Raw genomic sequence first — 57,013 nt, forward strand, 5'->3', positions numbered from 1 at the left:
TCTTTTTCAGCGATCCGTTCGGCGCTTTCTTTTTCCAGGTGTTGTGATTTTTGCTCAATTTCCTGCTTGAGCAATGCATAATCTTCATGGTTTTCGCGGCAGACGTTGGCAAATTCATTGCCTGTCTGTTGTGCAGTCATGGCATTTCTTACCAGTTCTTCCTTTTTGGCCTGGTCATTAGCAATAGAGGGGAATGATGCCATTGTAAGATATAGCTTCGTGAAGAAGATGAGATCAATGCAAATGCCCGAGCTGTAATCAATTACCGTTTTGTTCTTATTTGCATTCTCTATCTGGCGTATGATATTTAATGCCCTGGTATAACAATCGACTAGTTTGTCCACGATGGATTGGACGTGATTGATTTCACTTGCTGAAGCATTTTCCCTGAGAGAATTATGGAGGCAATCAGTATAATCTCTTCCTTGTTCCCACAATATCTTGAACTGAGCGATGAGATCACTGGATGCTTTAGCTTCTTCCAGTGCTTCATCAAATTTTTTAAAAGCGCGTTCTTTATTTTGTATGTTTCGCGCTTCTGTTAATAACCGTTCCAGCTTGGTGCCCGATTTGGCCTTGTCCGGATTAACGCAGGAGTTATAGCGATCTTCAACATGCGACACAAAATTTTTCAAGGCATCGTCTCGATTATTTTCCAGATAGGGATTTTCATTCCAAATCCGCCAGGCTTCCTGTGCATATTGGTGTGCCTTGGAGATAGGCTCCAGCTTCTTGTTTTTCTTAAATTTTTCCCACTGGTACATATGATTGTCAGCGAGGATTTTGTTGAGTTCGATTAAGCAGGACAATACAGCAAGCTGGTTATTAGCTAATTCATAGACAGTGCCTCTGATCTGTTGGCTATTCAGTTCTAAAGCTTGGAACTTCTTCTGAAAGAAAACCAAATCATCATTTATCTTGTATAGCTTGGTGAGAATATTTCGCGCTTCTTCAAAATCCTCAGGGTAAACTGAAGGATCTTTCCTGAGAGCGATGATAGTGCTATGCCGTTTGAGTGCATTATTAGCCCGCGTGATATGGCTAGGTAAGGACTGCCTATACTTGCCCCAGCCAGCTAAGATTTTTTCTTGGCGCGAGATCATTCGTTATTCCTTGTTATTGTGTTGTAGATGATTGCGACTAATAATCGGGATTGATTATAGTATGAGGATTAAAATCTATTCAATGGTTAGATGTTGGCTCTGTTTCATGGGTTTCTAATGTTGTTTTTGCAATGTATTCTTTTAGCTTTTCTTCTACACAGTAGAAATGATCTTTCAACAGATCAATATTATTGTTGGTAATAAGATAATCTCTGCGAGTTCGTTATCGTTAATATCTTTCGCGTTTGTGATCAGCAAGCACTTCATTAATAATCTTGTCTACTTCGCGGCGACTGGTGCCGGGCAGAGGTGCGCATAAGGCTTTCCATAGTGTCCAGCCACGGCCACGTGCCCAGGTAGCGCTATCCAGTGGCAGAGCTGCGCGAAATGCTTTCCGGCTTTCCGCGTTGAAGAATGTCCATGCAATCGCAAGATCGCATGCTGGATCACCGATGCCAAGCTGTCCGAAATCAATGACTGCGCTTAGTTGGCCTTTGTCGACGAGCAAGTTACCCACTGCGACATCACCATGAACCCAGACGGGCGTGCCTTGCCAGGTGGAAGCGAGGGCTGCATTCCATACTTCTATCATAGTTTCAGTATCGGTCTCATTACCAAGCTTGGCGATTGCCTGCCGGGTTTCTGCGTCATAGATTGCGAGCCGGCCGCCACGATAAAAATTTTGCGGTCCCGCTGGCGGTCCACCGGCAGTGTCAATCTGCTGCAGCGCAGCCAGGAATTCAGCCAGCGCTATGGCGAATTGGCGGAGATTGGTGATGTGCTCAATAGACGCACTTTCGCCGGCGAGCCACTGGTAGACGGACCAATGCCACGGATATCCTTCAGCGGGCTTCCCCATGGCCAAAGGGATGGGGATTGGGAGAGGCAGGTGTGGTGCCAGTTTCGGTAACCAGCGGTGTTCTTTTTCTACTTGCGGTGAATATATCGCAGCGCTGGGGAGCCGGACCGTCATGTGCTCGCCAAGATGGAAGGTCCTATTGTCCCAACCGCCGAATTCGACCGGCTTGACTGGAAGATGCGTCCATTGCGGAAATTGTGCCGCGATAAGCCGCCGCACGAGAGTGACATCGATATGTATTTTGTCGGTGGTAGCCATGAATAGGATCTCTTAAAAACGTTAGCCTTGGTAAGCATGAGTAAGTTTAGCTGTTTTTCATTTCGTTTTGTGCAGGTTCCGGGGCTGCTTCCTCTTCTTGTTCATCATCTAACGCTTGCTGAGTTTGCATCATGTTTACAAACGAAAAAAATAACGGCATGGCTATTACTATCAAGATAACGACTATCCATTTCCACAGCGGTGCTTGTTTTGATTCATGGAATTTACGAATGAGTTGGTGTCTGATTTTTTTCATTTACTATTCCTTTAATCAAAAAATAGCATTGGAACCAGCCGGTATTTTACAGAGAAGACAAAGTATGGAAAAGGGGACGTAATAAAACGTCCCCCATCACATTATTTCAATAATAACCAACATTCTGTTAGCAATTCCGTTTCCGCTACTTCATGGTCAAAGTTGTAGTAGCAAAAAATACAGGGTAGATCGGCTAATTCCTCACCAGAGTTCGGCAGCCAATCGCGGTATAATGCATAAATCGTATCGCTGATATTATCACGTGATCCTTTATGCATCGCTACGGCATATCGGCCAGCGGGCAGCCGTTTTTCAATCACCTCACCTTTCAGGGTTAACTGCTCTGGAACGGTGATGCCAAGATCAAAACGAAACTCTGTAGCAGGCGTTGATTTTGGGTCATCATAAGCAAATCCAAAGGCTTCACCAGGCACTGGCTTAAGGCTGATGGGCTGCGCTTTGGCCCAATTAACCAGCTTGTTGACACTGTCTCCTACGCGCTTAGGGTCACCACGATGCTCTATTACCGCCAAACGCCTAGCACTTATGTTTTTTATGGTTACGTTCATTGTTATTTCACCTTGTTGAGGCAACGAATAGGGTGGTTGTTCCCACATATGCCAGCTTGCTTCATGTCTAAACTCACTTGGGCTCATGCCGCAGGTTTGTTTAAATGCACGTGAAAAAGCTTCATGGGATTCAAATCCCGCATCAATTGCAATGTTAATAATGGATCGATCTTTATCAATAATCAGCTGATGCGCGGCCCGCTTTAATCGCAGCCAGCGAATATACTGTTGTAAAGACAATCCGGTATAAGCAGTAAATAAACGATGAAAATGATATTTTGAGAAGCAGGCAATACGGCTCAATTGGGTCAGTGTGAGTTCCTCGTCAAGATGTTTGCCGATATACTCAATGACTTTATTTAATTGATGCTGATAATTCATGCTTTACTCTCGTTCATTTTGTTGTTTAATTTACGCGAACAAGGATACTGCTTCTGGAACGTAATAATTTGACCATTCTTGCTAAAATTATATGCGGTATAGCGCGCAGCATGCCCAGCCATTGTTAACGCTATTGACTAGCTAACTGATTGAATTAAAAAATATCATAACATGATTTTTTGCACATTCCCTCAAATCAGCTCCAAATTTAGTGCAACGATTGGCAACCGGCGTTACTGAAACTGGCAGTTCGAGCTCGAACAAAAGTGACGGCACAGGCGTGGGTGTAACGGAAATTACCTCCGGGCTATTTGTGATTTTTTCATGTTTTTTATTGGCGTGTAATAGTTACGCAGGTTTTTTTGAAATTCCCTAGTTATTAAATGGGATGGCATATCGGGCAACAAGGCTGGATTTTTTATATTTATTTCTTGAATAACGTCATCGCAAACTTGACTATATGAATCAATTAACTTTCTATAAAAGTTAGCGGAAAGATTAACCTTTCTGTGCAGTTGTGGCGGTTCCATCTCGGCCATTCGAAGATAATTACTTTTCATTTCCATAACATCCCGCAAGGAAAGCGTAATGCCAAAATTTTTTTCTATCTTTCCTAACATTACATCCGCGCCGCTATAATACGCCTCTTCGGGTGAATTGTAATCGTCGGAAAATAGAATATAAGGAAGGTCTGCATCTACAATCATCAAGCCATGACTGTCAAATCCCCAGTTATTGAGGTTTTCTATCATGTCATAGAAAAATGTGCTTGCTACTATTATCTTAACTAACCCATCTTCACCGATTTTATCTGTGATGCGTTTGCGGTTATTTTTTTTGCCTATGTCCTTGCTGATGATTGTGTCGGCAGGTTTAAAATCATCGTCCCATTTGGATATGGTGTAATAATCAGCCTTAATAGTGGACAGCCCAATCAATCTATTCCTGGCTTTGCATACACCATTTTTTTGGTAAGCGATGCTTATAATCGGCATTTTAATTTCTAAATTATTCCTGACAAATTTATTATAATAAAGGCAAATTAAACCGTTATGAGCATATTCAAGGTTTGTATGATTATTGGCAATCGCTTTCATTACATGTTTGATGCCGTTAATTAAACAAACTTTACCTGCTGATATTCCTATATGCTTTGAATGACAATTTGTTACATGGCCTGAAATATTTTTTATGGGCAAACCTTCGTAACGAATCATATTAAACAGATTCAAATTGGATAAAGTGGCGCTCGCGCTATCTGAAATATATTGAGTTTCATTGCCATAACAAGAATGGATGAATAATAAAAAACATAATAGTCCAATCTGGTTATTTGATAATTTTATATAGATATTACTTCGTAGATAAACATGACTGTTCATTGGCTGGAAATCAAATGAAGGTATATTTTCTAAGGAAGGTATATTTCCTAAAGAAGGAAGGCTAAATCTGTTTTTCTGCGGTTTGGGTTTTGTATTTTTTTCTATAAATTTTTTGTAATCCTGCAGTTTCCATCGGTGATATTCATTTAATTTCCAATTGGTCATCAATTTCTCTCCCTGACGCGCCTGTTTTAATTGGTTGTCCCATTCTATTTTAAGTTTAAGCCCAAAAACAGTGTCAGGCCTGACCCAGAATCTATGCTTCACCCTCTCGTTGCTCCCTCTCTTTGAACCCTATCGTATTTAAGCAGAACATGGCAGTCGATTGATTTTTAAAGATAATATGCAAAATATGATCATATTTTGCACAGTCTGCTTGCATGAGTAGCAACCTGTGGTACAATTTCGCTCAAATTAATAAATATATATAAAATTTGATACAAATTTGGTCCGTTTCAAATAGTTATCTTCCCCTGCATTAAATAATAGAGGTGATGAAATGAGTCATGAAGGTAAAAAAACTTTATTTATATTAGGCGGTGTTGCTGGTATTGCTATCATTGTTATATTAACAACGTTGGCAATGAAATTCATTTTACAAAGCCCTTTAACTCAAGCACCAACTGAGAAACCTGTCGTTGAAAAAATTGTTGTGGAAAAAGCTGTAGAACAACCACAACCTCCTGCACCAACTGCTCAAGTAATAGATGTAAAACCGCATTATGTTTCTGCCTCTATTCCAAAACAGCGTTGCCGAGATGTGCGACGTGTTGTGTATGAGTCCCAAGAAAGCCATACGCCTGGCGCAGGTGCAGTCGTTGGTGGTGTTGCAGGTGGACTCTTAGGTTCTCAAGTCGGTGGAGGCAATGGCCGTCTTGTAACAACTGCAGCAGGCGCTGCCATTGGCGCTTTAACAGGCAACAGCGTACAAAACAGTATGAATGCTCCCCAGTCTCACATAGTTCACTCCACTGTCTGTTCGACTCACTATGTGAAAACAAGTATTAAAAAGGGCTATGAAGTCACATATACTTATAGTGGAAAGCAAGGCGTCATTATTATGGATAATCCTCCCATGATCGGAAGCGTATTACCTTTCCCTAATAGTTAATACAGCTTTTAAATAACATCCTGGTTGCAAACATTAAGTATTTAAAGGCAACCGGGCTTACATTGCGTCGATTAAAAGAAACAGCAAAACTAATAATGAATTAGCTGAGATTAAGTATCAATCAATTAAGTCAACAAGTTAGGGCCTCACCCCGAAACCGTTTCTAGCGCATACGATTTCCCTAACTTCTCTTTCATTTCTCCAATTTCTTCTTCATCTCTCGCATCCCATCAAATAGAGGTTGAGATATATTGCTGGGAAATTTTTTGGGTAATTTCTCGGATACTTGTTCTATCACGGAATCGACTTGCTGTAACATGTCGTCAAGAATTGTTTCTGCTCTTTCAGGAGAGTAATTAACGGCTTTTGCTGTTTCTAGAAAGTGCCGGCGCTGTATATTGTGCCAATGATAATGAATATTTTTGCCTTGCAGTGCCATGGCCATTTTTATTTTTTTTTCTTGTAATTGTTTCTTGGCCATCAACGGATAAGCCGACATGATGTCATAGAGTGGTGTTAGGCGATATTTTCCTTCGGGTTCAATAAAGACACTAAAATTTTTTGCATGACCGTCGATTGCTGCTAGCAACCAGAATAAGACTTGTGATCGATAAAACATATCTCGATCTGCAACCGGAGCAGCAGAACCAAGCAGTAATCGCATAATTTCATTGATTCCTGGGCCGCCATCTGATTGATATTTTAAATTGGGTGAAATGCCTAATGCTTGGCACATATCTTCTTGTGGTAGTCGCATTAACCAGGTATTGTCGCTAGCCATTTTTCGGTCAAATCGTTCTACCGCAAGTACTTTAACATTCTCAAAATAAAGAATTTCGCATGTTGCGACAGGCAACTCAAAAGCACTGGCAATTTGCGCGCATAACCATTCATTTTCGCAACTATCACTTAAGTCCATTTGTTGATGTTGAATATAACCAATGGGTAATTTGAAAATATGGCTGGTCGGCGTTTCGCCAAGCGGTCTGCACCATTTGCCATCATGATATAAAAAAGCTGATTTTTCTTGTGCGCCCGCAATCGAGATTCGAAATTCTTCAGCGGTATCTGTCATGCCAAGTGGATTATTTAGATAGCTGCTTAAAATGGATGCTATTTCTTTTTCTTCTAATGATTCGAAATTAATTTTCTTTTTAAAAATTGGTATTTCGCCATTAATAAGTTGGATAGCTCCTACGCAATCTCTACCTATACTCGCTAATAAATCGAATGGCTGGTTTGTCCCGACATGAAATTTGGCTTGAATGCGAGCTCTGATTTGTTGATTGTCTGGAAGCAGGTTATCAAAAAAATTATAAACAACATCACCAGCAAAGGATTGTTTCACTAACGGCAATGACAATGAAATGGGGCGCGCGCCAGGTGTATTTAGCCATGTTTGATCATAACTAAATGTCAAGCTGCCTTGGGTGGTTTTTTCTAATTTACCAACCAAAATACCATTCATTAAAACATTTAGAATGCGATTACGTGATTTCATTATTACCACTCTTCTTTCCATTTGGTTGTGGGTATTTCATCTTTAGATAACAACTGAATGTCTAGATTAAGAGCTGACAATACTCGAAATAATGTATCTAGTTGTGTACTTTCTGGCTTGTTTTCTAATGCAGAAATTGTTTTTTGTTTTAATCCAACTAGATTACTAACTTCCGTTTGGCTTAACTTAAGCTTTTTGCGTTGATTAACGATAAGCAGCGCAAGTTCTTTGGGTGAACGAATTAACATATCTGCTAACTCCTAAGAAAAATCAATTTACACCCTATAGGGTGTAAATTTAATTCTATACCCTGTAAGGGATGAAATCAATTTCATACCCTATGGGGTATAATCTAATGGAGTGGTTAAGAAAGATAGAAAGGTGGGCAACAAGTTAGGCCTAACGCCATCTTAGATCAACCCGCTCGATGTTTTTTTCTAATGGAATAAAAAAGGAGATTTTTTGATAAGTCTGTTTTCAATGAGTGAAGCAGAATTAATATATAAATCAATTAATTACTTAATTATGGAGGCGGCGGGAATTGAACCCGCGTCCGCGAACCCTCTACTATCGGGTCTACATGCTTATCCAGTCATTTGATTTAACTGCCTCACCTCCGGCTGGAAGGATGTTAAAGCAGCGAGCCCTATTGAGTTTAGCAGTTTGATCTCGGGCAGATCATCCTGCGAGCTTGTATCTATGACCGCCCTAGTTTACTTGCGTAAACATCCAACCGTACAAGCCCAGTTGGTGAGCGGTGCTGCGCCGGTGTTTAGGCGGCTAACGCAAGCATGCTTGCGTCGTTAACAGCGATGCGTTTTTTGTTGGCATCTATAAAGTTTGTAACATTTTTTACGAGGTTAAGTTACGTCCTCGGCATGCGCCTCAAGCTTCGCAATCCACGTCGAAACCAGGTCGCCCCCATTCAAAAGTATAGTTGATTAAATGACTTAAATATTAAGGAAGCCTGAAGCCTCCTTGAAAATTCTTCATCATCAATCGGATAGATACTTTTACACGCTTTCTATGCCTGTTGTAAAGGGAAGGGATACTCAACCTGAGCCCCTTTTGCCTTATGCCTCATGGCCTGTATGGCCAATATGCCTTTTTTCTCCCGCAGATGCCCGGTCATGGGGCAGAAGAAAGAATCTTTATCAGTCTTACATTTCAACAGAATTTCTTTATTATCGGCCTTCAGGGTCACTTTGACAGAAGAGTCCTCGACAGTAGGGTTTTGGAAATTAATATCAAGCAGCATAATACGAAGACCTGCTTTTTCCGCCATGACTTCCGTGTGAAATGCGCCGGGCATACGAATGAAGCCGCCATGTGGCCCAGGCTTGTCTTCACCATGGGCAAAAAGGGAAGTGGTGCAGAGAGTGGCCAGGACGAAACCCGCAAAAACAGAGATATTTTTCATCATAAAATCCTTTTATCAGGAGAAGAAATTTACCGCTTAAACAGGCGCTGCTTCTGACGTTCCCAATCGCGCTCTTTTTCTGTCGCGCGTTTATCATGCAATTTTTTACCTTTTGCGAGGCCAATTTCAAGCTTGACTCGGTTATTCTTCCAATACAGGGAAAGCGGTACCACGGTAAAGCCGCGGCGTTCCACACTACCGATCAGCTTATTGAGCTCACGACGCTGCAGAAGCAATTTTCGACTGCGCTGCGGATCAGGATGGATGTGTGTTGAAGCCGTCTGCAAAGGGGTGATCAGGGCGCCAAACAGCCACGCTTCACCGTTCTTGATGAGCACATAGCCCTGATCGAGTTGGACGCGTCCTGCCCGCAGGCTTTTGACTTCCCAGCCTTCAAGTGCCAGCCCTGCTTCAAAGCGATCTTCGATAAAGTATTCGTGGTGCGCTTTTCGATTAACCGCGATAGATGTATTTGTCTTTTGCGTCTGTTTCATAGGATGCCATATAATTACCGTTCTTTTTGTCAGGAATCAACATGAATATTTTAAAAAGAAGCGCCCTGGTGCCTTATACCTCCCGCCAGATGTTCGAACTGGTGAATGGCATTGAAGATTACCCGCGGTTTTTGCCCTGGTGTCATAGCAGCAAGATTATTAGCCGCACCGAGGAAGAAGTGGTTGCTGAACTGGAAATCAACTGGAAAGGTATCCACAAGAGTTTTACGACCCGCAACCGTCTTTATCCTTATGAGCGCATGACGATTGAGCTGATAAACGGGCCATTGAAGCATATGGAGGGCATCTGGCAATTTCAACCGCTGGATACGCATGCCTGCAAAGTGCTGCTCGACCTTGAATTCGAATTCGCAGGTGGGTTCATTGACCGTCTCTTTCAGCCTGTGTTCCAGCATATTGCAAATACCCTGGTGGATGCATTTTGCAAGCGCGCAACAGAGCTGTATGGTCATGAGTAAGCTGATTAAAATAGAAGTGGCTTATGCGCTTCCCGATCAGCAGCGCATTCTGGCGCTTGAAGTGGAAGCGGGCTGCACGATCGAAGAAGCTATTCACCGTTCAGGCATGCTTGCGCTTTTCCCTGAGATTGATCTGACCCAGCAAAAAGTAGGGATCTTCAGCAAGGCACGCCGGCTTTCTGACGGGGTAAAAGAAGGTGACAGGATTGAAATCTACAGACCACTGACTATCGATCCCAAACAGGCCCGGCGATTAAAAGCGAAAAAAACCGCCGGAAAGTGACAGTAAATTTCAATTGATACGCTGCAGCATCAATTTTGAATGATTTCCTGCAATGTACCGCGGCGGAAAACCAGCGTAAGTCGTTTTTCACTCATTTTCTCGTGACCTTTTTGCAGCGTATAGACATAATCCATACGCTCAGGCGTAAAGATATTCACCAGTACCGGGTTACCCATGATTTCTTTTACCTGGCTTTGAGACATGCCTTTATGGAGCTCGCGTACATTTTCTTCCGTGATAATATTGCCTTGATCTACGTCGATCTTGTGAACGCGGAAGAAGCAGCCGGTGACAAAAAAGCTGATCAGGACAAGAGAAATCAATTTTTTCATGTAAAATACCTTTACTTATAATGAGTGTTTGCGCCATTTTAATGGAAAAAGGGGCAATGACAAATAATGTTTTATGAAAGAGGGAGAGCATAGCATTGGACAAGACAGATCTCAAAAAGGCGGGCCTCAAAATTACGCTCCCGCGCCGGAAGATTCTTGAAATCATGGAGACGGCCAGGGAACACCACATGAGCGCAGAAGATATATACCGTATTCTCCTTGATTCGGGAGTCGAGATTGGGCTTGCGACGGTCTATCGTGTTCTTACGCAGTTTGAGGAAGCGGGCCTGGTAATGCGGCACCATTTCGAGGGAGGCCAATCGGTATTTGAACTGGATACGGGCGAGCATCATGACCATCTGGTCTGTGTGAAATGCGGCCGTGTGGAAGAATTCGTCGATCCAGTCATCGAAACGCGTCAGGAAGAAATAGCCAAGCAGGCAGGTTATGCCATTACAGATCACAGCTTAAATATTTATGGCATTTGCGCCAAGTGCCAGAAAAAGGGATAGCAAAAAAATGAATGGCCATGCTATCTTGCTGGCTGAAAAACATCAGCATTCAATCAGTTGAAAGAGGGGACTCTCATGAAGTTATTCAAAAAGAATCCATACATCCCATTAAAAACCGAAGAAAATTATGTGGAAACCAAAAACACATTTGAGCCCGGGACGAAAAAAAATGCTGCGGGTTTTGTAAAAATGGAACACGTAAAACAATCCAGAACCCCAGTTCAAATCTGTGTGCCGGATACAAATGGCATTGGAGGTGACTCGTCAGAAGTAATAAGTCTGCTGCCAAGAAGATTTAGTTAAACGACTTTCTCTCAACTTCTCAATCCGTGCAAACCAAGGGGCTCTACAGAGTTTACTTTGATTTGCACTTTCTTTTGGGATTTCTTTCCTGCAGTCCTTGGAATTAAACGCCTTGCAACACTTCTCTGGCATGCGCAAGGGTCTTTTCAGTAATTTTTTCGCCTCCCAGCATGCGTGCAATTTCGCGGGTTTTTTCTTCCGGACCCAGCAGGCGCAAACGGGTATGGGTGCTTTTCTCTACGAAATATTTTTCAACAAACAAGTGATGGTGTCCGCAGGCGGCGACCTGCGGTTGATGTGTGACACAAAAAACCTGGTAGGAATCGCCCAGTTTTCGCAGTAATTTTCCAATTTTCTCTGCTGTTGCACCGCTTAAACCAGTGTCCACCTCATCGAAGACGAGGGTCGGAATATTGGTTCGGCTCGCAAGCGCCAAATGGGCCGCGAGACTCAAGCGGGACAGTTCGCCGCCTGAGATCACTTTGAGCGCTTGCAGCGTCTGGTCAGGGTTGGTCTTGATCAGGAAAACGATTTTTTCATTGCCATGAGACGATAGCAACGCAGGTTCTTTTTCCAGTTCTATTTTAAATTCACCATGCGGCAGGGAAAGCGAACGCATGGTGGCAGTGATTTCTTTTTCCAGTTTGGCCGCGGCTTTTTTTCGTGCCAGGCTCAGCTTTTCAGCCTGTTCGGCATATTGCTGCTGCACGTTTTTCTGTTGCATTTCCAGTTGAATGATGTCTTCATCGCTCGAATTCAGTGCGTTAAGTTCGTCTGATAATTGCTTTTGAAAATTCACCAACTCCGGCGGATTCAGTTTGTGTTTGCGGGCCAGATTGAAAATCTGGCTGACACGCGTTTCAATGGCATGCAGTTTTTCCGGATCAAGTTCCGTCTGCTCAAGGTAATTTCGCAAGTCAGATTCAAGGTCGCCCAGTTGAATGAGAATAGAATTCAGTACCGTGATCCATTCGTTTGCCCTGGATTCAATGGGCTGAATGGATTCCAGCAGCTTGCGTATGTTGTTGAGTAATGACAGGGCATTCTGATTGTCATCCTCCGCGATCAATTGCAGGGTGTGCTGGAGATGATGCAGCAATTCTTCCGCATGGGTGAGCCGATGATGTTCGGCTTCCAGTGTTTCCCATTCGCCGGGCTTTAAGTCCACGGCCTGCAATTCATCTAACTGAAAGCGCAGATAATCACCGCGCTGCACCCGTTCGGCGGATTTGTCGCGCAGATTTTTAATTTGCTGGTCTATCGTCTTCCACTCTTCCGCGAGCCTTTTTACTTCTGCTGCCAGCAGCAGCTGGTCAGCATAACGGTCCAGCATTTCGCGCTGGGTTTCCGCTTGCAGCAATACCTGCTGCTCATGTTGGCCATGCAGGTGAAACAGGCGTTCGCCTAACTCTTTAACCAGCTGAACAGTAGAAGGCGAGCCGTTGATATAGCACCGAGAACGTCCATCGCTCGTGATGATCCGGCGAATGATGCATTCTGGTGCACCTTGATAAAGATCCATGCTCTGCAGCCGTTCGATGACTTTGGGAAAGTGCGTGACATCAAAACAGAGGCTAATTTCTGCTTTGTCCTTGCCGGGGCGGACAATGTTTTGCGACGCGCGCCCACCCAGCGCGAGCTCAATGGCTTCGATGAAAATTGATTTTCCCGCGCCGGTTTCACCCGTGATCATGGTGCAGCCATTGTTGAGATGCAGTTGCAGTTCCTGGATTGTAGCGAAATCTCGAATATGAATTTGTGTCAGCATAGTTTATTCCACGTACTGAAGTTTATGTCCCCAATGCAGCTTACTGCGCAAGGTTTCATAATAATCATAATCCACAGGATGAATGAGATGTAACTGCTTCGGCTTCTTGCGAATGGTGATGTGGCTGCCGGGCGGCGTGCTGATGAAAGCCTGGCCGTCGCAGGTGAGGCGCGGTGTGGCGGTATTATTGGGCGTAATGATAATGGTAATGCGATGATCGCCCTGAATGACAATGGGGCGAATACTGAGTGTGTGCGGAAACATGGGCACGATAACAATGGCATCCAGTTCAGGATGCAGAATAGGGCCGCCGCCTGAGAGTGCATATGCGGTGGAACCAGTGGGGGTGGCGACAATGACGCCGTCCGAATCCTGGCTGCAGACGAACTGCTCATCAATATAAATTTCAAATTCATTCATGTGAGGTACGGAATCCGGGATCAGCGCGACTTCATTGAGCGCATCACTTTGGCCCAGTATCTTGCCGTGATATTCAACAGTCGCTGTCACCAGAAAGCGTTTTTCCAGCCTGAATTCTCCCTCCAGTATCGATTTGATCTTCTGAAGCTCCGTCGGATGAATGTCAGTCAGAAAACCCAGTCGTCCGCGATTGACGCCGAGTACGGGGATTTCACTCTCGACGACGGTGTGCGCCGCATGCAGCAGGCTACCGTCACCGCCGACGACAATAAGGAGCTGGCAGCGTTTGCTCAATGCTTCTTTGGGAATACTGGGAAGGGAAGGGTCATTAATGGCTGCAGCCGTTTCCGCATCCACCAATAATGTCTGGCCAAGGTGGCGAAGGTACTGGATCAGCGCTTTCAAGGTTTCAATCACGCCCGGGTTTTTGACCCTTCCCATAATTCCAACGACTTTAAACTGTGACGGCATGTTCACACCCCGATATGAATTACCTCATAACCTACCTTGAATCTCGTCATTTCGTCCATATATACATGCCTATAATAGGTTAATTCGATAAAGAAAGAAAAAAGGAGAAAGGCTGGTATGAAAAAAAATACGCCTGATCATGATGCTGAGAATGAATCAAATTCTGATAAAAGTAAACTGACCGAGTTGCTGGAGCACCCTTCATATCAGGAGTTAATGCAAAAGCTCGATGAGGCAGAGAAAAAGGCTAGCGAAAACTGGGAACGGGCACTCCGTTTGCAGGCTGACAGTGAGAATGCCATGCGCCGCGCAGAGCGAGATGTGGCCAATGCGCACAAGTACGCGCTTGAAAAATTTGTCGCAGAGCTGTTGCCCATTGTTGATAGTCTGGAACTGTGTATTTCCAATGTACCAAACGAGATGCAGGAAGCGGCAGGGTCCGTTATCGAAGGCGTGCGTTTAACACTAAAAATGTTTTATACCGCTTTTGAGAAATTCGGCATCAAACAAGTCAATCCGCTTTCGGAGCCTTTTGATCCTGAATTCCAGCAGGCTATTTCCATGCAGGAAACGGATACAGCGAAGCCCGGTACAGTGATTTCCGTTTTGCAAAAAGGGTATACCCTCAATAACCGCCTGATCCGACCGGCGCTGGTCACGGTGGCCAAAGGGAAAGAATAAAAATTTATAAGGGGGCAGGATGGCTATTTTCAATGCAGGTCATACATCTCGGCAGGTGCTTCTTGTCTTGGCTATCCCTTGTCAGCATTGAAATATGAATAAATGCCCTTATGTTTAATAGATAGATAACAAGCGGAGAATAATATGGCAACGAATAAAATCATAGGCATAGACTTAGGCACCACGAACTCCTGTGTTGCTGTCATGGAAGGAGACAAGGTTAAAGTCATTGAAAATTCAGAAGGTGCGCGCACGACGCCCTCTATTGTTGCTTATCTTGATAATAATGAAATCCGGGTAGGACAGCCTGCCAAGCATCAGGCAGTGACGAACCCCAAGAACACAATTTATGCGGTCAAGCGCCTTATCGGCCGTCGCTATGACGATCCGATGGTGCGTAAAACCCAGGAAACCGTGCCTTATTCCATCGTCAAGGCTGAAAACGGGGATGCGTGGGTGCAAGTGTTGGGAAATAAAGACCTGGCGCCGCAGCAGGTGTCAGCGCAGATCCTGATGAAGATGAAAAAGACAGCGGAAGATTATCTGGGTCATGAAGTGAAAGAGGCGGTCATTACCGTGCCAGCCTACTTTAATGATTCACAACGCCAGGCAACGAAAGATGCTGGTCGCATTGCCGGTCTCGAAGTGAAACGTATCATTAATGAACCCACCGCGGCAGCGCTTGCGTATGGTCTGGACAAGAAGCCGGGTAATCGCAAGATTGCTGTGTATGACTTGGGCGGCGGTACATTCGATATCTCTATCATTGAAATTGCTGAAGTCGATGGCGAGCACCAGTTTGAAGTGCTTTCTACCAATGGCGACACCTTCCTGGGTGGTGAAGATTTTGATCAGCGCCTGATTAATCATCTCATTGATGAATTCAAAAATACGTCCGGCATTGATTTGCGTCAGGACCCGCTTGCGCTGCAGCGTCTTAAAGAAGCCGCTGAAAAAGCGAAAATTGAGCTTTCTTCCACCCAACAAACGGAAGTTAACCTGCCTTACATCACCGCAGATGCCAGCGGACCCAAGCACTTGAATCTCAAGATTACACGCGCAAAGCTTGAATCGCTGGTCGAAGACTTGGTTCAACGTACCATTGAGCCTTGCAAGATTGCGCTCAAGGATGCAAACCTCGGAACCGACAAGATTGATGACGTCATCCTGGTGGGCGGACAGACGCGTATGCCGCTGGTACAGGAAACCGTGCGTAAATTCTTTGGCAAGGATCCGCGTAAAGACGTTAATCCGGATGAAGCCGTGGCTATCGGCGCTGCTATTCAGGGGGCAGTACTGTCAGGCGCGATAAAAGACGTGCTCCTGTTGGATGTCACACCGCTTTCGCTGGGTATCGAAACCATGGGTGGTGTGATGACCAAACTCATCGAGAAAAACACGACGATTCCAACCCGTGCGACTCAAACCTTTTCAACAGCTGCAGATAATCAAACAGCAGTCACGATTCATGTGCTGCAGGGTGAGCGTGAAATGGCATCAGCCAATAAGTCGCTGGGTCGATTTGATCTGGCGGATATCCCACCCGCGCCGCGCGGCATGCCGCAAATTGAAGTGACTTTTGATATTGATGCGAATGGTATTTTGCATGTTTCCGCAAAAGATAAGGCAACTGGCAAGGCACAGTCCATCAAGATCCAGGCTTCTTCCGGATTAACCGAGGATGAAGTCAAGCGCATGGTGAAGGATGCGGAAGAGCACGCGGCTGAAGATCGTAAATTCCATGATCTCGTCGCTGTGCGTAATCAGGCTGATAACATGATTCATGCTGTGACCAAGTCTTTGAAAGAAGCGGGTGACAAAGTCAGCGCGGATGAGCGGCAAGCCATTGAGAAAGCGGTTGAAGCGTTGAAAGAAGCCATCAAGTCTGACAATAAAGATGAGATTGAAGCAAAAACAAAGGACCTGACGGATGCTTCTGCCAAAATGGCCGAACGTTTGTATGCGTCACAAGCCCAAGGCGAGCAGGCTGCAGGCCAGCAGCCAGGTGGCGGACAGGAATCACAAAAGAAAGATGAAAATGTGGTCGATGCTGAGTTTGAAGAAGTGAAGGACGACGAAACCAAGCATGACAAGTAAACCCGCCAGCAGGTGATTCGCCTGCTTGTGGAAGGAAATGGGCGAGCAGGACAACTGCTCGCCCTGTGTTTTTTATGTTTTTATAACGAAGTGGCGCCATGACCAAGCATGATTATTACGAAGTTTTAGGGGTTTCACGCAATGCGAGCGATGAGGAAATCAAAAAAACCTATCGCCGCCTGGCAATGAAATATCATCCAGACCGCAATCAGCACGACAAAGCATCGGAAGACAAGTTCAAGGAAATTAAAGAAGCCTACGAAGTCTTGTCTGACAGCAGAAGACGCGCTGCTTATGATCAATTCGGTCACGCCGGTGTCAATGGCGCGGCAGGCGGTTTTGGCGGCATGAATTTCGGCGATATTTTCGGTGATATTTTCGGCGATATTTTCGGTGGTCGAGGCGGCGCCGGTCCCCAGCGCGGCAGCGATTTACACTATACGTTGGAAATAACGCTGGAAGAAGCGGTCTACGGCAAAACGGCAGAAATTATGATCCCGACGCTGGTGCAGTGCAGCGAGTGCGCTGGCAGTGGCGCACGCAAAGGCGCGCAGCCTGTGACTTGCTCGGATTGCGGAGGCTATGGCCAGATACGCATGCAGCACGGCTTTTTTACGGTGCAACAGACCTGCCCCAGCTGTCAGGGAAAAGGGCGAGTGATCCATGATCCCTGTTCGAGCTGCCATGGACGTGGACGACACAGGCAAAATAAAAAACTTTCAGTTAAGATACCGCAAGGGGTGGATACCGGTGATCGCATTCGCTTGAGTGGAGAAGGGGAGGCAGGCGAAGCGGGCGCCATGCCGGGTGATCTTTATATTCAAATCCAGGTTTTGCCACACGCACTTTTTGAGCGCGATGGTAAAAACCTGTATTGCGAAGTTCCCATCAGCTTTGTCACGGCTGTACTCGGCGGCGAGCTGGAAGTGCCTGCCTTAAATGGCCGCGTTAAACTGAAAGTTCCGCCGGAAACACAAACCGGCAAAACATTTCGTGTAAAAGGCATGGGCGTGCCCTCCGTGCGTGGCGGCGATCCGGGTGATTTGCTTTGCAAGGTGCAGGTTGAAACGCCCGTGAATTTGACGGCCAAGCAAAAAGAATTGCTGACACAGTTTGAGAAAACCATGTCTGCCAATAACAAGCACAGCCCAAAATCAAGTTCATGGTTTAACAAGGTAAAGAAGTTTTTTGAGGATATGAAATTCTGATTGATCTGCAAAACCTGCGGCAAATTGCAGTGAAGTCACTTTCCAACCGGTCATGCGAGTCCTTGCTGGCATGGCCAATGTTTGATTTAAAAGGATTAACTTTTAAATCGACAGCAAAAGCATAGAAGACAATAAATGTGTAAATCCAGTGTAGGGGTAATCGGGATGCAGAAAGTACCAATGACAACAGCGGGCGCTGAAAAATTACGCGAAGAACTGAACCGTTTAAAGCAGGTTGAACGGCCCAAAATTATCAATGCGATCGCTGAAGCGAGGGCGCATGGTGATTTGAAAGAGAATGCTGAATATCATGCGGCGCGCGAACAACAGGGATTTATTGAAGGCCGTATCCAGGAAATAGAATCCAAGCTTTCCGTTGCGCATATCATTGATGTGACGCAATTGGAAAATACAGGAAGAGTTATTTTCGGCGCAACCGTAAAATTGACCACACCGGAAGGCGCTTCGCTTTCTTATCAGATTGTGGGCGAAGATGAAGCGGATATAAACGAGAATAAAATCTCGGTTACTTCGCCCGTTGCACGTGCTTTAATTGGTAAATATGAAGGCGACAATGTGGAAGTAAAAACACCGGAAGGGTCGATGACATACGAAATTATTGAGGTCACATATATTTAATGGCCAATAAAAGCAGTAGCCGCCGGTGGCTTAAAGAACATTTCACTGATCCGTATGTCAAACAGGCACAACAGGAAGGTTATCGTTCACGCGCTGTTTACAAGCTGCTTGAGATACAGGAACGCGGTCACTTGTTTAAGCCAGGGATGACGGTCATCGACCTGGGCGCTGCACCAGGCGGATGGTCTCAGGTAGTTGCAAGGCTGGTGAAACCGTGCGGCCGTGTGATAGCTATGGATTTGCTGCCCATGGAGCCGATTGAGGGCGTGGACTTCATTCAGGGCGATTTTTCCGACGAGACAATTTTACAAGCCCTTCTGGACAAGCTGGCACCAGCAAAAGCTGATTGGGTTATTTCCGATATGGCGCCTAACATGAGCGGTAATGAAAGTATTGATATTCCCCGCTCGATGTATCTGTCTGAACTCGCCCTGGATTTTGCCTTGCAAGTGTTGATGCCGGAAGGTGGTTTTTTAATTAAAGTATTTCAGGGCGAGGGCTTTGATGCCTTGCTGGCTGAAATGAAACGCCGTTTTAAAACAGTGGCTATTCGTAAACCTAAAGCATCCAGGGGGCGGTCCCGTGAAGTTTATATACTTGCAAGAGGCTTAAAAGGATCATGAGTAGGCAGTTAAAAGGAGAAGTATTCGTGCTATTTTCTAGTTTATCGTCACCAGTTTAGGTATGATTAACTTATACTTTAAGAAAGTACTTTTTGACTTTGAAAGAGGTCAACCGACGTGAATGACGCAATCAAGACAATACTGCTGTGGATGGTAATCGGAATTATTCTAATTTCGGTTTTCAATAACTTTGGGCCCCGGCGCGAAACTGAGGAAAAGATTAGCTATTCCGCTTTTCTTCAAAAGATCAAGCAGGGGGATGTGAATACGGTGACCATCTCCGATCAAAATGTCACTGGCAAATACCAGACGGGCAAGACATTTACGACCTATCTTCCCATGCGGCAGGATCCGGTCCTGCTCAAGGATATGCTGGACAAGGGGGTGATTGTACAGGGGAAACAGCCTGATCAACCTGGGTTATGGGTCCATCTTCTGAACCTGCTGCCGTGGATCATTATTATCGCTATCTGGATTTATGTACTCCGGCAACAGACCGGCGGCGGAAAGGGCGGTGCCTTTTCATTCGGCCGTAGCAGGGCGCGATTGTTGAATGCAGACCAGGTCAAGATTACTTTCTCGGACGTGGCTGGTTGCGAAGAGGCGAAGGAAGAAGTAAAAGAGCTGGTTGATTTTCTAAAAGATCCGGGCAAATTCCAACGCTTGGGCGGCAAGATTCCACGCGGTGTCCTGTTGGTGGGCCCGCCAGGAACGGGTAAAACCCTGCTCGCTAAAGCGGTGGCAGGTGAGGCCAAGGTTCCCTTCTTTACCATTTCCGGTTCGGATTTCGTTGAAATGTTTGTCGGTGTGGGCGCTTCCCGCGTGCGCGATATGTTTGATCAAGCCAAAAAACAGGCTCCCTGCATTATTTTTATTGATGAAATTGACGCGGTTGGCCGGCATCGCGGTGCGGGCTTAGGCGGTGGCCATGATGAACGTGAACAGACGCTAAACCAGCTGCTGGTTGAAATGGATGGTTTCCAGGGCAGTGAAGGGGTGATTGTGATTGCGGCAACGAACCGGCCTGATGTGCTGGATCCTGCCCTGTTACGTCCCGGTCGTTTCGACCGCCAGGTAGTGGTGGGCCTGCCGGATGTCAAAGGGCGCGAGCAAATTCTTCGCGTGCATAGTCGTAAATTACCGCTTGCGGATGATGTGGATGTTTCTGTTATTGCGCGCGGTACACCCGGATTTTCAGGGGCGGATCTCGCCAATATTGTTAATGAAGCAGCGCTTTTTGCTGCCCGTTCGAATAAACGCGCGGTTGATATGGATGACTTCGAGAAAGCCAAAGACAAGGTCATTATGGGAACCGAACGGCGCTCTATTGTCATGTCAGAGCAGGAAAAGAAATTGACTGCTTATCACGAAGCGGGACACGCCATTGTCGGCCTCTTGGTGCCGGAGCATGACCCGGTGCATAAAGTTACTATTATTCCGCGCGGACGCGCATTGGGTGTAACCATGTTTTTACCCGAGGGCGACCGTTACAATTACACCAGAGAGTATCTGGAAAGCAAAATCTCCAGTCTCTTTGGCGGCCGTTTGGCGGAAGAAATTATTTTTGGCGACAGCAAGGTGACGACTGGTGCTTCCAACGATATCCAGAAAGCCAGTGAACTTGCGCGTAATATGGTTACCAAATGGGGGCTTTCAGAGAAAGTAGGTCCCCTGACCATTGGTGGACAGGATGAGGAAGTTTTCCTCGGCCATTCCATAACGCGACATAAAGAGGTTTCTGAGGCAACGTTCAGTATGATTGACGCTGAAGTACGCGAGATTATTGACCGCAATTACAAGCGTGCAGAGCGCATTCTGAAAGAGAATATCGAAAAGCTTCACGCCATGGCAGAAGCACTGGTGAAATATGAGACCATTAACCTGGATCAGATTCACGATGTCATGGAAGGCAAAACTGTACGTGAGCCGGCAAACTGGCAAAGTAATAAGGAAAATTCAGGCAAAGCCAAACCAAAGGTAAAGGAAAAAGAAAAGGAAGAGTCAGCGGAAGATAAATCACTCAACGCAAATGAAGGCGCTGCGCAAGCCGATGGCTCAAGTGTTAACTAAAATGAATCCGATTTCCCACAAGCCCCGCCGGTATTTCGGTACGGATGGTATTCGAGGCCGCGTAGGCGTGTGGCCTATTACGCCTGAATTTGTCCTGAAACTGGGTTGGGCGGTAGGTAAGGTGTTAGCCCGTCAGGGTAATGGCAAAGTGCTTATAGGTAAAGACACCCGCATTTCCGGCTACATGTTTGAATCCGTGCTTGAATCGGGTCTCTCCGCTGCCGGTATTGATACCCATCTCTTGGGTCCCATGCCAACGCCTGCGATTGCTTATCTGACACGCACCTTGCGTGCGCAAGCTGGCATTGTCATCAGTGCCTCGCATAATCCTTATTATGACAATGGCATTAAGTTTTTTTCTGCCCAGGGTACCAAGCTTCCCGATCATCTGGAATCCGCTATCGAAGAACAGTTGGAACAGCCAATGACCACAGTGGATTCTGCCGAATTAGGCAAAGCCATTCGTGTGGTTGATGCGCCCGGGCGCTATATCGAGTTTTGTAAAAGCACGGTTTCATCCGACATTATTCTGAATGGCTTAAAAATAGTAGTGGATTGCGCACACGGTGCTGCTTATCACGTTGCGCCCAACGTGTTTCGCGAACTGGGTGCAGAAGTGATTGAGATGGGTGTTGAGCCGAACGGTTTGAACATTAATTTGCAATGCGGTGCAACGCATCCTGAAGCTTTGCACCAGCAAGTGCTGACCCATAAAGCCGATTTGGGTATTGCGCTGGATGGCGACGGCGACCGCGTCGTCATGATTGATCATGAAGGCCATATTTTAGATGGCGATGAATTATTGTATATCATTGCCAAGCATAAAACGGGTATGGGTACTTTCAAGGGCGGTGTAGTGGGTACCGTCATGTCAAACCTGGGCTTTGAGCAGGCCGTTAAGCAGCTTGGGCTTGAGTTTGTACGTGTGCCGGTAGGTGACCGTTATATCATCAGTGAACTCACGAAGCGCCAATGGCACTTGGGAGGCGAGCCTTCCGGCCATATTGTTTGTATGGATACGACGACTACAGGGGATGGTATCATCACTGCATTGCAGGTACTTGCTGCGATGCGGCATGGGCGTCAGTCGCTTTCGGAAATTCGCTCCGGCTTGATCAAATATCCCCAGATTCTGCTGAACGTGAAAGCAGCCCAGGCGGATTTTTCTCTCGAATCTCCCCGCATTCAGGAAGCTGTTAAGAATGTGGAACAGGCACTGGGTGCAAAAGGTCGGGTGTTATTGCGCCGTTCAGGCACAGAACCGCTAATTCGCATCATGGTTGAAGGTGAAGATAAATACCGGGTGGAACAATTTGCGGGACAATTAGCTGATGTTGTAAAAGAGGAGTTAGGGGCGGTATAGCCGCTATTTTGCGAGTGCGAACCAACTACACCAGGACATGACACAGTTATACGGGACTTTGGCTATTTTTGACAGGTGTTCTCCTGAATTTGCCATCCGGCGTGCTTTGTCATCCTGAGCGAGAATGGCTGTCATCCTGAGCGCAGCGCACTACTGTCCGGTGAACCAGATTAAAAATTGATCGTCCTTGGTAAAGCGCTATGATAGCGCGCTAAACACCACATTTAGCACCAAGGACGAACTGATGAAAGATACCGTTTTTCAACGATTATTAAAACCCGTTACAAAAAAATTAATGAAGGAATGTATAGAACGCTTTCGATCTGATCATCGTTATGAATCATTTAATACATTTGAACATTTAAAAACGATGATTTATGCACATATTAATGAAATTAAAAGCTTACGCACGTTAGAGGTTGCGATAAACAGTCAAAAAATTGGTATAAAAACGCAAGTAAAACGCTCGACCTTAAGTGATGCCAATCGAAAACGACCAGCCGAAAGTTTCTTTTGGATATTAGAACAGCTTATGTCTTTGTTACCCAGGAAAAAACATAAAGAAATAAAAAAAGTAATCAGGATATTAGATAGTAGCCCGATACAGCTAAGAGGCCAAGGGTACGATGAGTGGTCAAAGCAATATGCGACTCGGCATATACAAGGATTAAAACTACATGTTGAATATGATTTAGGATTAGATTTGCCCTTAAGGATGAAGTTGAGTCATCCAAATTGTAATGATGCGACGATGGGACAAAAATGGCCAATCCTTAAAAACACCCTTTATGTGTTTGATAAAGGTTACTACGATTACAATTGGTGGTGGAGCATCAACAAAAGGCAGGCTTATTTTGTGACTCGATTAAAGAAGAATGCGGCCATTGTTATAGAAAGCCGGCAAAAAAATACTCGCGAACCCATCTTACAAGATTGTCTTTTTAGAATTTCAAATAAAGTTCCACGTGGTGGAAAACGCATGGAATATAGCGAGACGCTGAGATATATAAGTGTAAAAAGAGAAGGAAAAACTCCTCTTATTTTGGTAACTAACTTGAAAGATTTACCAGCAGAAAATATTGCTAAGCTTTATAAAGCCCGATGGGAAATAGAGCTATTTTTTAAATGGATCAAGCAAAATCTTCGACTTAAAAAATTTCTGGGCCGATCTTCTAATGCGGTTAAAATTCAAATAGCAACAGCCTTGATTGCTTTTATATTGATACAAATATTTAAAAATGTTTCAAATGAGAAACGTTCATTACATCTCGTTTTAGTCTGGATCAGACATAATTTGCATGTTGCAGAATATCGCAATAGACAATACAAGCCTCCTATTTATTTAATTTCAAGGAGACCTGTTTATTTATGATACAGGTTCACCGGACAGTAGTGGAGCGCAGCGAAGGATCTCCAAATGCACAATGGAAGGGAGATCCTTCGCTGCGCTCAGGATGACAAAGCTGCGCTCAGGATGACAGCCATTCTGTAGAATCAGCATCATTTGTCAAAAATGGCCAAGTCCAGTTCTATATACACGCTCCTTTTCTTAAGATAACCTTAATAATCCTTCTTTATGATCGTTAAAGTAAGTGCAGCGATAGTGCAGAGAAAACAATGAAACAAATCAGCCAGCCAAAGAGGTTGCTTGCGGCAGTTCCTGCTGCTTGTGTTTCTATGCTTGCTGCTTTTCCCTTTTTTATTATTAATATTATTTCCATACGCATTAGCCGCCTGTTTTAGCGGTCATCTGGTTCGTGACGCTAAGGCAGGCAAATTCCTACCACGAATCCAATATCGCTCATCTTCTAACAGATGAGCATTCAATAGATGACGAATTTCCACATGCAAGAAGGGTTTTTTATGTTAAGCAATACAACACAATCACGGCCAAAGACAATGGAATTGAGCTATTCCATTGTGGTGATTAGCCTCTGCGCGTGCTTTCTTTTTTATAAATATATCCTGCAGATTTATCCCAGTGTCGTGACTAACCAGCTCATGCGCGAGTTTCAGTTATCGGGCGCAGGTCTTGGTAATCTTGCCGCAACCTTTTATTACACTTACATGATCACTCAGCTATTTGTAGGTATTCTGCTTGATAAGTACAGCACGCGCTGGCTGACTGCTGCAGCTATTTTTTGCTGTGGTTTGGGCGTTATGCTGTTTTCACAAACGCATTCGCTGTTCATTGCGGAATTGTCACGTGGATTAATGGGCGTAGGCGTGGCCTTTGCTACCGTCGCTTATATGAAATTGGCGGCAGTCTGGTTTTCACCGCGGCAATATGCATTTGTTGGCGGACTATTGGCGACTGCAGCGATGGCAGGCGCGATTTTTGGGCAAGCGCCTTTGGCCTATTTTATTGATGCAGTGGGCTGGCGTGAGTGCTTGTTTATTACGGGATTAATTGGTTTCGCCTTAGCTATCCTGTTTGTTTTTATTGTTCGGGACGCGCCTGAAAAATCATCCGTTGCTCAAAAAGCCGAATTGGTTTCATGGCGTGATTTACTGGATATCGTCAAAAATAGACAAAACTGGCTGCTCACTTTTTATAGCGGTTTGGCTTTTTCACCCATCGCCATTTTTGGCGGACTATGGGGAAATCCTTTTTTGCAGCAAGCCTATCATCTCAACAATACACAAGCAGCGTCTTTGCTCTCTCTGGTATTTATTGGTTTAGGGATTGGAAGTCCTTTATTGGGTATTCTTTCTGACCGGCTAGGGGCGAGGCGTAACGTCATGTTGTCGAGTACGATGGTTGCCTGTCTCGCGCTGGTACTAGTGCTCTATTGCCATCAGCTGCCTCTCTGGGCTGTTTCAGTGCTGTTATTTATATTCGGATTCGGGTTGGGATCCTTTATGCTGGGCTTTGCGATCGGGAAAGAGATTAACAAGCCGGCATTCACAGCTACAGTGGTTGCCATGATTAATACCAGTGATGCTTTGCTGGATAGCTTTACAGAACCCGGGATCGGAAAGCTACTCGATTTACTCTGGGATGGCAAAGTGGTTGATGGCGTGCATTATTTTTCGCTGCAAAGCTATCACCTCGCGTTGTCCGTGCTGCCCATCTATTTGCTTATTGCAGCCTTGTTATTGGTGTGGGTGAGAGAGGCTCCGGCGGATTTATAACAGAGGCAGAAATAAAATCCCCTCATTTTCTTGCTGAAAAGAGGGGATTTGATGGGGTGAAAATAATCGCGCTTACGCGACCATTTCCTTTAATTTCTTGAGCGGTCTGATTTTTACAGTTTTGTAAGCAGGTTTTGCCTTGATCATGATTTCTTCGCCGGTAAAGGGGTTAACGCCCTTGCGAGCTGGTCTCGCCGGTTTTTTAACCACACTGATTTTCATCAGGCCAGGAAGAACAAATACGCCTGGGCCGCCTGATTTGACGTGTTTTTCAATTACCTGAGTAAGACAATCCATAACCGCAACAACGTCTTTTTTGTTGACGCAGGTGACATCGGTGATTGTCTTGATCATGCCGCTTTTGGATACGGGTTCTTTAAAAGCGGGCAATTTAGCGGGAGATTTTTTAGCTGCTGCTTTGGAAGCAGTTTTCCCGTTACCAGACTTCCTTTTCATTTTTGACTTCTTCACTGCCATATCAATTCCTCACTAAGTTAAGAAAAAAGACATTAATAAAATAACATTTTTTATGGATTTTGCGAGTGTTTTTTTTGAAAAAGTCCCTGAAAACAAGGGGAAAACGCCTGTTTTTTCTTAAATAAAGCGTGTGCGAAACGGGAAAAAGAAAGGAAATTTGGCTGGAAATTAAGGACCTTTTTTAAAAATCACATGAAAGGCGGAGAGAGCTTGAAGTGTAACGTGTTAGTGCGTTGGGTATGTTTTTTCAGGGGTAATACCGCGTCTCACGGGCGTAACAGTGAAGGAAAATGCGCTCAAGGTGAGAGACGCCGCGCGTGATTTGTGGTATAAACGAGCTTGAGAATTGCGGGTATTTTTTGTATTTTCGAGAGTGATCATCAGGTAATCATTCGCCGCCGCCTCAAATTTTGAAGCGAGAAAAATGAAATAAACCGGTCCGAGAGCACGGGTTTGGAGCCAGCCTATCCCTGATAAAAGTCTTTCGCCACTTGCGCGTTATAACGGCTTCCTATACAATTCTGGCGCTTTAAATAGGGTTATTTTAGACACCATAGGATTAACGATGAAAACGTATTTTGCTACCGATGAAACCAGTGAACACAAGTGGTATCTTGTTGATGCAAATAACAAAGTGCTCGGCAGATTAGCCACCCAGATCGCGAAATACCTGCGCGGCAAGCATAAGCCCGAATATACCCCACACGCAGATGCTGGCGACTATATTGTGGTCATCAATGCTGCTCAAGTGAAAGTAACAGGTAAAAAAGAGCAGGAAAAAGTGTATTATAGGCACTCAGGTTACCCAGGCGGATTAAAAGAGACCACCTTCGAGAAATTGCAGGATAAGGATCCGACCAAGATTATTGAAATTGCAGTAAAAGGCATGCTGCCAAAGACTCCTTTGGGTCGGGCGATGCTGCGCAAACTGAAAGTCTATGCCGGCGCTGAGCATCCGCATACAGCACAGCAGCCTGTTGAAATTAACCTTGAGAAAGCAGAATAGAACTAGGATAAAGATATGGCAGAAAAGAATTTTTATGGTACTGGTCGTCGCAAAACATCGACAGCCCGTGTATTCCTGAAACCAGGCAAGGGAAGCATTGTTATCAATGACCGTACGCTTGAAGAATATTTCGGCCGTGAAACTGCCCGTATGATCGTTCGCCAGCCGCTTGAAGCTACTGAGCTGCAAAGCAAATTTGATGTGCTGGTGACCGTTGATGGCGGCGGTATGAATGGCCAAGCCGGCGCTATTCGCCATGGTATTGCGCGCGCATTGTTGCAATACGAAGAGGATAGCTCAGGTGGTGATGACACCAGTGGCGGCATGGCTGATGATTCCGTAAGAAGAGCATTGCGCAGAGCAGGCTATTTAACTAGAGACGCGCGAGAAGTCGAACGTAAAAAAGTTGGCAAACACAAAGCTCGCAAGGGTACGCAATACTCCAAGCGATAATTCGAATAGTATTATCAATCAGATGGGGGATCGTCTAGCGGCAGGACAGCGGACTCTGACTCCGTTAACCTAGGTTCGAATCCTAGTCCCCCAGCCACTTTTTCTTTTCGTGCGGCGAGAGCGTCATTTAAAAAGTTTCTTTGACCCGGGTTATAGAAGGCAAAGGACAGATCATATTGATTATTCGTCGGCCCCGTGCGAGTTGCTTATCACGTGTCGGCTGATTTATCTGTTCAGTTATCTGTCCTCTGTCTTCTGAATGTGAGGAAGGTTAGCAATGGCAATTATTACAAATAAACGATCCGTCATGACGCTCTATTCCGGAGCAGTGGATATTCTCAGTCATCGGGTGCGCATCGTACTTGCTGAAAAAGGCGTATCCTACGAAGTGATTAATATTGAATCACGCGGTAAGACTGAAGATTTGCTTGAGCTGAATCCCTACGGTAATGTGCCTACGCTCGTTGATCGAGAGCTTGCACTGTATGAACCCAACATTATTGCTGAATACCTTGATGAACGGTTCCCGCATCCTCCTTTAATGCCTGTTTACCCTGTTGCCAGAGCGAAGGCCAGATTGATAATCTATCGTTTTGATCGCGAATGGGGACCGTTGATTCGCAAATTAGAGACAGGGAAAATAAATGATTCACGAGCCGCTGCAAAAGAGCTGACTAGCTATTTGTTGCAGCTTGTACCAGCATTTAATGCTTCTCCTTATTTTCTAGGAGAGGAATTTACACTGGTTGACTGCTGTATCGCGCCTGTCTTGTGGCGCTTGCCGGCATGGGGCATTACCCTGCCGCCAGCTGAAACCAAAGTGGTTAACAAGTATGCGGATCGATTATTTCAGCGCGATTCATTTCAGGCCAGTCTCACTGAGGCCGAACAGGAGTTGAGGAAATCAGCTAAGGCAGAAACAGCTTAAGGGAGAAACATGATGTTATCAAACAGACCTTACTTGCTACGAGCATTTTATCAGTGGATTGTTGATAGTGCATGCACACCTATCCTTGTCATTGATGCTAATCATCCCCGCTGCAGAATTCCCAAAGAATATGCTGAAGGCGGTGAGATAGTATTTAATATCTCTTCAGTCGCAGTGCGCGATCTGAAAATTACCAATGAACTCGTTGAGTTCAAGGCTTCTTTCTCTGGCGTGATCCATTTCATCTCTGCCCCGATTAAAGCTATTTTAGCTATCTATGCTGAAGAAAATGGCGAAGGTATATTTTTTGATGCAGATGAAGACGACAGTGAAGGTGAAGAACGCAATGGCATCGTTGAGCTGAAGGCATTGGAAGGCTTTTCCAATGCGGATGCGTCTGATGCAGATATCATTGCCAGCGAACAAACCAGAGAGAAGCCCGTTTTAAGGCTTGTTGAGTAAGCTAAATATTCTTGCACGGAGCGCCTCTGAGGGGTTCTACCAGGTAGGTTTCGTATACCGATGCAGAATTTCTTTCAGGCTTCCGTGTGAGATGGGTTTGTTTGCAATTTCGTTCGCGCCAGCAGTCAGGCAGGCAGATTTTTCTTCTTCGCCGGTATAGCCTGTGAGCGCAACAATAGGAAGGGTTCGTTTCTCTTTATCCTGATGTTGGCGTATTGTTCTGATGACTTCAAAGCCAGTGATATCAGGCAAGCCGATGTCCACAAAGATAATGTCATGATTATTTAGCGCCTGCAGTCCGTCATGGCCATGTGCGGAAATTTCAACTTCACACCCTAAATCGACCAACATTTTTTCATGAATACGCTGAACAATTTTGTCATCTTCAATAAGGAGAACTTTCAGTTTTTGCTTGGGGAGTGAGGAGAGAGCAGTGGAAGGAAGATCTGGGTGTTTCGCACGATATGCCATAGATTTTTTATGCAGGGCAGTAATGAGAGAATCGCCTCGAGGAACTTCGAATTCCCCAATCAGCGTAAACGTGGATCCTTTCCCGGGCTCACTGATAACGTTGATGGTCATGTTCAATAAGCCCGCCAGCCGTTTGACAATCGCAAGGCCAAGGCCGGTGCCGCTGCGGCTAGATTGCCGAGTATACGCATCTTCAAGCTGCCTGAAAGGTTCAAAAATCAGTTCCAATTTGTCGGCTGGGATACCAGGCCCTGTATCATGGACCGCAATAGCAAGTTTTGCTTTGCGGGCTGTGCGCTTTAATATACGCACCTCTATGGCAATCTGACCCTTTTCAGTGAATTTGATGGCGTTATTAATGATGTTAATAAGTATCTGCCGCAGCACATGGGGATCTGTCTGGATTTGCAGAGACGGTTGTTGATCCAGCCGGGCGGTCAATTCCAAGCCTTTATTTTTTGCAAGCGCAGCAGTAATACTTAAAGCTTCGTTGATAAGGGTATTAAGATTAATTGATGTGTGCGTATTTAAAACGTATTTTCCGGCTTCCAGACGGCTGAAATCCAGGACATCGTTTACCAGACTAAGCAGATTTTGCGCGCAATGCTCCAGGTCTTCCAGCGAGGTCAGTTGATCCGCCTTTGATAAATTTCCCTGCTTTAAAAAATTGACTAGTCCTAAGATGCCCGTGAGCGGCGTGCGAAGCTCATGGTTTACGACAGCGAGAAATTGAGATTTTGCCCGGTTGGATGCCTCTGCTTTTTCTTTGGCTATTTTAAGCTCCTGCTCCATTCTTTTATGTTCTGTGATATCAAGAGAAGTTCCGAGAAGCCCGATTACCTCGCCATTGCGATCGCGCAACGGTATTTTGTAAGAGAGATAAGTAGCAGGTTCGTGTTTTTCATTAAAACCCACTTCTTCAATACTGGTTGCCTCCATTGAAGCCATGATTTCTTTGTCAATCTTATCTATCTGCTCGGCTAATTCTGCGCCAACGAGATCAATGGTATGTTTGCCTATAATTTCATCCGGAGACGTGAGGCTTAGAATCTTTGCAAGATGGTTGTTACAACCTAAAAGTTTGCCTTCCTTGTCTTTCCAGAATATATTGCCTGGCATAAGCGCAATCAGATCACGCAAAGCGAAAAATTCTTTGTCATTGTTGGCCGATAGGATTGCCTTTTTTTTGAGCATGTCATTTTCTGCTCTCAGGGTGGCAATTTGTCGTTTTTGCCGGGCGATGATTTGTTCTAGGTTGTCTTTATCGGTCATAGAGTTAGCCTCGTCTGTTCCTTATTATACAGCGACTCGAGAGGGGCTTGAAGAAGTACTTGATAAGCAAAATGAGACTTATTTATAATCCTAGGGGCTTGAAAACTAACCATATTTCTTGCGTCAAGGATATAGTATAAATCCTACAATCTATGTAGTATATTGCTAAACATAGTAAAAAAATTTAACGCGGTGGAGTGAGAAAATGGATACAAGAACTAATCTGACAGTACCTGACCAACCAGAATATACATTGCAGCTTTCCCAAGACTTGATTGACCTGGCTACTAAAGCGAAGACTCAGGGCACCTCGAAAAGATATCATATACGTGTGCCGCTTTGCATTGATCCCCCAACTCGAAACAAAAGCGCAGGTCTGTCGCGAGCGCAATTTGCCAAATTAGTAAGTGATCTTAATTCACTGGAAATGCCCTACACCATTTACCTTGTTCCCAATGATGAGAAAGCCTATGCTGACTTCCTTTTATTGCATCGTGAAACCATTGCGCTAATTAAACAAAATGATGAAGATCTTGATCTTGAAGCTTATAAAGCTTCAGGAGAAGAAAATAAGAAAGTGGTATCAGAAGAAGAAATGGAAGGAAAAAAAATTGTCTTGGTCCAAAAGTGGCGGCAGACGCCAAATTGGAAGGATGCTGAAGCACAGTATTTTAATCTTCGTAATGGCAAAAGACGTGAAGCAGTTGAAACGCTTTTAGAACAAGATACCAATAAGCGTTTGAAGCTGCATCCAAATGAAGATCCTGAAGATATTAAAAGTCACTATATTGCGGAAACAACGGACTATGTTTCATGGTTGAAGCGCAACGGCAATAATACGGATCCGCATAATATTCTTTTATACCCGAATGGAAAGCCGCAAGTTCTCGTAAATGCTGATTTAAATGCGGGAGAAATGAATAGGGTATCGGGTTCGCTTGCCAGCTATAAATATTCTATTATTACAAATAAAAAGAATGGTAAATCACCTACCAGTAATAAAAAAGCAAACAATACAACCAGCATGTTGAATGCGCTTATGACGGAACAGCAGATTGAATGGGCGACAGAATCGGCAGCGAGGCTAATGGAAAAAGGTCTGCTAGATAAAAAAGATCTGGTGGGTTTTGTGGCGGGTTTCTATAAAGAAGTAAACAGCTATGGACAGCATGTTGTTCCGGTAGTGAGTCAAACAAAGCCGGTTAGTAATGACACTGAGTTGGTAGGAACAGTACCTGCATTAGTGATTGATAATACGAAAGTAGAAAAGGGAACGGCCAAACTGATGACTGCACAAAGGGAGCAAGAAGGTCTATGGTCACCATCTACTAAGAAAAAAAAACAGTCCTCTACCACGACGCCATCTCTCACAAACTCGGGTAATCTTGTAAAGGTGAATTGCTAAACAAGATCCATCTCTTTTTGATACCGTCCGCTTTTACGGATAGCGGACGGTTCTATATTTCTATCAATGTTCCTTCACCTTCCAGTTGGTAATTTCTTGTTCATAACTCAAGGGCTTACGTTCGCTACAAAAGCGTTTTAAGCAAAAGTGCTATAATAATAAGAAATAAAAAATGAGGTGGATGATGGAATCCCATAATAGTGGAAATTCCAAACAGGTTTTGGAAGACATTAGCCAAATTCTGAATGCAATTATCGAAACCATTAACGTATACATTCAAAATCAAAAAAATGATCTCATAAAAAATGAGCATAAACGCAATCGTATTAAATCAATTGTCGATGCTGTTTTGCAGTTTTCTGACCAAAAAATAATGAGCTCAGCCATTCTGGGAAGAGAGAACCTCAAATTAAAAAAACCTGTTTTGTTTCCCGCTATCTCTGCGGAAGATTTAAAAACAGATGCTTCTCGGGTTCAAACAAAAATATATGGGCTACCTGATAAATTTCAGCAAATGCTAACAATCATTAAAAGTGAGCTTAGCAATATTAAAATAGGCGTATTTGGGAAAGATAAAGGCTTGCAAGCAATCAAAGACCAAATCCAAGGAAGACAGGTGGAGGATCTTTTAGCAGAGTTAAAAAAAATCGTCAATTCCAAGCGTACTGCTGACCAGTTAATTAAAAAGGAAGCCCAGCAGAAAAATATACAAACCCCATTTTATTCACTGCCTCAAGATTTAAGATTATTCATTCTTTCTTTTATTGATGATCCAAGGAAGCTTGCAAGCGTATCGTCAATGTTTGCAGAGGATGTTAAACACGCAGGCCTGTGGAAGAAAAAATTACAAGATACTTTTCATTTATCTCCTAAGGCAATTGATGCATTAAAAAGTGGAGATGAATCCTATATGGCCATGTACGACCGCTTGAAAGACTTTAAATCCTGCATGATTGTATCCATGGCATCGCATAGCTATCAACCAGTTGAGGCATTAAATTTTGCTAAAAAGCAAAATTTTGGATTCCAGATATTCTCGTCCCAGTCTGATTTAAATTCTGCTTTAATGAGAATGGGAGTGAAAGGTGCTATTTACATTGTAGGATTTGATCTTTCCAAGGAAGAGATTGGAGAGTTGTTGGCAAAAAAAGATTATAAAGAAGTTGCCGCGCATATAAAAATTATCTTTCCGGAAGAGCGTACCCAACTAAGCTTTCCTGAAGCAAGAATGATGTTGGTTACATTTGAAAATGATGCATTCATGGAAGCAGGCGAGCTTCTACGCAAAAGCGCCAAGCACTAGCTATTAAAGTGGAGAGTGTTCGTTTAACTGCGTTATTCCCACATTTTCTTGTCACCTCGCACTTGTTGCGGGGCCTGGTGTATAAAAAATAATGTATTCCTTTATTTTTTTGATACCGGATCCCGCAACAAGTGCGGGATGACAGAGCAGGCAGTGCGGGGTGGGCAAAGAGTAAGGTACCAGGCAGCAAGCAGGCAACAAGTGCCAGCTGCGGTATCTATTGTATTCCTAGCCCAGTTATTATTCGCGAGAAATTATGTCCTATACTGGAAAATCTTCACTACTTTTTGAACACCTGAAACCTGTCTTGCAATATCAACAGCAATATCAGCTTGCTGGCGGTTGACTATACCCATCAGGTAAACAACGCCGTTTTCAGTGACGACTTTAATGCTGCTGGATTTTAAATCTTCGGTTGCGAGCATTTGGCCCTTGATTTTAGTAGTGATCCAGGAATCGCTGGTGCGTGTCAGGGTGGAGGTAGGTCCTTGAATAGTAATCTGATTATAAACGCGGGAAATCTCCGGATCTGATTTGGCTATATCTTCTGCCTGTTGCCGCCAAGCCGGATTCGGTGTTTCACCGGTGAGCAGCACGACACGGTTGAATACGGTGACTTCAATGTGGCTTTCATCGCGCAACGCAGGCACTTTATTGATTTTATCGGCTATCTTATTGGCGATTCGCGTGTCCTGAAGGGTATTTTCAATAGTCCGATGATCATAAACGATAGCAATCGCTGCAGCGCCGGCAGCGGCGCCTGCAACAAAAATGCACCCTTGTAAGGAAAAAGCCAGAACAATAATCGCCATAAATTTTTTCATGTTACTTCTCCGTGACCAAATAAACGAAAATCTATAATGTCACAAATACAATGAATGATGAGCAAGTGTGTCTCTTGGATACGCGCTGTATCATAGGCGGGCACACGTATTTCAATATCTTTTTCCTGCAAATGGTCGACTATTTTACCACCATCATAGCCGGTCAATGCAATAACCCCCATGTTTTTATCGTGGGCTGCCTTGATGGCATTGACGATGTTCGCTGAATTGCCGCTAGTAGAAATGGCGAGCAATAAGTCACCGGCATGGCCCATGGCGCGTATCTGCTTTGCAAATACGTCACTGAAATGATAGTCATTCGCTATGGCAGTCAGGGTCGGTATATCGGAGGTCAGTGCGATGGCGGGGAGGCCGGGCCGTTCCTGTTTGAAACGATTCAGCATTTCAGAGCTGAAATGCAGGGCTTCGCAAGCAGATCCGCCGTTACCGCAGCTCAGAATTTTATGGCCTTCGAGGAGCGCCTGTACGATTTCCTCGCTGGCTTCAGCAATAATATTGAGGATCGAGTCAGCCGAGATGATTTTGGTCTGAATGCTTTCTGTAAAATTTACTTTAATGCGTTCAATGATGCTGTTCATAAGTAGCGATTTATCTCCTCCGAAAATGCGTGCTCGATCCATTCAATCTGCATTTTGCCTGCTACAGGATGGATAGCGATAACATCAAAACGGCTGTTAACTTTATCAAGCCATTTTTTCATTTGCAAAAAATGGTTCGCGGTCTTGATCAGTCTGGCGATTTTGGTTTTGCTGATGCTTTCAAATGCGTTGCCGTAATCGGTGCGCCTGCGGCAGCGAACTTCGACAAAAACGATATCATCCTGATCCTGCATGATTAAGTCAATCTCGCCATAATAGCAATGATAATTCTGCTGAAGCAATCGCAGACCTTTGGCCTGCAGAAACTGGCAGGCCAATAATTCTGCTTTCTTGCCAAGCTTATGTCTGTCAAGCACGTTCATTGCGAATGACGGTGCAGGGCAGGCGGCGGTGAATTTGATGTGTAGATGACAGGGTTAATGCACCCGTTCTTCCGTAAATAGGAAAATTGGGCAAATAGGTAAGCCGCTGCAAGGTTTGACTTAAAAGATAAGCATCCTGTCCCACTGCGTAGAGCCGGTCTGAAGAGACTTCATCATCCGATCGCATGCGGGCCAGTTGTTTTGTCCAGGGGATGTCGCAAATAATGACACCATTTAAATCCGCGTCCTTGGCGGGATTCAGCTTGCCCGAATAAATGGATGAAGTTGCATACACGGGGACATCGCCAGCGTAATAATAACGTAAGAGTGGCAAAATAGCGCGCGCAGGTTGCGGCTGGGCAAAGAGGAAAATTACGTCAAAATCCTGCCGCCGCTGGTTTTGCAGCGATTCCTTATTGCCGCCTTCCTTCATTAATTGCTTGTCCTGAGACAGATTGACTTTAAGCAGCCGGGCTATTTCCTGATTGAAATCCGTGTTTGCCGAGTAATACCATGTTTCCTGAATGCTGCCGCCGATAGATTGCCATCGCGTTGAAAAGGCAGATACCAGCCGCTTTCCCCACACGTTTTGCGGCGCAATGATGATGGCACGCGAGCGGCCTGTTTCATGCGCACGATCAGCGATCTGGGCCACCTCGTCTTCTGGTAAGAGGCCAAATTCATAGAAATTCGTCGGCAGTGAACCCCAGTAGAGTGTAGTGTAATTCAGCGCGAGTGTAGGCGAGGTAAAAGAACCCGATTTGCTCAGCTGCTGCACCTGGTCTTTGATCAGGGGGCCGATAACAAAATCAGCGCCTTCTGCAACCGCTTGCTGATGCAGCGCAGCCATGCTTGGCGTGGATGCTGTATCATAAAACTTGACGCGCTGCTGGCCTGCTTTGGATAAATTCGCATAATAAGCGTTTAAAAAGCCTTCGCGCACGGCCCGGCCAGAGGTGCCAAAAGGTCCGCTCTGTGGCAGCAGAAGCGCAATTTGTTGCGGCGCCGCGGCATTTTGCAGCTGATTTAAAATTTCGTCATTCGGAAGCAGCTGGTTGGCGGGGTGAGAGGGATTGCTGTTGCGCCAGATGATTAATTGATGGGCAAGTTGCTGGGTGTTGACGCTGTTGCGTTTGCTGATGAGGGCAAGCTGAAGCCATGCGTTTTGCGTCGGATCACTGGTTTCTCGCTGTAAAGCGGCAAGCCTGGATGGAGGGGTGGCCTGCAATTTATTCCAGATCGTGTCTGCATTCCCTTCCCATAAAGTGGTATGGTAGCTTTCTGGGGAAAGCGCAGAGGATGAAGTGGAAGCGGGCGAAAAAGTAGTCGTTGAACAGCTCGCCAAACCGACTGCGATGATTAGCCCAAGGATAATTTTGATAAAAATAGATCTTTGCATGTAAACGGCTCTCACTATGCATAGTAACAAAATAGGCACATTATACGTTGTAGCAACACCCATTGGTAATCTGCAGGATATCTCCCTGCGGGCAATCGAGGTATTAAAGAAGGTTGACAGAGTCGCAGCAGAAGATACCAGGCATGCTATGCAGCTATTAAACCATTTTTCAATTAATAAGCCCACTCTTTCCCTGCATGAATTTAACGAGCGTGAACGGGTAGGTGTTTTACTCGCCTATCTGCAGCAACAAGGCGAATCTGTTGCGCTTGTTAGTGACGCAGGTACACCGCTTATCAGTGATCCCGGTTTTCTTGTTGTGAGGGAAGCGAAAGCCGTTGGCATACCCGTTGTCCCCGTTCCGGGCCCCTGTGCGGCTATTACGGCCTTGAGCGTTTCGGGGCTTGCCACGGACAGATTCATTTTTGAAGGTTTTTTGCCTGCCAAAGAAGAAGCAAGGCGGCAACGGCTTACCCTGCTCCGTCATGAAAAGCGTACGCTGATTTTTTATGAAGCCCCTCATCGTCTACTCGACACTTTGCAATCGATGTCGACTGTTTTTGGCAGCCAGCGGAAAGCCGTGGTAGCCAGGGAGTTAACCAAAGTCCATGAATCAGTGCTTGCAATGGATCTGGCCGCACTCATTGCGTGGTTTACATCGCATCCCGATCAGCAGCGTGGTGAGATTGTCATTCTGGTCACAGGCGCTGAAGAGGAAAAACAGCATGCAAAGGAAGTCATACCCAAGGAGGCTTTGGCTATCCTGCTGGAAGAGCTTCCACTCAAGCAGGCTGTGGCGCTTGCAAGTAAAATTACAGGCGAGCGCAAAAATGTCCTGTATGAGTTAGCGCTGTCGATGAAAGGAAATGCTTAAAGAGCCATGCGCATTAACGCAGCGTTTTTTCAGTAAGCACCGCTTCATAAACCACCCGGTATTCTTTTGCGATATGTATCCAATCAAATTGCTTTACAGCTTTTTGATTGTTCTGGCCCATTACATGGCGCAGATTATCATCATAGAGTAGTGCATGCATTGCCTCTGTCCATGCGTGTTGGCTATCTGGTGTGACTAGGAGAGCTTGCATTCCACGCGACTGCAGGTAACGCGCTGCTGCAATGTCACTGGCAATCAGTGGCTTGCCTGCTGCCATTGCTTCCAGCTGCACAATACCAAAAGCTTCCTCGCAGGCCTGCGGCTGAGTGGCAAATAGCACTAGTTTGGCGTGTGAAAATAAGTCTTTTTTTGCCTGCGCGCGAATATAACCAGGAAAAATAATGCTCTCGGAAGGGATGCTGCTCGTGTCCCTGAAATCCGTCAGGACATTAAAGCCATAGTTTCGTGCCTGTTGCTCAAGTTCTTTTTCAATTGATCCTGTCCCTGCAATGACAAGCGAAGTGCGAAAGCCTTTCTTACGTAACCCGGCGTAAGCATCAATGAGAAGAGGAAACCCTTTTTCGGGTTCAAGCCGGCCAATAGCGAGCATGTAATCCTGTTCAGGCTGGTTTAACACCTTTTCCCAGGCAGCGACATCAATTCCATTATGGATGATTTGGCTTTTATGATTTGTGACGTGAATGCTATCAGAGGCTTCTTGCATGGCAGGCGCAAGGTGAGTAACAAAATTTGCTTTTTCCAAAACCTTCTTACAGCGCCGTTTAATATTGCCGCGTTGAATACGCTGCGAATTGACAGCAGAAATATCACTGTGACTGGTTACAATGTAGGGTATGCCGGTTTGTTTATGCGCATGCATGGCCATGAAACCTGCGCGGTAAGTGCCTTGGGCATGGATGAGATCAATTTTTTCTTTTTCGCATAGGCTAAGAAAAGGTTGCAGCTCTTTTTTGGAGATAAAAAACCGTGGCTTCAGGAAGGGGCCGGAAAAGTGGGGAATGTGATTTTCCAGTATTTCGGGTGAAGCCAGCCGATTTGGACCATCTTTGCTAGCACGAGTATAAATAATCACCTCTGCATCATGAACCTTCAAGGCCAGGGGAAGATGGTGTAGAAATTCAGCTACACCGCCAAGCGTTGTATCTAAATAGCGATGGCACAGGAATAGGATGCGCATATATCGTACAGGGATTTTAAAATGGTTCCGAAATATAACATATTTTTTCTTGGCTTATGCTAAACTTTCTCATGAGTCAGTCAGGCAGCCGCTCCGCGTGAGCGGGGAGGAAAGTCCGGGCTCCATAGGGTAAAGTGCCAGGTAACGCCTGGGAAGCGCGAGCTTACGGAAAGTGCCACAGAAAAGAAACCGCCCTGATTTGTTCAGGGTAAGGGTGAAAAGGTGCGGTAAGAGCGCACCGCGTAACTGGTAACAGCTTACGGCAAGGTAAACCCCACTTGGAGCAAGGCCAAATAGGAACTCAATAGTGTGACCCGCACTGAGTTTGGGTAGGCTGCTTGAGGTGCCTGGTAACAGGCATCCCAGATAAATGACTGCCCTCGACAGAACCCGGCTTATCGACTGACTCACCTTATTTTCAGTTGTATTTACTCAGGAGAGATATATGACATTTAAGCTTAACGAAGCCCCCAACCTTGCCCTTAGCAAAATCAGTTCACATAAAACCACACGCAACTGCGGCACCTTTTGGTCGATTATGTGCTGTATTCCATCATTCGGCGGTTCAATTGGTGCGTGTGATGAGAGAAAAGATGCTGAGTTTAAAGGCTGCTATCCTCGCGCACTTTCTCCCCAGAAGAAAGGAGGGTTAACGGCGCTTATAGAAGCACTGAATGATCTTAGAATAACGGATTCTGAACTAAAGAAAAAAGCTAATAAAGAAACTATCGTGGGCCAGGTTCAAGCGACCTTGAGCATTCTTAAAGAAGCGGCGACAAAAAATTACTTAACCGAAGGCTATAAGCAAGCCGTTCAAGCCGCCTATGAGGAGCTATACACCAGAGCTTATCAAGAACAGGCCTTGAGAGATCGGATAAGTGAAAAAACACCTTTACTGACGGGCCATGATTATGAAAAGCCAAAGTACTTTACTATGAGCAAATAATCTCTTAAGCCGCTTTTAGCGGGCTTCATATTCTCTTCAAGCGATTTAAAAAGAAGATCTCTCTTCCTGCTTATCGCTCCAAAATTGCCACTAAGTGGAATATAGTGGCAAAAAGTGTTGTATTGTGGAAATTTGTGGTATATTTAGATTAACCCACAAGGATGATTGGCTGCTGATGTGAGGGTTATTGGGAGATCTCCCTTGTGGGTTTTCTCTCGAGGAGGATGATGCAGTGTTTCGCGGCATAAATGCGGTCAACATAGATGCGAAAGGCAGGATTGTGATGCCAACGCGTTACCGCGAGCGCCTGCAATTGGATAGCAAAAGTGCAGTGGTGTTGACAATTGATACGGAAGAGCGCTGCTTGTTGCTCTATCCGTTGCCGGAATGGGAGGGGATCGAGCAAAAATTAGCTAGTCTGCCAAGTTTTAACCCAGCGGCGCGCCGGATTCAGCGTTTGCTGATCGGCCATGCAACCGATGTGGAAATGGATAACCAGGGACGTATTCTTTTGCCGCCATTGTTACGTGACTATGCGGGTTTAAATAAACGGGCAGTTTTGGTAGGACAAGGAAAAAAATTTGAGCTGTGGGATGAAACGCATTGGGAAAAGAGCCGTGGACAATGGCTGGAAGAAGAGTCCAATACGGATGAATCCACACTGCCTCAAGAGGTGAAGTCTATTTCGTTGTGATGCAGGGAGTTTACAAACTAATATGGCAGTTTGCCACATGAGCGAAATTTTTCACCAGCATGTACCAGTTCTCTTACGAGAGGCTGTAGAAAATCTTATTGTTTCTCCTGATGGCGTTTATGTAGACGCAACCTTCGGGCGCGGCAGTCATTCACGCGCAATCTTGGATCGTCTCAGTGCAAGCGGACGCCTGATTGCTTTTGACAAAGATCCAGAAGCGGTTGCGTACGCTAAACAGTATTTTTCCCACGATAAACGCTTTTCCATCTTTCATTCTTCTTTTGCTCGTCTTGAGATGTGCCTGAGTGGTATTGATGTGTTTGGCAAGGTGCAAGGCATCCTGTTTGATCTCGGGGTGTCATCTCCGCAGTTGGATAATCCCGAGCGTGGATTCAGTTTTGCAAAAAGCGGAAAGCTGGATATGCGCATGAATACGACCCAGGGTACCGACGCTATGAGCTGGCTTGCTACCGTAGACGAAAAAACCTTGGCTGATGTGTTATGGAAATATGGCGAAGAAAAATTTTCTCGACGCATCGCACGCGCGATTGTCGCTGCACGCAATGAAGCGCCGATTACAACTACTACACAGCTTGCCGAAATCATTACACACGCAATGCCGGGTTTTAAAAAGCCAGGCGAGAAACATCCTGCTACGCGCAGCTTTCAGGCGATACGCATTTTTATCAACGAGGAATTAACCGAGATTGAAGAAGGCCTTGCGCAAGCGCTGGAGGCTTTAATGGTGGGCGGTCGTCTGGCAGTCATCAGCTTTCATTCGCTCGAAGATCGCATCGTCAAGGAATTTATCAGGGCGCACGAAAAAGGCCCTGAATTACCGCGCGGATTACCCATTAAAGGAGATCAATTCAATTCAAGACTAAAATCCAGAGGAAAACCGATTAAACCCAGTTCACAGGAAGTGAATGTTAATCCACGGGCACGCAGTGCCATCTTACGTATAGCGGAGAAACTATCATGAACGCGGCAGCACGCTTAGTTCATCAGGGAGCCTTAACCCGTCATCTGGTATTCACCTACTTGTTGACGCGGCGGCAAATTGCCATGTTGATGTTGACATTAGCCGTGCTAATGTCAGCCTTGAGCATGATTTATGTTACGCATACGACGCGCGAAATGTATGCAAGCTATCAGCACAATCTGGCCGAGCAAAACCGGCTGCATGTGCAACGCGGCCAGCTTTTGCTTGAACGAAGCACCTGGATGATGCAGGCGCGTATACAGAAAATGGCAGAAGAAAAACTGGGAATGGTGATACCCGATCATCATTCTGTACAGATTATTAGTGAATAAATTGTACTTCCGCTTGTCCTGATCTCGCCGGGCATTAAGCTACTCTGGTTTCCATTTTTTAACCCCATTTTTGTAGAGCTTCATCACCATAATGAACTAAATTATGATGAATTGACATATCGGAAAATCTCGATATAATATTTTCTTCTACAAGGAGAAATGATGATGCGAACATTTACATTACTCTCCGGTGATCAAATACCGGCGATAGGGTTAGGCACATGGAAATCTTCCGAGGCAGAAGTCGGCCAAGCAGTTAAAATGGCGCTCGCTAGCGGCTATCAGCATATTGATTGTGCCGCTATTTATCTTAACGAAGGTGTCATCGGCCAAACGCTGGAAGAGAGCATCAAAAATAAAGTGATTTCCCGGGAAAAATTATGGGTCACTTCAAAATTATGGAACAGTTATCACGCGCCTGAAGATGTTGAACCTGCTTTGAAAGAATCGTTGGGGCATTTACGTCTGGATTATCTGGATTTATATTTAATTCATTGGCCGGTAGCCTTTAAGCGCAAGATAGGGCTCAACATACCGGAAACAGGCGAAGATTTTCTTTCACTGGATGCGATACCGCTTGCGGATACGTGGCAGGCAATGGAAGCATTGGTGGACAAAGGATTGGTCAAAAATATTGGTGTTTCGAATTTCTCAATCAGCAAGCTGCAAATGTTACTGAAACAAAGTAAATATAAACCCGCAGTCAATCAGGTCGAGTGTCATCCTTATCTCGCGCAAACGGAACTTATGTCATTTTGCAGAGAACAAGGCATACATGTGACAGCCTATTCGCCATTAGGTTCAGGCGATAGACCAGACATGCTCAAGAAAACCGATGAGCCATCGTTATTGCAAAATCCTGTTATTGTAGAAATCGCCAAGACGCACCGTGCTACACCAGCGCAGATACTGATTGCATGGCAAGTGGTGCGGAAAAACTCCGTCATTCCCAAATCTATACATGAGAAAAGGATTAAAGAGAACCTGGCAGCCCAGGATATCCAATTGTCTGAAGAGGACTTAAAACGAATTAACGCGCTTGATAAAAATTACCGTTTCTTAGACGGCAGCTTTTGGGAAATGAAACATTCTCCCTATAAGGCTGAGTCGTTCTGGGATTAAACTAATGACTAGCGACTGTTAATTTCGGATTCTTTTTTCTCCTCGTCATTGCTGTAATGGTGAAAAAAGCTCGCGCCAATCTCAAGCATTCATAAACGCCAAGCCAGCGTTGTATTGTTTTACTTTAACGTGTCTGCAGGTACACTGTATTCAATTTTCGTATGGCGCTATTGTTATCATGAATCAAAAGCATCGCGTTTCATTTATCACATGGCGTTTCTACTTGGTGATATCGGTCATCGTTCTGGCTGTGCTGGGCCTTCTCTGGCGTGTTTTTGATCTGGCTGTGCTTGATCAACACTTTCTTCGCCATCAGGGAGACGAAAGGGTATTGCGTCTTGTTAGTACGCCTGCTTTCCGCGGCATGATACTGGACCGGAATAATTTTCCATTGGCGGTGAGCACAATTGTTTATTCCGTGTGGATGAATCCACAGGAGTTTGAACCCTCTAAAGAAGAATTGGTTTCATTAAGTGCAGCGCTCGGTCTCAAGATCAAAGACATTGTCTCGCTGCGCGACCGCCAGCGCAAAAAGCGGCGTGAATTCGTTTATTTAAAACGTGCCCTTTCTCCGCAGGTAGCGAATGAAATCAAAGCGCTCGATATTCCCGGCGTGTATTTGCAGCAGGAATACCGGCGTTATTATCCGGAAGGTGAAGTGACTGCCCATGTGCTGGGATTTACTAATATTGATGATCAGGGTCAGGAAGGCCTTGAGCTCGGTTATAATCAGTGGCTTTCTGGTGAACCAGGGAAAAAGTGGGTTATTAAGGACAGACTCGGCAGGATCATTGCGGATGTGCAGACTGTACAGGAGCAGAAACGCGGACATGATCTGGTATTGAGTATTGATAGGCGTATTCAATACTTGGCTTATCGCGAACTGCTGGCAGGCGTTATACGCAATGAGGCTGTATCCGGTTCTGTGATTGTGCTGGATGTAAAAACAGGCGAAATACTGGCGATGGTAAACCATCCTTCGTTTAATCCGAATAACCGTCCAGCGCGTATGAGCGATCGATTTCGTAATCGCGCTGTCACAGATTTATTTGAACCCGGCTCAACCGTGAAGGCTTTCAGCGTCGCTAGTGCACTGGATAGCGGTCATTACAAAACGGATACCGTCATCGATACCTCTCCCGGCTGGATGCGGGTGAGCCGTAATGTGGTGAAGGATCATAATAACAATGGTTCTTTAACTGTTACGCAGATTTTGCAGAAATCCAGTAATGTCGGGATTGCGAAACTGGTGCTGAGCTTGCCGCCTGATAACCTATGGTCGTTATTGCATAGCGTAGGTTTTGGCGAAATGACCGGCATCGGTTTTCCAGGCGAACAGAATGGCGTGCTGGTCAAACACAATCCCTGGGGAGCTTTTACGTTGGCGACGCTTGCGATTGGTTATGGTATGTCAACCACGGCATTACAGTTAGCGCGTTCTTATGCCGTATTGGCAAACGAGGGCATTAAAAAGCCGGTTTCACTATTACGTATAGACAAGCCCGTCACAGGCGAACAGGTAATGAACCCGAAAGTAGTGAAAGAAGTGCTTGAGGCGCTTGAATCTGTCCTTGGGAAAGGAGGAACCGCCGAAGACGCGCGTGTGCCCGGATACCGTGTTGCGGGTAAAACAGGCACATCCAAAATAGCGGGGGAAGGAGGATACAAGGAAAAGCGTTATACTTCTTCTTTTGTGGGGATTGCTCCTCTTAGCAATCCACGGTTGGTCGTGGCGGTTGTCATTCATGACCCGCAGGGCAAGCACTACTATGGTGGCCAGGTGTCAGGGCCTGTGTTTGAAAAAATTATGGAAGGAGCTTTGCGTATTTTGGATATCCCGCCTGATGCGCCTGAAAGCGCTCTTGCGACGGCCTAGAGGTCATTTTTCGCTTTTTACGTTATAATCAGCACCATTATTAACAAGCAGTTTTGCTCAACTTTTGCGGAGAGGAGTTTATCTGAATCACTGTCCACAGGTAGGTAAACAATTTTCGCAGGAGATAAACAAAGCTGCCTTTTCCCTGACTAACTGACGCATGCAGCTATCGTATTTGTTAAAAGATTTTATCACGCTCCCTGCTATGGCGGATCGTGACATTGCGCGCCTGACGCTGGACAGCCGTCGTGTCGGAGCGAATGATCTATTTCTCGCAGTGAAAGGTGTGCTCTGTGATGGTCGCCAATTCATCACAGAAGCTGTTCAAAAGGGCGCTGCTGCCGTGCTGCTTGAAACGGATAAAGCTGATGAAACTATTGCCTGGCAGGGCGGTGTGCCAATCATTCCCATCCAGCAGCTGCCGCACCAATTAGGCAAGCTGGCTGCGCGTTTTTATGATCAGCCGGCCGCGCATTTGCGCATGATAGGCGTGACGGGCACAAGCGGTAAAACCTCCTGCACGCATTTCATTGCACAGGTTATGCAATCGCTCCATATCCCCTGCGGCATCATTGGGACATTAGGCAGCGGATTTTATGGTGCGCTGGGCGAAACCGGCCTGACTACCCCGGATGCCATTAGCCTGCAGGCAACGCTGCATGATCTGTTAAGGCAGGGTGCGAGCACCATAGCGATGGAAGTCTCATCACACAGTATTGATCAGGGTCGGATAAATGCTGTTCCATTTGAGATAGGCATTTTTACCAATCTTACCCAGGATCATCTGGATTATCACGGCGATATGGCAGCTTATGCTGCTGTTAAACGGCGGTTTATAGCTGAATTTCCCTTGCAGCATGCAATTATTAACCTCGATGACCCTTACGGCCGCACATGGGCGAGTGATCTTGCCAAGCATCAATCTGTTTATGCTTATGCGACTGAAAAACCACCTGCTTCAATGATGGGTGCGTTTCCTATTATTTATGCGCAAGCGATACAGCTATCCAAACAGGGGATAGTGTCCCGGCTCGCTACGCCGTGGGGCGAAGGAACCTTGTCGCTGCCCCTGGTGGGTAAGTTTAATTTGAGCAATGCCCTTGCCGTGCTGACTACGCTCTGCGTGTATGGCATTCCTTTCGATGAGGCGCTCAGGCAGTTGGCCCAACTAAAAACCGTACCTGGACGCATGCAAACCCTGGGCGGGAAAGGCCAGCCGCTCGTGGTAGTGGATTATGCGCATAAACCGGATGCGCTGGAAAAAGTGCTGCAGGTTTTGCGTGCGCATACTAACGGTAAATTAATTTGTGTTTTTGGCTGCGGAGGAGAGCGGGATCAGAGCAAGCGGCCGCTAATGGCGAAAATAACAGAAACGTTGGCGGACCAGGTGATCGTGACCAATGACAATCCGCGCCGTGAAAAACCGGAGGCGATCGCGGCTCAAATTATGCAGGGTTTTTCCCGGCCTGAGCGCGTTCTCGTGGAGCTTGATCGTTCTAAAGCAATAAAGAACAGTATACAATGTGCATCAGCGGAAGACTGTATTTTGATCGCAGGCAAAGGGGCTGAAAAATACCAGCAGGTGGGAGAAGAAAAAATCCCGTTTGATGATGTTGAACAAGCACTTATGTACTTGAACGGCGAGTAGGCGGCTCTCTGCGTTGATGAATCTTTAAGCGTATTGCGCTGACGCAGGCAGCAAAGAAATAAACTCGACAGAGAATGAACGATCTAAGCGGAGATTTTGCATGTTATTGTGGTTAAGTACCTGGCTGGCAAACTATTTTCATGTTTTTCATGTGTTCCAGTATCTTACCTTGCGGGCGATACTCGGCACGTTGACTGCCCTCATCATGGCACTTTTGTTAGGCCCCAGTATTATCCGCCAATTGAGCTCGCGTCATATGGGGCAGGTGGTGCGTGATGATGGTCCGCAAAGCCATTTGACCAAAGCAGGTACGCCGACGATGGGCGGCACCCTCATTCTTATTTCTGTCCTCATTAGTACCCTGTTGTGGAGTGACTTGGCAAATCGCTATGTCTGGCTAGTGATTATTATGACGCTGGGGTTTGGCGCCATTGGATATTGGGACGATTACCGCAAGCTGGTGTTGAAACACAGTCGGGGCATGCCGGCCAGGCAAAAATACCTGTTTCAGTCGCTGCTGGGATTCGGCGCTGCTTTTTATCTATTTTTCTCAGCCAAATTACCCGTAGAAACACAGCTCGTGCTGCCCTTTTTTAAAAATATGTCATTAACCATGGGGCCTTTTTTCATTATTTTTACCTATTTCGTTATTGTGGGATCGAGTAACGCTGTGAATCTGACAGATGGCCTAGATGGACTTGCGATCATGCCGGCGGTCATGATTAGCGGTGCACTGGCCGTTTTTGCCTATGCAACCGGCAACATTCATTATGCCAGTTATCTTGCCATTCCCTACGTGCCGGGGGTTGGTGAAGTGGTCGTATTCTGCGGCTCACTTGTAGGCGCGGGGCTTGGATTTCTCTGGTTTAACACATATCCCGCACAAGTGTTTATGGGTGACGTGGGCGCACTCGCGCTGGGTGCAGCGTTAGGTATGATTGCAGTGATCGTGCGGCAAGAAATCGTATTTTTTGTCATGAGCGGCATCTTTGTGCTGGAAACCGTTTCTGTCATTCTGCAAGTGGGTTCCTATAAATTAACGGGTAAGCGCATTTTTAAAATGGCGCCCATTCATCATCATTTTGAACTCAAGGGTTGGCCGGAGCCGCGCGTGATTGTACGGTTCTGGATTATTACATTTGTGCTAGTCCTCTGTGGATTGGCAACGCTTAAATTACGATAAGAGAAAAAACGATGCCTGTATCCGGTTTGCACGTCGTTGTTGGTTTGGGTATAACGGGTCTTTCATGTGTGCACTATCTTAAATCACGCGGTTTGCCTGTCGCGGTGATGGATACACGTATGAATCCGCCGCATCTTGCTGCCTTGCAAAAAGCGTATCCTGATATTGCCGTGGCATTGGGCGGTTTAAATTCTTCTTTGCTTCAAAGCGCAGCGAGCATTATTTTAAGCCCGGGTATTGCCTTGTATGAACCAGCTATTGCGGAGCAGGTTAAGCGCGGCATACCCGTTATCGGCGATATCGAATTGTTTGCCCAGGCGGTCAAAGCACCCGTCGTTGCGATTACAGGTACCAATGCAAAAAGCACTGTTACAACCGTCGTTGGCAAGATGGCGGAAGCGGCAGGGTTAAACGTACAGGTGGGCGGTAATTTAGGTGTGCCCGCATTGGATCTGCTGGCAAAACAGCCCGCTGCTGATCTCTATGTGCTGGAGCTTTCCAGTTTTCAACTGGAAACAACGCACTCTTTGCAATCCCAAGTAGCAACGGTGTTGAATATCACACCTGATCATATGGATCGTTATCCGACACTTGCCGATTATCAGCGAGCCAAACACCGCATTTATCAACGCTGTCACACAGCCGTCTGCAATCTGGACGATCCACTCACTCACACGGATGCGGCGCATAAACTGTTTTTTACTTTGCAGGCACCGCGTGAGAATACATTCGGGCTTTTAACCAAAAGCAGCAATACGTATCTTGCCTATGAAGATGAAGCGTTACTTGCCATTGATGAACTTCCCGTCATGGGAAAACATTATCAGGCGAATGCGCTTGCCTCTCTCGCGATCGGTCGCGGTTTTGGTCTTGCGCTTGAACCCATGCTGAAAGTGCTTCGAGCGTTCAGCGGATTGCCGCATCGCTGTCAGTTTGTACGCGAGCGCCAAGCTGTTCGCTGGTATAACGATTCAAAAGGCACGAACGTTGGCGCGACGCAAGCAGCCATTGAAGGTTTGGGCAGTGAAATCAAGGGCAAGCTCATTCTAATAGCAGGCGGTGTCGGCAAAAATGCGGATTTTACACCGCTTGTGCCGGTGATTGAAAAACATGTGCGCCAGGTAGTTTTGATTGGTGAAGCAGCAAAAGAACTGGCGGCTGTTATTGGTAATACCGTGCCAGTTACATTTGCGCGCACCATGGAAGAGGCAGTGCAGGGAGCGGCGGCGGCAGCGAAACCGCATGACAGCGTTCTGCTGTCACCTGCTTGCGCGAGCTTTGATATGTTTAATCATTATGAGCATCGTGGCCAGGTATTCATGGAGATTGTGGAGAAGTTAAACTAAACGCTATGCGTTCTTATTCAGCCGCATCAACCCCGCATCCGGCGAGGGACAAATCGAGTGCGACGCCAGCCCTTTACGACAAGTGGTTTGTTTTTGCTGTTTTGAGTCTGGTTGTCTTGGGGTTGCTCATGATGACTTCTGCCTCTATCGTTATTTCCGATAAACAGTGGCACCAGCCTTTTTATTATCTCTTTAAGCAACTTGTTTTCCTGACACTCGGTGTGCTGCTGGGAAGTGCGGTGGTGCAAATCGAAATAGCGCAGTGGGAAAAGTACGGAGGTTATCTGCTGGTCGGTGTTCTGTTGTTGCTGGCGCTCGTACTTATTCCAGGCATTGGCCATAGTGCCAACGGCAGTGCTCGCTGGATTGGCTATGGCCCGCTCACCTTTCAGGTTTCAGAGCTCACGAAGTTTAGTATGGTGGTTTACATGGCGGGTTATCTGGTCAGACGCAATGTTGAAATCAGGACGCAATTAAGCGGATTTTTAAAACCCATGTTTGTGCTGGGAACCATCGCGGTGCTTTTGCTGAAAGAACCGGATTTTGGCGCAACCGTGGTGGTCACTGCCACGACCCTGGGCATGATGTTTTTGGCAGGGATGCGTCTTAGCATGTTTGCAGGTCTCTTTACCCTGGTAATTGCGGCGCTCGGGGTGATTGCGATTTCGGCGCCTTATCGGCTCGCTCGGTTGACCAGTTTTTTGAATCCCTGGGCAAGGCCGTTTGATACAGGCTATCAGTTAACACAATCCTTAATTGCCTTCGGTCGTGGCGGCTGGTGGGGTACCGGCTTAGGAAAAAGCATTCAGAAAATGTTCTATCTGCCTGAAGCACATACAGATTTTTTATTTGCCGTGATTGCGGAAGAGTTGGGTGTCTTTGGCATGCTGCTGGTAATCAGCCTTTTTTTATTACTGGTGGTCCGGATTTTTTTGATGGGTCAGCGGGCGCAAAAGCTGGGTAATCATTTTGCCGGCTTTGTTGCTTATGGATTTGGGTTATGGATCACTATTCAATTTACCGTTAGTATTGGTGTTAATTCAGGTTTGTTGCCCACTAAAGGGTTGACCCTGCCATTGATGAGTTATGGCGGCAGCAGTGTGCTGATCAGTTGTATTGTGATCGCTGTCCTGCTGCGTATTGATCATGAGAATCGCTTGAATACTTTGGGAATTCGATAAAGGTTAAAGATGAAAGACACTCCTTCTACTTTAAAACGTGTCTTGATTATGGCGGGCGGTACTGGCGGACACGTGTTTCCGGGTCTTGCTGTTGCGCACTGCTTGCGCGAAAACGGTGTGGAAGTACATTGGCTGGGCACAAACCAAGGGCTTGAGGCACGACTGGTACCGGAGGCAGATTTTCCGCTGCATGTCATTACTATTAGCGGGTTGCGCGGAAAAGGCATTAAGCCGCTGCTTGCTGCGCCGTTTAAAATAGCTACGGCTGTTTTGCAATCAAGGCGCATTATCAACCAGGTGAACCCCGATGTGGTTATCGGCATGGGCGGTTTTGTAAGCGGGCCGGGAGGCATCGCGAGTTGGTTGATGCGCCGGCCGCTGATTATTCATGAGCAGAATGCCAAAGCCGGTCTCACTAATAAGGTACTGGCCCGTTTCGCTAAAAAAGTCCTGGAAGGTTTCCCGAACGCCTTCCGTACACGGCCGCGTGTGGCCATGACGGGTAACCCCGTACGCACGGAAATTGAAAATCTGGCGCCGCCTGAGCAGCGGTTCAATACTGCCCGCTCGCCGTTTCGTCTTTTGATCCTCGGCGGTAGCCTGGGTGCTCAGGCACTGAATGAGGCTGTTCCGAAGGCGCTCCGGCATCTGCCCACCACAGAACGCCCAGAGGTGTTGCATCAAACAGGGGATAAGCAATTTGAGCTGACCAAAAAAACCTATGAATCAATGAATGTAGAGGCCACACTTAAACCTTTTATTAAAGATATGGCGGAAGCATATGCCTGGGCAGATATGGTAATATGCCGTGCGGGTGCATTGACCGTTGCAGAACTTTGCGCGGCAGGCTTGGGTGCCATCTTTGTTCCTTTTCCCTATGCGGTAGATGATCATCAGACAGCGAATGCTGAATTTATGGTGGCACACCAGGCAGCCTGCTGTATTCAGCAAACAGAATTAACAGAAGAGCGATTAGCGGATATAGTAAGACAATTCGCCCAGTCGCCTGAGAAACGTTTGGCGATGGCACAGGCGGCTTATCAATTACGCCGCGTGCGAGTAGCCGAGAGAATTTTTGACATTTGTAAGGAGGTCTGCCGTTGAGCTGGATGTTTGAGATGGGACATATTAAGCATGTCCACTTTGTTGGGATTGGTGGCGTTGGGATGGCGGGCATTGCTGAAGTCTTGCTGCGGCAGGGCTATACGGTTTCCGGTTCGGATGTTTCGGAGAATTCGCTGACACAATGGCTGCGTGTCATGGGAGCCATTATTTATCGCGGGCACGATGCGAGCCATATCAAAGATGCGGATGTCATTGTTCGCTCTTCAGCCGTTGATTGGCAAAATCCTGAATTTGAAGCAGCTCGTCAAGCGCGCATTCCTATCGTCCCTCGCGCAGAAATGCTCGGCGAACTCATGCGCTTTCGTTACGGTATCGCTGTAGCAGGAACGCACGGCAAGACGACGACGACCAGTCTCGTGACCAGCATTCTTGCAGAAGCAGGTCTTGATCCCACTTTTGTGATCGGCGGCCGGTTGAATAGCGTGGGCAGTAATGCACGCCTGGGTCGTGGGCATTATCTGGTTGCAGAAGCAGATGAAAGTGACGCTTCATTTTTATATCTCAAGCCTATGATTTCAGTAGTAACTAATATTGATCAGGACCACATGGGCACTTATGAGAACAGTTTTGACCGTTTAAAAACCACCTTTATTGAATTTCTACACCGGCTGCCTTTTTATGGTCTCGCCGTTGTTTGCATTGATGATCCAGTTGTTCGGGAAATTCTGCCTCAACTTTCACGTCCGGTCCTGACCTACGGGCTGTCTCCGGAAGCAGACTTTAGGACAGAAGGCTACACGCAGTCCGGTATGCAAACCCAATTTGTGGTTGAGCGTCCCAAAGGCCAGTCGCCTTTAACGGTCACATTGAATCTGCCTGGACGGCATAATGTTCTGAATGCACTTGCTGCGATTGCGATTGCCACCGAGCTGAAAGTGCAGGATCGCGCCATTATGGATGCCTTGCAGCATTTTGCCGGCATAGGAAGACGGTTCCAGATTTACGGTGATTTTCCGCTGCCCAAGGGCGGCAGCGTGACGCTTGTGGATGATTATGGCCATCATCCGCGCGAAATCGCCGCCACATTACAGGCTGCCCGTGAAAGTTGGCCGAACCGTCGTTTGGTGATGGTCTATCAGCCTCACCGTTATACGCGCACACGTGATTTGTTTGGTGATTTCTGCCATGTCTTGTCATTACCCGATAAGCTCTTGCTGCTCGATGTCTACTCAGCGGGTGAAAAGCATATTGAAGCTGCGGATAGCAAAACGCTTGCCAGTGAAATCAAGAAGCGCGGACAGCTTGACCCTATTTTTGTAGAGCAACATGACACACTGCCTTCCTTGTTTGAGCGTGAACTGCAGGACGGCGATGTGCTGCTCATGCAAGGTGCGGGTAACATTGGCGCGCTTGCTGCCCGTCTTGCAGCAACGGAATTAAAAGAAGCCATTACGGTTAAATAAGGCAGGAAGGCTAAGGTATCAGGATCTATTGTAATGAATGACAAAAATGCATTCACAACAGCGTCAAAAGGGCAGCTCCTGAAGAATGAGCCGCTTGCTAATTATACTTCCTGGCGCACAGGTGGCCCGGCTGATTATGTGTATATTCCCGCTGATCTGGAAGATCTTTCCCACTTTCTGCAGCAGCTTCCTGACACTGTTCCACTGACTTGGCTGGGGTTAGGCAGTAATACGCTCATTCGTGACAAAGGCGTGGACGGCGTAGTGATTATCACGCAAGGCGTGCTTAACAAATTAACGCAGGTGAGCCCCACGGAAATCCGTGTTGAAGCCGGTGTTGCTTCTGCGCAGCTTGCGCGTCATACGGCAAGAATGGGTGCAGCAGGACTGGAATTTATGGCAGGCATTCCGGGAACAGTGGGGGGAGCGCTTGCGATGAACGCAGGCTGTTTTGGCGGAGAAACCTGGCAATTTGTACAGGCAGTTGAGACAATTAACCGGCGCGGCGAAATTAAAAAACGCCCGCTTACCGATTTTGAAGTGACGTACCGCCATGTTGCGAGGCCCTCAGATGAATGGTTTGTAGCCGGATATTTTGGCCTGGTTCCCGGCGATAAAGAAAAATCGCTGGCCAATATTCGTACCTTGCTCGAGCGGCGTAATAACACCCAGCCTACCGGTACGGCGAATTGCGGGTCGGTGTTTCGCAATCCACCTGGAAACTATGCAGGACGTTTGATCGAAGAATGCGGCCTTAAGGGAAAAAGCCTGGGCGGCGCGCGTATTTCTGAAAAGCACGCCAATTTTATTATTAACGAAAACCGTGCTTCCAGTGCAGATATTGAAAACTTGATTGCTGAAGTCGGTGCTATCGTTCTCGAAAAAACCGGTGTACGATTGATTGCGGAAGTCTGCATCATTGGACGAATGTAGCACTCACTCTATTATCCTTGCACAGGCATGGACCCATTTATCCTCGACATGACTTAAAAAATAATGGGTCATTGCTTAGTGCCACCTTCTCCCCTTGTGGGAGAAGGTGTCCGAAGGGCGGATGAGGGGGAGCCTGGCGTTCCGGAAGAAATGAACAGGATAAGTGAATGGACATAAGAAAAGGGAAGCCAATATTATCTCCTTTTCAATATCTGACCCAGACTTTGAAACTGGTGGTACTGGGTCTGGTCATTCTTTCCTGTCTGTATGCACTCAATTCTTTTAAACTTTCCAGCCATTTTCCCATTAAAACCGTGCGTGTATATGGCGTGAACCGCATTGACCGCCAGGAAATACAAACCTTGTTGTTGCCCTTGGTCAACAGCGGTTTTTTTAAAGTGAATGTTGATTATATTCAGGACCGTTTATTACAACTGCCTTGGGTAGCGAATATATTTGTTCGCCGCCACTGGCCTGACCAAGTTGAAATACGGGTTATTGAAAAGAATCCAGTGGCTCGTTGGAATAATCACAGCCTCTTAGCGGAGGGAGGGGAATTATTTTCCCCAAGAAAGGAAACGTACCCTTCACGCCTTCCACAATTTGTGGGGCCGGATGGAAAGCAAGTGACAATGCTCAAGTATTTTTATTCGATGAATCGATTATTGATGCCGTTGCATGCTAAAATTGCCTATCTGGAAATGACGCCTTATTTCACATGGAAGTTGATATTGGATAATGGAATTACTTTACAAATAGGGCATAAAGATATCTTGACTCGACTGAATCATTTTGTGAAAGTGTACCCAAAAATAGTTGGGAGCCGTGCGGCAGATGTGGAATCGATTGATTTACGATATCCTAACGGAGTAGCTGTACGTTGGAAAGAGGCAATGACTGCCTGATTCCGTTTTTTAACTGGAAGAATAATATATGGCAAAGAAGCCAAATAAAGATTACTTAGTCGGTATTGATATCGGAACTTCAAAAGTTGTCACGCTAGTGGGCGAGATGACGAGCGACGGCAGGTTAAACGTCATCGGGTTTGGGTCACATCCGTCTCAAGGATTAAAAAGAGGTGTGGTTGTTAATATAGAATCGACGGTGCAGTCTATTCAGCGCTCCGTGGAAGATGCAGAACTCATGGCAGGTTGCGAAATTTATTCAGCCTATACGGGCATTGCCGGCAGTCACATTCGCAGTATTAATTCCCATGGTATTGTTGCCATTCGTGATCACGAGGTTTCGCAGAACGACGTAGACCGTGTGATAGATGCAGCAAAAGCGATCGCCATCCCCGCTGACCAGAAAATTCTCCATGTTCTTCCCCAGGAATTTATTATCGATAACCAGGATTCTATTCGTGAACCCGTAGGCATGTCCGGTGTGCGCCTGGAAGCCAAAGTTCATATTGTCACAGGTGCAGTGAGTGCGGCACAAAATATTGTGAAATGCATGAAGCGGTGTGGGCTTGCCGCCAGTGATATTGTGCTGGAACAGTTTGCTTCCAGTCAGTCCATTTTGTCGGATGATGAAAAAGAACTGGGTGTCTGCATGATCGATATTGGCGGTGGCACCAGTGATATCGCGATTTTTACGGATGGTGCGATCCGTCATACAGCGGTGATACCTATCGCGGGTGATCAGGTGACCAACGATATCGCAATTGCACTACGCACCCCTACCCGCAATGCGGAAGAAATCAAAATCAAATACGGCTGCGCGCTGCAGGATCTTGTTGATACCAATCAGATGATAGACATCCCAACCATTGGCGACAAAGTGGGTCGGCGCTTGCCACAACGTGCGCTGGCTGAAGTCGTCGAAGCGCGTTATGAAGAATTATTTACGCTTGCGCTGACTGAACTGCGCCGTAGCGGTCTGGAAGAATTTATCGCAGCTGGCATTGTACTGACCGGTGGCGCTTCCAAAATTCATGGTGCACAAGAATTGGCTGAACGAATATTTAAAGTGCCGGTGCGCATTGGTAAGCCGAATAATGTGACAGGTCTGTCAGATATTATCCAGAATCCTGTTTACGCAACGGGCGTGGGTTTGCTAGTGTATGGATTGCGTCAGCGCCAAAATCAGCGTGAGATTGTATTGAACCAGCCAAGCATAAAAGGGCTGTGGTCGAGAATGAAAAGCTGGTTCCAGGGGAATTTTTGATTGGGCATTTCGCAGGTGAATTTTAATTAGTGAATGTGGCACTTTAAAATGGGGCGATAACATGTTTGAATTATTGGATACTTGTCAGCAAAATGCAGTCATTAAAGTTGTCGGCATTGGTGGCGGTGGCGGTAATGCCGTCGAACACATGATGGCAGGCCATATTGAAGGCGTCGAATTTATTTGTGCGAACACAGATGCGCAGGCATTGAAGAATTCATCAGCCAATACCATTATCCAATTGGGTGAAAACATTACACGCGGGCTGGGTGCGGGCGCTAACCCTGAAGTGGGCCGTCGTGCTGCAGAAGAAGACCGGGAAAAAATACGCGCTGCCCTGAATGGGACTGATATGGTTTTCCTTGCCGCTGGTATGGGAGGTGGAACAGGTACCGGTGCGGCGCCGATTTTTGCTCAGATTGCGAAAGAGTTGGGGATTCTGACCGTCGCGGTGACAACCAAGCCTTTCTCTTTTGAAGGTAAAATGCGTTTGCAAACCGCAGAGCAGGGAATCGCAAACCTCTCTCAGTATGTGGATTCACTGATTACTATTCCCAATAACAAGCTTTTATCAGTGCTAGGCAAGAATGTCACCCTGATTAATGCCTTTAAGGCAGCCAATGATGTACTCCGCGGCGCTGTGCAGGGTATCGCAGAATTAATTACCCGTCCTGGATTGATAAACGTGGATTTTGCGGATGTTCGCACCGTTATGTCCGAAATGGGTATGGCGATGATGGGTACCGGCCTGGGTTCCGGTGATAACCGTGCACGGCTGGCTGCGGAAGCAGCGATCGCGAGCCCCTTACTCGAAGATGTGGATTTAACCGGCGCTAAGGGTGTATTAGTCAACATTACAGCTGGTTTGGATCTTTCTATTGGTGAATTTGAAGAAGTGGGCGAAGTGGTAAAAAACATTACTTCCGACAGCGCTACAGTGGTCGTGGGAACGGTTATAGATCCCGAGCTGCGCGATGAAGTCCGAGTCACCGTGATTGTGACAGGCCTTGGCAGAAAGCAGGTAGCGGCTGCGCTCAAGATGCCTGCCATTGAAAGTGTCAGACCTGTCGAAAATACGCATGTTGATTATGTTCAACTGGAAAAGCCCACCATCATCCGTCGTCAGGCGCCCCCTGTTTCCAGCACGACGCCTGCTGCGGCTCCTACAACTATTCCGCCTATAGCGACCCAACGGAGCATGCCCTCTTCCGAAAATCTTCACGATATTGATTATCTGGACATTCCTGCGTTCCTGCGCCGAAAGGAAGAGGAAGCCTGATTCTATCAATTAGCGTGCTTAT

At 46.1% G+C, this 57,013-nt stretch carries 58 protein-coding genes, 1 tRNA gene and 2 other RNA genes (2 of these 61 only partly in view); 40 read left to right on the forward strand and 21 right to left on the reverse strand.

What is annotated here, in order from left to right; all coding sequences use genetic code 11:
- From AQUSIP_RS03195 to AQUSIP_RS03215, 5 genes are all read right to left on the reverse strand, one after another.
- Positions 1-1,103, reverse strand: the 5' portion of a protein-coding gene (locus tag AQUSIP_RS03195; RefSeq protein WP_114833542.1) for a hypothetical protein. 1,054 nt of this gene lie to the left of the window's left edge; 1,103 of the gene's 2,157 nt are visible here — the first part of the coding sequence; the start codon lies at positions 1,101-1,103; its stop codon lies beyond the left edge, outside the window.
- Positions 1,104-1,332: 229 nt separating this feature from the next.
- Complete coding sequence (locus AQUSIP_RS03200; RefSeq protein ID WP_114833541.1) at positions 1,333-2,220, reverse strand: aminoglycoside phosphotransferase family protein; 888 nt, start codon at positions 2,218-2,220, stop codon at positions 1,333-1,335.
- A gap of 46 nt (positions 2,221-2,266) precedes the next feature.
- A complete protein-coding gene (locus tag AQUSIP_RS03205) occupies positions 2,267-2,476 on the reverse strand; it encodes a hypothetical protein (RefSeq protein ID WP_114833540.1) in 210 nt (69 codons plus the stop codon).
- 101 nt (positions 2,477-2,577) lie between these two features.
- Entirely contained in the window at positions 2,578-3,426 is an 849-nt protein-coding gene (locus AQUSIP_RS03210; RefSeq protein ID WP_114833539.1) for an AraC family transcriptional regulator, read from the reverse strand.
- Positions 3,427-3,722: 296 nt separating this feature from the next.
- Complete coding sequence (locus AQUSIP_RS03215) at positions 3,723-4,973, reverse strand: hypothetical protein (protein ID WP_148326083.1); 1,251 nt, start codon at positions 4,971-4,973, stop codon at positions 3,723-3,725.
- 334 nt (positions 4,974-5,307) lie between these two features.
- Here AQUSIP_RS03215 and AQUSIP_RS03220 point away from each other — a divergent pair, with 334 nt between their 5' ends.
- The gene (locus AQUSIP_RS03220) at positions 5,308-5,919 is read left to right on the forward strand and encodes a glycine zipper 2TM domain-containing protein (protein ID WP_114833537.1); all 612 of its coding nucleotides are present in this window, start codon (positions 5,308-5,310) and stop codon (positions 5,917-5,919) included.
- Positions 5,920-6,112: 193 nt separating this feature from the next.
- Here AQUSIP_RS03220 and AQUSIP_RS03225 read toward each other — a convergent pair whose 3' ends face one another.
- From AQUSIP_RS03225 to smpB, 5 genes are all read right to left on the reverse strand, one after another.
- A complete protein-coding gene (locus AQUSIP_RS03225) occupies positions 6,113-7,420 on the reverse strand; it encodes a type II toxin-antitoxin system HipA family toxin (protein ID WP_114833536.1) in 1,308 nt (435 codons plus the stop codon).
- A 2-nt stretch (positions 7,421-7,422) separates the two neighbouring features.
- Complete coding sequence (locus AQUSIP_RS03230) at positions 7,423-7,668, reverse strand: helix-turn-helix domain-containing protein (RefSeq protein WP_114833535.1); 246 nt, start codon at positions 7,666-7,668, stop codon at positions 7,423-7,425.
- A 275-nt stretch (positions 7,669-7,943) separates the two neighbouring features.
- Positions 7,944-8,343: a transfer-messenger RNA gene (gene ssrA, locus AQUSIP_RS03235) on the reverse strand.
- Between the two features lie 101 nt (positions 8,344-8,444).
- Positions 8,445-8,843, reverse strand: coding sequence for a hypothetical protein (locus AQUSIP_RS03240; protein WP_147277456.1), 399 nt, complete (start codon positions 8,841-8,843; stop codon positions 8,445-8,447).
- Between the two features lie 26 nt (positions 8,844-8,869).
- Positions 8,870-9,334, reverse strand: a complete 465-nt coding sequence (gene smpB / locus AQUSIP_RS03245; protein WP_114833533.1) for an SsrA-binding protein SmpB — start codon at positions 9,332-9,334, stop codon at positions 8,870-8,872.
- A gap of 41 nt (positions 9,335-9,375) precedes the next feature.
- Here smpB and AQUSIP_RS03250 point away from each other — a divergent pair, with 41 nt between their 5' ends.
- Positions 9,376-9,813 carry a type II toxin-antitoxin system RatA family toxin gene (locus tag AQUSIP_RS03250; protein ID WP_114833532.1) on the forward strand — a complete coding sequence of 146 codons (438 nt, stop codon included), beginning with the start codon at positions 9,376-9,378 and terminating at the stop codon, positions 9,811-9,813.
- Complete coding sequence (locus AQUSIP_RS03255; RefSeq protein WP_114833531.1) at positions 9,806-10,096, forward strand: RnfH family protein; 291 nt, start codon at positions 9,806-9,808, stop codon at positions 10,094-10,096. Before AQUSIP_RS03250 ends, AQUSIP_RS03255 begins: the two co-directional genes overlap by 8 nt.
- A gap of 29 nt (positions 10,097-10,125) precedes the next feature.
- Here the strand turns inward: AQUSIP_RS03255 and AQUSIP_RS03260 are convergent, their stop codons facing one another.
- Positions 10,126-10,428, reverse strand: a complete 303-nt coding sequence (locus tag AQUSIP_RS03260) for an outer membrane protein assembly factor BamE (protein WP_114833530.1) — start codon at positions 10,426-10,428, stop codon at positions 10,126-10,128.
- Between the two features lie 95 nt (positions 10,429-10,523).
- On the opposite strand from AQUSIP_RS03260, the gene fur reads away from it, so the two are divergent.
- Both fur and AQUSIP_RS03270 read left to right on the forward strand, forming a co-directional pair.
- Complete coding sequence (gene fur, locus AQUSIP_RS03265; protein WP_114833529.1) at positions 10,524-10,940, forward strand: ferric iron uptake transcriptional regulator; 417 nt, start codon at positions 10,524-10,526, stop codon at positions 10,938-10,940.
- A gap of 75 nt (positions 10,941-11,015) precedes the next feature.
- Complete coding sequence (locus tag AQUSIP_RS03270) at positions 11,016-11,243, forward strand: hypothetical protein (protein ID WP_114833528.1); 228 nt, start codon at positions 11,016-11,018, stop codon at positions 11,241-11,243.
- Between the two features lie 103 nt (positions 11,244-11,346).
- Here the strand turns inward: AQUSIP_RS03270 and recN are convergent, their stop codons facing one another.
- Together recN and AQUSIP_RS03280 are read right to left on the reverse strand one after the other, a co-directional pair.
- Entirely contained in the window at positions 11,347-13,011 is a 1,665-nt protein-coding gene (gene recN, locus AQUSIP_RS03275) for a DNA repair protein RecN (protein WP_114833527.1), read from the reverse strand.
- Positions 13,012-13,014: 3 nt separating this feature from the next.
- The gene (locus AQUSIP_RS03280; RefSeq protein WP_114833526.1) at positions 13,015-13,902 is read right to left on the reverse strand and encodes an NAD(+) kinase; all 888 of its coding nucleotides are present in this window, start codon (positions 13,900-13,902) and stop codon (positions 13,015-13,017) included.
- An 87-nt stretch (positions 13,903-13,989) separates the two neighbouring features.
- On the opposite strand from AQUSIP_RS03280, the gene grpE reads away from it, so the two are divergent.
- The 10 genes from grpE (at position 13,990) to AQUSIP_RS03325 (ending at position 25,718) form a co-directional block, all read left to right on the forward strand.
- A complete protein-coding gene (gene grpE / locus AQUSIP_RS03285) occupies positions 13,990-14,583 on the forward strand; it encodes a nucleotide exchange factor GrpE (RefSeq protein ID WP_267896341.1) in 594 nt (197 codons plus the stop codon).
- A gap of 144 nt (positions 14,584-14,727) precedes the next feature.
- A complete protein-coding gene (gene dnaK / locus AQUSIP_RS03290) occupies positions 14,728-16,680 on the forward strand; it encodes a molecular chaperone DnaK (protein ID WP_114833524.1) in 1,953 nt (650 codons plus the stop codon).
- A gap of 98 nt (positions 16,681-16,778) precedes the next feature.
- Complete coding sequence (gene dnaJ, locus AQUSIP_RS03295; protein WP_114833523.1) at positions 16,779-17,888, forward strand: molecular chaperone DnaJ; 1,110 nt, start codon at positions 16,779-16,781, stop codon at positions 17,886-17,888.
- Positions 17,889-18,053: 165 nt separating this feature from the next.
- On the forward strand, positions 18,054-18,527 hold the full coding sequence (greA, locus tag AQUSIP_RS03300) for a transcription elongation factor GreA (RefSeq protein ID WP_114833522.1): 474 nt from the start codon (positions 18,054-18,056) through the stop codon (positions 18,525-18,527).
- Positions 18,527-19,150, forward strand: coding sequence for a 23S rRNA (uridine(2552)-2'-O)-methyltransferase RlmE (rlmE, locus tag AQUSIP_RS03305; protein WP_114833521.1), 624 nt, complete (start codon positions 18,527-18,529; stop codon positions 19,148-19,150). Before greA ends, rlmE begins: the two co-directional genes overlap by 1 nt.
- Positions 19,151-19,267: 117 nt before the next feature.
- Positions 19,268-21,220: an ATP-dependent zinc metalloprotease FtsH gene (gene ftsH, locus AQUSIP_RS03310; protein WP_114833520.1), complete on the forward strand. Its 1,953-nt coding sequence runs from the start codon at positions 19,268-19,270 to the stop codon at positions 21,218-21,220.
- On the forward strand, positions 21,201-22,583 hold the full coding sequence (gene glmM / locus AQUSIP_RS03315) for a phosphoglucosamine mutase (protein WP_407641496.1): 1,383 nt from the start codon (positions 21,201-21,203) through the stop codon (positions 22,581-22,583). The genes ftsH and glmM overlap by 20 nt, the downstream gene beginning before the upstream one ends.
- 244 nt (positions 22,584-22,827) lie before the next feature.
- On the forward strand, positions 22,828-23,955 hold the full coding sequence (locus tag AQUSIP_RS03320) for an IS4 family transposase (RefSeq protein ID WP_232058605.1): 1,128 nt from the start codon (positions 22,828-22,830) through the stop codon (positions 23,953-23,955).
- A 245-nt stretch (positions 23,956-24,200) separates the two neighbouring features.
- Positions 24,201-24,326 (forward strand): hypothetical protein, encoded by a 126-nt coding sequence (locus AQUSIP_RS12545; protein ID WP_267896353.1) that lies wholly within the window; start codon positions 24,201-24,203, stop codon positions 24,324-24,326.
- 120 nt (positions 24,327-24,446) lie between these two features.
- Positions 24,447-25,718: an MFS transporter gene (locus AQUSIP_RS03325; RefSeq protein WP_170131774.1), complete on the forward strand. Its 1,272-nt coding sequence runs from the start codon at positions 24,447-24,449 to the stop codon at positions 25,716-25,718.
- 72 nt (positions 25,719-25,790) lie between these two features.
- Here the strand turns inward: AQUSIP_RS03325 and AQUSIP_RS03330 are convergent, their stop codons facing one another.
- Positions 25,791-26,174 (reverse strand): HU family DNA-binding protein, encoded by a 384-nt coding sequence (locus AQUSIP_RS03330; protein ID WP_232058625.1) that lies wholly within the window; start codon positions 26,172-26,174, stop codon positions 25,791-25,793.
- A 586-nt stretch (positions 26,175-26,760) separates the two neighbouring features.
- Here AQUSIP_RS03330 and rplM point away from each other — a divergent pair.
- The 5 genes from rplM (at position 26,761) to AQUSIP_RS03355 (ending at position 29,044) form a co-directional block, all read left to right on the forward strand.
- Positions 26,761-27,201 carry a 50S ribosomal protein L13 gene (gene rplM / locus AQUSIP_RS03335; protein WP_114834102.1) on the forward strand — a complete coding sequence of 147 codons (441 nt, stop codon included), beginning with the start codon at positions 26,761-26,763 and terminating at the stop codon, positions 27,199-27,201.
- 15 nt (positions 27,202-27,216) lie between these two features.
- Positions 27,217-27,654 carry a 30S ribosomal protein S9 gene (rpsI, locus tag AQUSIP_RS03340; protein ID WP_114834103.1) on the forward strand — a complete coding sequence of 146 codons (438 nt, stop codon included), beginning with the start codon at positions 27,217-27,219 and terminating at the stop codon, positions 27,652-27,654.
- A 23-nt stretch (positions 27,655-27,677) separates the two neighbouring features.
- A tRNA-Gln gene (locus AQUSIP_RS03345) sits at positions 27,678-27,751 on the forward strand.
- A 180-nt stretch (positions 27,752-27,931) separates the two neighbouring features.
- Positions 27,932-28,582, forward strand: coding sequence for a glutathione S-transferase N-terminal domain-containing protein (locus AQUSIP_RS03350; protein ID WP_114834104.1), 651 nt, complete (start codon positions 27,932-27,934; stop codon positions 28,580-28,582).
- Positions 28,583-28,591: 9 nt separating this feature from the next.
- Positions 28,592-29,044: a ClpXP protease specificity-enhancing factor gene (locus tag AQUSIP_RS03355; protein WP_114834105.1), complete on the forward strand. Its 453-nt coding sequence runs from the start codon at positions 28,592-28,594 to the stop codon at positions 29,042-29,044.
- A gap of 36 nt (positions 29,045-29,080) precedes the next feature.
- On the opposite strand, the gene AQUSIP_RS03360 is transcribed toward AQUSIP_RS03355, so the two are convergent.
- Positions 29,081-30,787 carry an ATP-binding protein gene (locus AQUSIP_RS03360; protein WP_114834106.1) on the reverse strand — a complete coding sequence of 569 codons (1,707 nt, stop codon included), beginning with the start codon at positions 30,785-30,787 and terminating at the stop codon, positions 29,081-29,083.
- Between the two features lie 205 nt (positions 30,788-30,992).
- On the opposite strand from AQUSIP_RS03360, the gene AQUSIP_RS03365 reads away from it, so the two are divergent.
- Together AQUSIP_RS03365 and AQUSIP_RS03370 are read left to right on the forward strand one after the other, a co-directional pair.
- Complete coding sequence (locus tag AQUSIP_RS03365; RefSeq protein ID WP_114834107.1) at positions 30,993-32,192, forward strand: hypothetical protein; 1,200 nt, start codon at positions 30,993-30,995, stop codon at positions 32,190-32,192.
- Positions 32,193-32,373: 181 nt separating this feature from the next.
- Positions 32,374-33,495: a hypothetical protein gene (locus AQUSIP_RS03370; RefSeq protein WP_147277477.1), complete on the forward strand. Its 1,122-nt coding sequence runs from the start codon at positions 32,374-32,376 to the stop codon at positions 33,493-33,495.
- A gap of 254 nt (positions 33,496-33,749) precedes the next feature.
- On the opposite strand, the gene AQUSIP_RS03375 is transcribed toward AQUSIP_RS03370, so the two are convergent.
- The 4 genes from AQUSIP_RS03375 to AQUSIP_RS03390 are packed head-to-tail and all read right to left on the reverse strand — an operon-like array spanning position 33,750 to position 36,700.
- Positions 33,750-34,319 carry a BON domain-containing protein gene (locus AQUSIP_RS03375; RefSeq protein WP_114834109.1) on the reverse strand — a complete coding sequence of 190 codons (570 nt, stop codon included), beginning with the start codon at positions 34,317-34,319 and terminating at the stop codon, positions 33,750-33,752.
- A complete protein-coding gene (locus tag AQUSIP_RS03380; RefSeq protein WP_114834110.1) occupies positions 34,316-34,918 on the reverse strand; it encodes a phosphoheptose isomerase in 603 nt (200 codons plus the stop codon). The genes AQUSIP_RS03375 and AQUSIP_RS03380 overlap by 4 nt, the downstream gene beginning before the upstream one ends.
- The gene (locus AQUSIP_RS03385) at positions 34,915-35,295 is read right to left on the reverse strand and encodes a YraN family protein (protein WP_197737818.1); all 381 of its coding nucleotides are present in this window, start codon (positions 35,293-35,295) and stop codon (positions 34,915-34,917) included. Before AQUSIP_RS03385 ends, AQUSIP_RS03380 begins: the two co-directional genes overlap by 4 nt.
- Positions 35,288-36,700, reverse strand: a complete 1,413-nt coding sequence (locus tag AQUSIP_RS03390; protein WP_170131775.1) for a penicillin-binding protein activator — start codon at positions 36,698-36,700, stop codon at positions 35,288-35,290. Before AQUSIP_RS03390 ends, AQUSIP_RS03385 begins: the two co-directional genes overlap by 8 nt.
- A 16-nt stretch (positions 36,701-36,716) precedes the next feature.
- Between AQUSIP_RS03390 and rsmI the strand changes: the two genes are divergently transcribed.
- Positions 36,717-37,574, forward strand: coding sequence for a 16S rRNA (cytidine(1402)-2'-O)-methyltransferase (gene rsmI, locus AQUSIP_RS03395; RefSeq protein ID WP_114834113.1), 858 nt, complete (start codon positions 36,717-36,719; stop codon positions 37,572-37,574).
- Between the two features lie 13 nt (positions 37,575-37,587).
- On the opposite strand, the gene AQUSIP_RS03400 is transcribed toward rsmI, so the two are convergent.
- Positions 37,588-38,772, reverse strand: a complete 1,185-nt coding sequence (locus tag AQUSIP_RS03400) for a glycosyltransferase family 4 protein (RefSeq protein WP_114834114.1) — start codon at positions 38,770-38,772, stop codon at positions 37,588-37,590.
- 72 nt (positions 38,773-38,844) lie between these two features.
- Here AQUSIP_RS03400 and rnpB point away from each other — a divergent pair.
- From rnpB to ftsZ, 17 genes are all read left to right on the forward strand, one after another.
- Positions 38,845-39,186, forward strand: an RNA gene (gene rnpB, locus AQUSIP_RS03405) — RNase P RNA component class A.
- A gap of 31 nt (positions 39,187-39,217) precedes the next feature.
- Positions 39,218-39,718, forward strand: a complete 501-nt coding sequence (locus tag AQUSIP_RS03410) for a hypothetical protein (protein WP_114834115.1) — start codon at positions 39,218-39,220, stop codon at positions 39,716-39,718.
- Positions 39,719-39,950: 232 nt separating this feature from the next.
- Positions 39,951-40,412, forward strand: a complete 462-nt coding sequence (gene mraZ / locus AQUSIP_RS03415; protein WP_114834116.1) for a division/cell wall cluster transcriptional repressor MraZ — start codon at positions 39,951-39,953, stop codon at positions 40,410-40,412.
- A gap of 37 nt (positions 40,413-40,449) precedes the next feature.
- On the forward strand, positions 40,450-41,394 hold the full coding sequence (gene rsmH / locus AQUSIP_RS03420; RefSeq protein ID WP_114834117.1) for a 16S rRNA (cytosine(1402)-N(4))-methyltransferase RsmH: 945 nt from the start codon (positions 40,450-40,452) through the stop codon (positions 41,392-41,394).
- Entirely contained in the window at positions 41,391-41,726 is a 336-nt protein-coding gene (gene ftsL, locus AQUSIP_RS03425) for a cell division protein FtsL (RefSeq protein WP_114834118.1), read from the forward strand. Before rsmH ends, ftsL begins: the two co-directional genes overlap by 4 nt.
- 162 nt (positions 41,727-41,888) lie before the next feature.
- On the forward strand, positions 41,889-42,848 hold the full coding sequence (locus AQUSIP_RS03430) for an aldo/keto reductase (RefSeq protein ID WP_232058626.1): 960 nt from the start codon (positions 41,889-41,891) through the stop codon (positions 42,846-42,848).
- Positions 42,849-43,026: 178 nt separating this feature from the next.
- Positions 43,027-44,724, forward strand: coding sequence for a peptidoglycan D,D-transpeptidase FtsI family protein (locus AQUSIP_RS03435; RefSeq protein WP_114834119.1), 1,698 nt, complete (start codon positions 43,027-43,029; stop codon positions 44,722-44,724).
- Between the two features lie 160 nt (positions 44,725-44,884).
- Positions 44,885-46,372: a UDP-N-acetylmuramoyl-L-alanyl-D-glutamate--2,6-diaminopimelate ligase gene (locus AQUSIP_RS03440; RefSeq protein WP_114834120.1), complete on the forward strand. Its 1,488-nt coding sequence runs from the start codon at positions 44,885-44,887 to the stop codon at positions 46,370-46,372.
- A gap of 100 nt (positions 46,373-46,472) precedes the next feature.
- Positions 46,473-47,555 (forward strand): phospho-N-acetylmuramoyl-pentapeptide-transferase, encoded by a 1,083-nt coding sequence (mraY, locus tag AQUSIP_RS03445; protein ID WP_114834121.1) that lies wholly within the window; start codon positions 46,473-46,475, stop codon positions 47,553-47,555.
- A gap of 11 nt (positions 47,556-47,566) precedes the next feature.
- On the forward strand, positions 47,567-48,901 hold the full coding sequence (gene murD, locus AQUSIP_RS03450) for a UDP-N-acetylmuramoyl-L-alanine--D-glutamate ligase (protein WP_114834122.1): 1,335 nt from the start codon (positions 47,567-47,569) through the stop codon (positions 48,899-48,901).
- Between the two features lie 5 nt (positions 48,902-48,906).
- Entirely contained in the window at positions 48,907-50,082 is a 1,176-nt protein-coding gene (gene ftsW, locus AQUSIP_RS03455; RefSeq protein WP_114834123.1) for a putative lipid II flippase FtsW, read from the forward strand.
- Positions 50,083-50,091: 9 nt separating this feature from the next.
- The gene (gene murG, locus AQUSIP_RS03460; protein WP_114834124.1) at positions 50,092-51,186 is read left to right on the forward strand and encodes an undecaprenyldiphospho-muramoylpentapeptide beta-N-acetylglucosaminyltransferase; all 1,095 of its coding nucleotides are present in this window, start codon (positions 50,092-50,094) and stop codon (positions 51,184-51,186) included.
- 14 nt (positions 51,187-51,200) lie between these two features.
- On the forward strand, positions 51,201-52,610 hold the full coding sequence (murC, locus tag AQUSIP_RS03465; RefSeq protein WP_197737819.1) for a UDP-N-acetylmuramate--L-alanine ligase: 1,410 nt from the start codon (positions 51,201-51,203) through the stop codon (positions 52,608-52,610).
- 33 nt (positions 52,611-52,643) lie between these two features.
- Positions 52,644-53,543, forward strand: a complete 900-nt coding sequence (gene murB, locus AQUSIP_RS03470) for a UDP-N-acetylmuramate dehydrogenase (protein ID WP_114834126.1) — start codon at positions 52,644-52,646, stop codon at positions 53,541-53,543.
- A 167-nt stretch (positions 53,544-53,710) separates the two neighbouring features.
- On the forward strand, positions 53,711-54,448 hold the full coding sequence (locus tag AQUSIP_RS03475) for a cell division protein FtsQ/DivIB (RefSeq protein WP_114834127.1): 738 nt from the start codon (positions 53,711-53,713) through the stop codon (positions 54,446-54,448).
- 28 nt (positions 54,449-54,476) lie between these two features.
- On the forward strand, positions 54,477-55,712 hold the full coding sequence (ftsA, locus tag AQUSIP_RS03480) for a cell division protein FtsA (RefSeq protein WP_114834128.1): 1,236 nt from the start codon (positions 54,477-54,479) through the stop codon (positions 55,710-55,712).
- 61 nt (positions 55,713-55,773) lie between these two features.
- Positions 55,774-56,991: a cell division protein FtsZ gene (gene ftsZ, locus AQUSIP_RS03485; RefSeq protein ID WP_114834129.1), complete on the forward strand. Its 1,218-nt coding sequence runs from the start codon at positions 55,774-55,776 to the stop codon at positions 56,989-56,991.
- A gap of 5 nt (positions 56,992-56,996) precedes the next feature.
- On the opposite strand, the gene AQUSIP_RS12465 is transcribed toward ftsZ, so the two are convergent.
- Positions 56,997-57,013 carry the final stretch of a hypothetical protein gene (locus AQUSIP_RS12465; RefSeq protein WP_147277478.1) on the reverse strand. Its footprint extends 163 nt past the window's final position, so 17 of the gene's 180 nt are visible here — the last part of the coding sequence; its start codon lies off the right edge, out of view; its stop codon occupies positions 56,997-56,999.

Source organism: Aquicella lusitana, from assembly GCF_902459475.1.
GTDB classification, from domain to species: Bacteria; Pseudomonadota; Gammaproteobacteria; order DSM-16500; family DSM-16500; genus Aquicella; species Aquicella lusitana.

Coding starts and splice junctions, on each gene's coding strand:
- AQUSIP_RS03210 (WP_114833539.1), bottom strand. CDS start 3,426: ATGAATTATCAGCATCAATTAAATAAAGTCATTGAGTATATCGGCAAA.
- AQUSIP_RS03410 (WP_114834115.1), top strand. CDS start 39,218: ATGACATTTAAGCTTAACGAAGCCCCCAACCTTGCCCTTAGCAAAATC.
- recN (WP_114833527.1), bottom strand. CDS start 13,011: ATGCTGACACAAATTCATATTCGAGATTTCGCTACAATCCAGGAACTG.
- AQUSIP_RS03365 (WP_114834107.1), top strand. CDS start 30,993: ATGGATACAAGAACTAATCTGACAGTACCTGACCAACCAGAATATACA.
- AQUSIP_RS03225 (WP_114833536.1), bottom strand. CDS start 7,420: ATGAAATCACGTAATCGCATTCTAAATGTTTTAATGAATGGTATTTTG.
- ftsL (WP_114834118.1), top strand. CDS start 41,391: ATGAACGCGGCAGCACGCTTAGTTCATCAGGGAGCCTTAACCCGTCAT.
- murG (WP_114834124.1), top strand. CDS start 50,092: ATGAAAGACACTCCTTCTACTTTAAAACGTGTCTTGATTATGGCGGGC.
- AQUSIP_RS03325 (WP_170131774.1), top strand. CDS start 24,447: ATGTTAAGCAATACAACACAATCACGGCCAAAGACAATGGAATTGAGC.
- AQUSIP_RS03270 (WP_114833528.1), top strand. CDS start 11,016: ATGAAGTTATTCAAAAAGAATCCATACATCCCATTAAAAACCGAAGAA.
- ftsW (WP_114834123.1), top strand. CDS start 48,907: ATGCGTTCTTATTCAGCCGCATCAACCCCGCATCCGGCGAGGGACAAA.
- rplM (WP_114834102.1), top strand. CDS start 26,761: ATGAAAACGTATTTTGCTACCGATGAAACCAGTGAACACAAGTGGTAT.
- AQUSIP_RS03255 (WP_114833531.1), top strand. CDS start 9,806: ATGAGTAAGCTGATTAAAATAGAAGTGGCTTATGCGCTTCCCGATCAG.
- ftsZ (WP_114834129.1), top strand. CDS start 55,774: ATGTTTGAATTATTGGATACTTGTCAGCAAAATGCAGTCATTAAAGTT.
- dnaK (WP_114833524.1), top strand. CDS start 14,728: ATGGCAACGAATAAAATCATAGGCATAGACTTAGGCACCACGAACTCC.
- AQUSIP_RS03220 (WP_114833537.1), top strand. CDS start 5,308: ATGAGTCATGAAGGTAAAAAAACTTTATTTATATTAGGCGGTGTTGCT.
- AQUSIP_RS03475 (WP_114834127.1), top strand. CDS start 53,711: ATGGACATAAGAAAAGGGAAGCCAATATTATCTCCTTTTCAATATCTG.
- AQUSIP_RS03440 (WP_114834120.1), top strand. CDS start 44,885: ATGCAGCTATCGTATTTGTTAAAAGATTTTATCACGCTCCCTGCTATG.
- AQUSIP_RS03205 (WP_114833540.1), bottom strand. CDS start 2,476: ATGAAAAAAATCAGACACCAACTCATTCGTAAATTCCATGAATCAAAA.
- AQUSIP_RS03400 (WP_114834114.1), bottom strand. CDS start 38,772: ATGCGCATCCTATTCCTGTGCCATCGCTATTTAGATACAACGCTTGGC.
- rsmH (WP_114834117.1), top strand. CDS start 40,450: ATGAGCGAAATTTTTCACCAGCATGTACCAGTTCTCTTACGAGAGGCT.
- rsmI (WP_114834113.1), top strand. CDS start 36,717: ATGCATAGTAACAAAATAGGCACATTATACGTTGTAGCAACACCCATT.
- glmM (WP_407641496.1), top strand. CDS start 21,201: ATGGCTCAAGTGTTAACTAAAATGAATCCGATTTCCCACAAGCCCCGC.
- ftsA (WP_114834128.1), top strand. CDS start 54,477: ATGGCAAAGAAGCCAAATAAAGATTACTTAGTCGGTATTGATATCGGA.
- AQUSIP_RS03200 (WP_114833541.1), bottom strand. CDS start 2,220: ATGGCTACCACCGACAAAATACATATCGATGTCACTCTCGTGCGGCGG.
- rlmE (WP_114833521.1), top strand. CDS start 18,527: ATGGCCAATAAAAGCAGTAGCCGCCGGTGGCTTAAAGAACATTTCACT.
- AQUSIP_RS03350 (WP_114834104.1), top strand. CDS start 27,932: ATGGCAATTATTACAAATAAACGATCCGTCATGACGCTCTATTCCGGA.
- AQUSIP_RS03375 (WP_114834109.1), bottom strand. CDS start 34,319: ATGAAAAAATTTATGGCGATTATTGTTCTGGCTTTTTCCTTACAAGGG.
- AQUSIP_RS03370 (WP_147277477.1), top strand. CDS start 32,374: ATGATGGAATCCCATAATAGTGGAAATTCCAAACAGGTTTTGGAAGAC.
- AQUSIP_RS03355 (WP_114834105.1), top strand. CDS start 28,592: ATGATGTTATCAAACAGACCTTACTTGCTACGAGCATTTTATCAGTGG.
- AQUSIP_RS03240 (WP_147277456.1), bottom strand. CDS start 8,843: ATGATGAAAAATATCTCTGTTTTTGCGGGTTTCGTCCTGGCCACTCTC.
- AQUSIP_RS03390 (WP_170131775.1), bottom strand. CDS start 36,700: ATGCAAAGATCTATTTTTATCAAAATTATCCTTGGGCTAATCATCGCA.
- AQUSIP_RS03280 (WP_114833526.1), bottom strand. CDS start 13,902: ATGCCGTCACAGTTTAAAGTCGTTGGAATTATGGGAAGGGTCAAAAAC.
- mraY (WP_114834121.1), top strand. CDS start 46,473: ATGTTATTGTGGTTAAGTACCTGGCTGGCAAACTATTTTCATGTTTTT.
- AQUSIP_RS03250 (WP_114833532.1), top strand. CDS start 9,376: ATGAATATTTTAAAAAGAAGCGCCCTGGTGCCTTATACCTCCCGCCAG.
- murB (WP_114834126.1), top strand. CDS start 52,644: ATGAATGACAAAAATGCATTCACAACAGCGTCAAAAGGGCAGCTCCTG.
- AQUSIP_RS03380 (WP_114834110.1), bottom strand. CDS start 34,918: ATGAACAGCATCATTGAACGCATTAAAGTAAATTTTACAGAAAGCATT.
- murC (WP_197737819.1), top strand. CDS start 51,201: ATGGGACATATTAAGCATGTCCACTTTGTTGGGATTGGTGGCGTTGGG.
- AQUSIP_RS03430 (WP_232058626.1), top strand. CDS start 41,889: ATGATGCGAACATTTACATTACTCTCCGGTGATCAAATACCGGCGATA.
- AQUSIP_RS03230 (WP_114833535.1), bottom strand. CDS start 7,668: ATGTTAATTCGTTCACCCAAAGAACTTGCGCTGCTTATCGTTAATCAA.
- rpsI (WP_114834103.1), top strand. CDS start 27,217: ATGGCAGAAAAGAATTTTTATGGTACTGGTCGTCGCAAAACATCGACA.
- AQUSIP_RS03320 (WP_232058605.1), top strand. CDS start 22,828: ATGAAAGATACCGTTTTTCAACGATTATTAAAACCCGTTACAAAAAAA.
- AQUSIP_RS03360 (WP_114834106.1), bottom strand. CDS start 30,787: ATGACCGATAAAGACAACCTAGAACAAATCATCGCCCGGCAAAAACGA.
- AQUSIP_RS03260 (WP_114833530.1), bottom strand. CDS start 10,428: ATGAAAAAATTGATTTCTCTTGTCCTGATCAGCTTTTTTGTCACCGGC.
- AQUSIP_RS03330 (WP_232058625.1), bottom strand. CDS start 26,174: ATGAAAAGGAAGTCTGGTAACGGGAAAACTGCTTCCAAAGCAGCAGCT.
- dnaJ (WP_114833523.1), top strand. CDS start 16,779: ATGACCAAGCATGATTATTACGAAGTTTTAGGGGTTTCACGCAATGCG.
- murD (WP_114834122.1), top strand. CDS start 47,567: ATGCCTGTATCCGGTTTGCACGTCGTTGTTGGTTTGGGTATAACGGGT.
- greA (WP_114833522.1), top strand. CDS start 18,054: ATGCAGAAAGTACCAATGACAACAGCGGGCGCTGAAAAATTACGCGAA.
- AQUSIP_RS03435 (WP_114834119.1), top strand. CDS start 43,027: ATGAATCAAAAGCATCGCGTTTCATTTATCACATGGCGTTTCTACTTG.
- AQUSIP_RS03215 (WP_148326083.1), bottom strand. CDS start 4,973: ATGACCAATTGGAAATTAAATGAATATCACCGATGGAAACTGCAGGAT.
- AQUSIP_RS12545 (WP_267896353.1), top strand. CDS start 24,201: ATGAAACAAATCAGCCAGCCAAAGAGGTTGCTTGCGGCAGTTCCTGCT.
- smpB (WP_114833533.1), bottom strand. CDS start 9,334: ATGAAACAGACGCAAAAGACAAATACATCTATCGCGGTTAATCGAAAA.